General features: G+C 55.2%; 58 protein-coding genes and 1 tRNA gene (1 of these 59 cut by a window edge). 29 read left to right on the top strand and 30 right to left on the bottom strand.

Going from position 1 to position 55,957, the window contains the following annotated elements; translation table 11 throughout:
* The 10 genes from ACXAIA_RS14540 to ACXAIA_RS14495 all read left to right on the top strand — a co-directional run.
* Positions 1–352 carry the 3' portion of a helix-turn-helix domain-containing protein gene (locus ACXAIA_RS14540; protein ID WP_475349951.1) on the top strand. The gene continues 44 nt to the left of window position 1, outside the view, so 352 of the gene's 396 nt are visible here — the last part of the coding sequence; its start codon lies off the left edge, out of view; its stop codon occupies positions 350–352.
* A complete protein-coding gene (locus ACXAIA_RS14535) occupies positions 349–1,080 on the top strand; it encodes a hypothetical protein (protein ID WP_475349950.1) in 732 nt (243 codons plus the stop codon). The genes ACXAIA_RS14540 and ACXAIA_RS14535 overlap by 4 nt, the downstream gene beginning before the upstream one ends.
* Positions 1,080–1,289 (top strand): phage protein NinX family protein, encoded by a 210-nt coding sequence (locus tag ACXAIA_RS14530; protein WP_475349949.1) that lies wholly within the window; start codon positions 1,080–1,082, stop codon positions 1,287–1,289. Before ACXAIA_RS14535 ends, ACXAIA_RS14530 begins: the two co-directional genes overlap by 1 nt.
* Before the next feature lie 181 nt (positions 1,290–1,470).
* Complete coding sequence (locus ACXAIA_RS14525) at positions 1,471–1,725, top strand: hypothetical protein (RefSeq protein ID WP_475349948.1); 255 nt, start codon at positions 1,471–1,473, stop codon at positions 1,723–1,725.
* Positions 1,722–2,351, top strand: a complete 630-nt coding sequence (locus ACXAIA_RS14520; protein ID WP_475349947.1) for a J domain-containing protein — start codon at positions 1,722–1,724, stop codon at positions 2,349–2,351. Before ACXAIA_RS14525 ends, ACXAIA_RS14520 begins: the two co-directional genes overlap by 4 nt.
* Positions 2,348–2,848 (top strand): DUF1643 domain-containing protein, encoded by a 501-nt coding sequence (locus ACXAIA_RS14515; RefSeq protein ID WP_475349946.1) that lies wholly within the window; start codon positions 2,348–2,350, stop codon positions 2,846–2,848. The genes ACXAIA_RS14520 and ACXAIA_RS14515 overlap by 4 nt, the downstream gene beginning before the upstream one ends.
* Entirely contained in the window at positions 2,845–3,156 is a 312-nt protein-coding gene (locus ACXAIA_RS14510; RefSeq protein WP_475349945.1) for a hypothetical protein, read from the top strand. Before ACXAIA_RS14515 ends, ACXAIA_RS14510 begins: the two co-directional genes overlap by 4 nt.
* Entirely contained in the window at positions 3,101–4,246 is a 1,146-nt protein-coding gene (locus ACXAIA_RS14505) for a tyrosine-type recombinase/integrase (protein ID WP_475349944.1), read from the top strand. Before ACXAIA_RS14510 ends, ACXAIA_RS14505 begins: the two co-directional genes overlap by 56 nt.
* Positions 4,247–4,459: 213 nt before the next feature.
* Entirely contained in the window at positions 4,460–6,232 is a 1,773-nt protein-coding gene (locus ACXAIA_RS14500) for a tetratricopeptide repeat-containing sulfotransferase family protein (RefSeq protein ID WP_475349943.1), read from the top strand.
* A gap of 103 nt (positions 6,233–6,335) precedes the next feature.
* Complete coding sequence (locus ACXAIA_RS14495) at positions 6,336–8,168, top strand: tetratricopeptide repeat-containing sulfotransferase family protein (RefSeq protein ID WP_475349942.1); 1,833 nt, start codon at positions 6,336–6,338, stop codon at positions 8,166–8,168.
* Between the two features lie 31 nt (positions 8,169–8,199).
* Here the strand turns inward: ACXAIA_RS14495 and ACXAIA_RS14490 are convergent, their stop codons facing one another.
* Together ACXAIA_RS14490 and ACXAIA_RS14485 are read right to left on the bottom strand one after the other, a co-directional pair.
* On the bottom strand, positions 8,200–9,861 hold the full coding sequence (locus ACXAIA_RS14490; RefSeq protein ID WP_475349941.1) for a diguanylate cyclase domain-containing protein: 1,662 nt from the start codon (positions 9,859–9,861) through the stop codon (positions 8,200–8,202).
* A gap of 180 nt (positions 9,862–10,041) precedes the next feature.
* On the bottom strand, positions 10,042–10,374 hold the full coding sequence (locus ACXAIA_RS14485; protein ID WP_167723929.1) for a hypothetical protein: 333 nt from the start codon (positions 10,372–10,374) through the stop codon (positions 10,042–10,044).
* Positions 10,375–10,572: 198 nt separating this feature from the next.
* Here ACXAIA_RS14485 and ACXAIA_RS14480 point away from each other — a divergent pair, with 198 nt between their 5' ends.
* The 3 genes from ACXAIA_RS14480 to ACXAIA_RS14470 all read left to right on the top strand — a co-directional run bounded on the left by ACXAIA_RS14480 (position 10,573) and on the right by ACXAIA_RS14470 (position 13,336).
* Complete coding sequence (locus tag ACXAIA_RS14480) at positions 10,573–10,977, top strand: OsmC family protein (RefSeq protein WP_475349940.1); 405 nt, start codon at positions 10,573–10,575, stop codon at positions 10,975–10,977.
* A gap of 133 nt (positions 10,978–11,110) precedes the next feature.
* Positions 11,111–12,400 carry an alpha/beta hydrolase gene (locus ACXAIA_RS14475; RefSeq protein ID WP_475349939.1) on the top strand — a complete coding sequence of 430 codons (1,290 nt, stop codon included), beginning with the start codon at positions 11,111–11,113 and terminating at the stop codon, positions 12,398–12,400.
* A gap of 15 nt (positions 12,401–12,415) precedes the next feature.
* The gene (locus ACXAIA_RS14470; protein ID WP_475349938.1) at positions 12,416–13,336 is read left to right on the top strand and encodes an alpha/beta fold hydrolase; all 921 of its coding nucleotides are present in this window, start codon (positions 12,416–12,418) and stop codon (positions 13,334–13,336) included.
* A gap of 3 nt (positions 13,337–13,339) precedes the next feature.
* Here the strand turns inward: ACXAIA_RS14470 and ACXAIA_RS14465 are convergent, their stop codons facing one another.
* The 3 genes from ACXAIA_RS14465 to ACXAIA_RS14455 form a co-directional block, all read right to left on the bottom strand.
* A complete protein-coding gene (locus tag ACXAIA_RS14465; protein ID WP_475349937.1) occupies positions 13,340–14,314 on the bottom strand; it encodes an adenosine deaminase in 975 nt (324 codons plus the stop codon).
* Positions 14,315–14,382: 68 nt separating this feature from the next.
* On the bottom strand, positions 14,383–15,312 hold the full coding sequence (locus ACXAIA_RS14460; protein ID WP_475349936.1) for a sulfotransferase family protein: 930 nt from the start codon (positions 15,310–15,312) through the stop codon (positions 14,383–14,385).
* Between the two features lie 1,195 nt (positions 15,313–16,507).
* The gene (locus tag ACXAIA_RS14455; protein WP_475349935.1) at positions 16,508–17,281 is read right to left on the bottom strand and encodes a helix-turn-helix transcriptional regulator; all 774 of its coding nucleotides are present in this window, start codon (positions 17,279–17,281) and stop codon (positions 16,508–16,510) included.
* 259 nt (positions 17,282–17,540) lie between these two features.
* Between ACXAIA_RS14455 and ACXAIA_RS14450 the strand changes: the two genes are divergently transcribed.
* Positions 17,541–18,611, top strand: a complete 1,071-nt coding sequence (locus tag ACXAIA_RS14450) for an EAL domain-containing protein (RefSeq protein WP_475349934.1) — start codon at positions 17,541–17,543, stop codon at positions 18,609–18,611.
* 33 nt (positions 18,612–18,644) lie between these two features.
* Here the strand turns inward: ACXAIA_RS14450 and ACXAIA_RS14445 are convergent, their stop codons facing one another.
* Positions 18,645–19,271: a TetR/AcrR family transcriptional regulator gene (locus ACXAIA_RS14445; protein WP_475349933.1), complete on the bottom strand. Its 627-nt coding sequence runs from the start codon at positions 19,269–19,271 to the stop codon at positions 18,645–18,647.
* A 161-nt stretch (positions 19,272–19,432) separates the two neighbouring features.
* On the opposite strand from ACXAIA_RS14445, the gene ACXAIA_RS14440 reads away from it, so the two are divergent.
* Positions 19,433–20,272: an SDR family oxidoreductase gene (locus tag ACXAIA_RS14440; protein WP_475349932.1), complete on the top strand. Its 840-nt coding sequence runs from the start codon at positions 19,433–19,435 to the stop codon at positions 20,270–20,272.
* 93 nt (positions 20,273–20,365) lie between these two features.
* Here ACXAIA_RS14440 and ACXAIA_RS14435 read toward each other — a convergent pair whose 3' ends face one another.
* From ACXAIA_RS14435 to ACXAIA_RS14405, 7 genes are all read right to left on the bottom strand, one after another.
* Positions 20,366–21,082, bottom strand: a complete 717-nt coding sequence (locus tag ACXAIA_RS14435) for a GntR family transcriptional regulator (protein ID WP_475349931.1) — start codon at positions 21,080–21,082, stop codon at positions 20,366–20,368.
* Between the two features lie 55 nt (positions 21,083–21,137).
* On the bottom strand, positions 21,138–22,418 hold the full coding sequence (locus ACXAIA_RS14430; protein ID WP_475349930.1) for a TRAP transporter large permease: 1,281 nt from the start codon (positions 22,416–22,418) through the stop codon (positions 21,138–21,140).
* Entirely contained in the window at positions 22,418–22,870 is a 453-nt protein-coding gene (locus tag ACXAIA_RS14425) for a TRAP transporter small permease (protein ID WP_475349929.1), read from the bottom strand. Before ACXAIA_RS14425 ends, ACXAIA_RS14430 begins: the two co-directional genes overlap by 1 nt.
* Positions 22,871–22,957: 87 nt before the next feature.
* Positions 22,958–23,950, bottom strand: a complete 993-nt coding sequence (locus tag ACXAIA_RS14420) for a C4-dicarboxylate TRAP transporter substrate-binding protein (RefSeq protein WP_475345643.1) — start codon at positions 23,948–23,950, stop codon at positions 22,958–22,960.
* 325 nt (positions 23,951–24,275) lie between these two features.
* Positions 24,276–25,187 carry a helix-turn-helix domain-containing protein gene (locus ACXAIA_RS14415; RefSeq protein ID WP_475349928.1) on the bottom strand — a complete coding sequence of 304 codons (912 nt, stop codon included), beginning with the start codon at positions 25,185–25,187 and terminating at the stop codon, positions 24,276–24,278.
* A gap of 121 nt (positions 25,188–25,308) precedes the next feature.
* Positions 25,309–26,499 carry an NADH:flavin oxidoreductase/NADH oxidase family protein gene (locus tag ACXAIA_RS14410; RefSeq protein WP_475349927.1) on the bottom strand — a complete coding sequence of 397 codons (1,191 nt, stop codon included), beginning with the start codon at positions 26,497–26,499 and terminating at the stop codon, positions 25,309–25,311.
* A 46-nt stretch (positions 26,500–26,545) separates the two neighbouring features.
* On the bottom strand, positions 26,546–26,818 hold the full coding sequence (locus tag ACXAIA_RS14405) for a hypothetical protein (RefSeq protein ID WP_475349926.1): 273 nt from the start codon (positions 26,816–26,818) through the stop codon (positions 26,546–26,548).
* Positions 26,819–26,978: 160 nt separating this feature from the next.
* Between ACXAIA_RS14405 and ACXAIA_RS14400 the strand changes: the two genes are divergently transcribed.
* From ACXAIA_RS14400 to ACXAIA_RS14365, 8 genes are all read left to right on the top strand, one after another.
* Positions 26,979–27,878 carry a LysR substrate-binding domain-containing protein gene (locus tag ACXAIA_RS14400; protein ID WP_475349925.1) on the top strand — a complete coding sequence of 300 codons (900 nt, stop codon included), beginning with the start codon at positions 26,979–26,981 and terminating at the stop codon, positions 27,876–27,878.
* A 331-nt stretch (positions 27,879–28,209) separates the two neighbouring features.
* Positions 28,210–29,406 carry an ABC transporter substrate-binding protein gene (locus tag ACXAIA_RS14395; protein ID WP_475349924.1) on the top strand — a complete coding sequence of 399 codons (1,197 nt, stop codon included), beginning with the start codon at positions 28,210–28,212 and terminating at the stop codon, positions 29,404–29,406.
* Positions 29,407–29,547: 141 nt separating this feature from the next.
* The gene (locus ACXAIA_RS14390; protein ID WP_475345637.1) at positions 29,548–30,330 is read left to right on the top strand and encodes an ABC transporter ATP-binding protein; all 783 of its coding nucleotides are present in this window, start codon (positions 29,548–29,550) and stop codon (positions 30,328–30,330) included.
* Positions 30,327–31,034, top strand: a complete 708-nt coding sequence (locus tag ACXAIA_RS14385; protein WP_475349923.1) for an ABC transporter ATP-binding protein — start codon at positions 30,327–30,329, stop codon at positions 31,032–31,034. Before ACXAIA_RS14390 ends, ACXAIA_RS14385 begins: the two co-directional genes overlap by 4 nt.
* Positions 31,035–31,046: 12 nt before the next feature.
* Complete coding sequence (locus tag ACXAIA_RS14380; RefSeq protein WP_475345635.1) at positions 31,047–32,057, top strand: branched-chain amino acid ABC transporter permease; 1,011 nt, start codon at positions 31,047–31,049, stop codon at positions 32,055–32,057.
* On the top strand, positions 32,054–33,382 hold the full coding sequence (locus ACXAIA_RS14375) for a branched-chain amino acid ABC transporter permease (protein ID WP_475349922.1): 1,329 nt from the start codon (positions 32,054–32,056) through the stop codon (positions 33,380–33,382). Before ACXAIA_RS14380 ends, ACXAIA_RS14375 begins: the two co-directional genes overlap by 4 nt.
* A 304-nt stretch (positions 33,383–33,686) precedes the next feature.
* Positions 33,687–34,598: a DMT family transporter gene (locus ACXAIA_RS14370; protein ID WP_475349921.1), complete on the top strand. Its 912-nt coding sequence runs from the start codon at positions 33,687–33,689 to the stop codon at positions 34,596–34,598.
* A 140-nt stretch (positions 34,599–34,738) separates the two neighbouring features.
* Positions 34,739–35,755, top strand: coding sequence for a DMT family transporter (locus ACXAIA_RS14365; RefSeq protein ID WP_475349920.1), 1,017 nt, complete (start codon positions 34,739–34,741; stop codon positions 35,753–35,755).
* A gap of 89 nt (positions 35,756–35,844) precedes the next feature.
* On the opposite strand, the gene ACXAIA_RS14360 is transcribed toward ACXAIA_RS14365, so the two are convergent.
* Positions 35,845–36,762 carry a dimethylarginine dimethylaminohydrolase family protein gene (locus tag ACXAIA_RS14360; RefSeq protein WP_475349919.1) on the bottom strand — a complete coding sequence of 306 codons (918 nt, stop codon included), beginning with the start codon at positions 36,760–36,762 and terminating at the stop codon, positions 35,845–35,847.
* Between the two features lie 125 nt (positions 36,763–36,887).
* On the opposite strand from ACXAIA_RS14360, the gene ACXAIA_RS14355 reads away from it, so the two are divergent.
* The gene (locus ACXAIA_RS14355) at positions 36,888–37,790 is read left to right on the top strand and encodes a LysR substrate-binding domain-containing protein (protein ID WP_475349918.1); all 903 of its coding nucleotides are present in this window, start codon (positions 36,888–36,890) and stop codon (positions 37,788–37,790) included.
* Between the two features lie 34 nt (positions 37,791–37,824).
* On the opposite strand, the gene ACXAIA_RS14350 is transcribed toward ACXAIA_RS14355, so the two are convergent.
* Both ACXAIA_RS14350 and ACXAIA_RS14345 read right to left on the bottom strand, forming a co-directional pair.
* Positions 37,825–38,280 carry an N-acetyltransferase family protein gene (locus ACXAIA_RS14350; protein WP_475349917.1) on the bottom strand — a complete coding sequence of 152 codons (456 nt, stop codon included), beginning with the start codon at positions 38,278–38,280 and terminating at the stop codon, positions 37,825–37,827.
* Positions 38,280–39,590: a diguanylate cyclase domain-containing protein gene (locus tag ACXAIA_RS14345; protein WP_475349916.1), complete on the bottom strand. Its 1,311-nt coding sequence runs from the start codon at positions 39,588–39,590 to the stop codon at positions 38,280–38,282. The genes ACXAIA_RS14350 and ACXAIA_RS14345 overlap by 1 nt, the downstream gene beginning before the upstream one ends.
* A gap of 178 nt (positions 39,591–39,768) precedes the next feature.
* Here ACXAIA_RS14345 and ACXAIA_RS14340 point away from each other — a divergent pair, with 178 nt between their 5' ends.
* From ACXAIA_RS14340 to ACXAIA_RS14330, 3 genes are all read left to right on the top strand, one after another.
* Entirely contained in the window at positions 39,769–39,957 is a 189-nt protein-coding gene (locus tag ACXAIA_RS14340; RefSeq protein ID WP_475345627.1) for a type II toxin-antitoxin system HicA family toxin, read from the top strand.
* 48 nt (positions 39,958–40,005) lie between these two features.
* Positions 40,006–40,374, top strand: a complete 369-nt coding sequence (locus tag ACXAIA_RS14335; protein WP_475349915.1) for a type II toxin-antitoxin system HicB family antitoxin — start codon at positions 40,006–40,008, stop codon at positions 40,372–40,374.
* 229 nt (positions 40,375–40,603) lie between these two features.
* Positions 40,604–41,713 (top strand): hypothetical protein, encoded by a 1,110-nt coding sequence (locus tag ACXAIA_RS14330; protein ID WP_475349914.1) that lies wholly within the window; start codon positions 40,604–40,606, stop codon positions 41,711–41,713.
* Positions 41,714–41,967: 254 nt separating this feature from the next.
* Here ACXAIA_RS14330 and ACXAIA_RS14325 read toward each other — a convergent pair.
* The 13 genes from ACXAIA_RS14325 to cysE form a co-directional block, all read right to left on the bottom strand.
* Positions 41,968–42,044: transfer RNA gene (locus tag ACXAIA_RS14325), tRNA-Met, on the bottom strand.
* 170 nt (positions 42,045–42,214) lie between these two features.
* Positions 42,215–43,360 carry a tRNA 2-thiouridine(34) synthase MnmA gene (gene mnmA, locus ACXAIA_RS14320; protein WP_475349913.1) on the bottom strand — a complete coding sequence of 382 codons (1,146 nt, stop codon included), beginning with the start codon at positions 43,358–43,360 and terminating at the stop codon, positions 42,215–42,217.
* Between the two features lie 129 nt (positions 43,361–43,489).
* Positions 43,490–44,194 (bottom strand): thiaminase II, encoded by a 705-nt coding sequence (gene tenA / locus ACXAIA_RS14315; protein WP_475349912.1) that lies wholly within the window; start codon positions 44,192–44,194, stop codon positions 43,490–43,492.
* Positions 44,195–44,320: 126 nt separating this feature from the next.
* Positions 44,321–44,518, bottom strand: a complete 198-nt coding sequence (gene iscX / locus ACXAIA_RS14310) for a Fe-S cluster assembly protein IscX (protein WP_033067522.1) — start codon at positions 44,516–44,518, stop codon at positions 44,321–44,323.
* A 55-nt stretch (positions 44,519–44,573) separates the two neighbouring features.
* Positions 44,574–44,909: a ferredoxin family 2Fe-2S iron-sulfur cluster binding protein gene (locus tag ACXAIA_RS14305; protein WP_062957393.1), complete on the bottom strand. Its 336-nt coding sequence runs from the start codon at positions 44,907–44,909 to the stop codon at positions 44,574–44,576.
* A gap of 153 nt (positions 44,910–45,062) precedes the next feature.
* Positions 45,063–46,961 (bottom strand): Fe-S protein assembly chaperone HscA, encoded by a 1,899-nt coding sequence (gene hscA, locus ACXAIA_RS14300; protein WP_475349911.1) that lies wholly within the window; start codon positions 46,959–46,961, stop codon positions 45,063–45,065.
* Positions 46,962–46,986: 25 nt separating this feature from the next.
* Positions 46,987–47,607 (bottom strand): Fe-S protein assembly co-chaperone HscB, encoded by a 621-nt coding sequence (gene hscB / locus ACXAIA_RS14295; RefSeq protein ID WP_475349910.1) that lies wholly within the window; start codon positions 47,605–47,607, stop codon positions 46,987–46,989.
* A gap of 154 nt (positions 47,608–47,761) precedes the next feature.
* Positions 47,762–48,103: a HesB/IscA family protein gene (locus ACXAIA_RS14290; RefSeq protein WP_044826600.1), complete on the bottom strand. Its 342-nt coding sequence runs from the start codon at positions 48,101–48,103 to the stop codon at positions 47,762–47,764.
* 44 nt (positions 48,104–48,147) lie between these two features.
* On the bottom strand, positions 48,148–48,552 hold the full coding sequence (iscU, locus tag ACXAIA_RS14285; RefSeq protein WP_475345618.1) for a Fe-S cluster assembly scaffold IscU: 405 nt from the start codon (positions 48,550–48,552) through the stop codon (positions 48,148–48,150).
* Positions 48,553–48,627: 75 nt separating this feature from the next.
* Positions 48,628–49,851 carry an IscS subfamily cysteine desulfurase gene (locus ACXAIA_RS14280; RefSeq protein WP_475345617.1) on the bottom strand — a complete coding sequence of 408 codons (1,224 nt, stop codon included), beginning with the start codon at positions 49,849–49,851 and terminating at the stop codon, positions 48,628–48,630.
* A gap of 27 nt (positions 49,852–49,878) precedes the next feature.
* Positions 49,879–51,006 (bottom strand): cysteine desulfurase family protein, encoded by a 1,128-nt coding sequence (locus ACXAIA_RS14275; protein ID WP_475349909.1) that lies wholly within the window; start codon positions 51,004–51,006, stop codon positions 49,879–49,881.
* A 49-nt stretch (positions 51,007–51,055) separates the two neighbouring features.
* Positions 51,056–51,538: an Rrf2 family transcriptional regulator gene (locus ACXAIA_RS14270; RefSeq protein ID WP_475349908.1), complete on the bottom strand. Its 483-nt coding sequence runs from the start codon at positions 51,536–51,538 to the stop codon at positions 51,056–51,058.
* A gap of 80 nt (positions 51,539–51,618) precedes the next feature.
* Complete coding sequence (gene cysE, locus ACXAIA_RS14265; protein ID WP_475349907.1) at positions 51,619–52,338, bottom strand: serine O-acetyltransferase; 720 nt, start codon at positions 52,336–52,338, stop codon at positions 51,619–51,621.
* A 245-nt stretch (positions 52,339–52,583) separates the two neighbouring features.
* Here cysE and ACXAIA_RS14260 point away from each other — a divergent pair, with 245 nt between their 5' ends.
* Positions 52,584–53,222 (top strand): alpha/beta hydrolase, encoded by a 639-nt coding sequence (locus ACXAIA_RS14260; protein WP_475345614.1) that lies wholly within the window; start codon positions 52,584–52,586, stop codon positions 53,220–53,222.
* A gap of 39 nt (positions 53,223–53,261) precedes the next feature.
* Here ACXAIA_RS14260 and ACXAIA_RS14255 read toward each other — a convergent pair whose 3' ends face one another.
* A complete protein-coding gene (locus ACXAIA_RS14255; protein ID WP_475349906.1) occupies positions 53,262–54,377 on the bottom strand; it encodes an anhydro-N-acetylmuramic acid kinase in 1,116 nt (371 codons plus the stop codon).
* A 188-nt stretch (positions 54,378–54,565) separates the two neighbouring features.
* Here ACXAIA_RS14255 and tyrS point away from each other — a divergent pair, with 188 nt between their 5' ends.
* Positions 54,566–55,819, top strand: a complete 1,254-nt coding sequence (gene tyrS / locus ACXAIA_RS14250) for a tyrosine--tRNA ligase (protein ID WP_475349905.1) — start codon at positions 54,566–54,568, stop codon at positions 55,817–55,819.
* Positions 55,820–55,957 lie beyond the last annotated feature (138 nt).

Genomic DNA, 55,957 nt, shown 5'->3' with positions numbered 1-55,957 from the left:
TGGACGGTCAACCGATATCGACAAGGCCGTCGGGGCGCAGGTGCGGCTTCGACGCACCGAACTTGGTCTGACGCAGCAGGAATTGGCCGACAAGATCGGCGTCACCTACCAGCAGGCGCACAAATACGAACGTGGCGCCAACCGGATCAGTGCAGGGCGCCTTTATGACATCGCCGTCGCGCTCAAGGTTAAGCCGGAATACTTTTTCGAAAACCTTGGCGAGATCGAAACGACCTCTGATCGCGGGCTTCTGGACCTTGTTACCGATTACCGATCGGTCAGCAGCAATGACAAGGCGTTTATTCGGCAAACGGCACGGCATCTGAGCCGGGCGGTTGGGGGTGTGGCATGACCATCACAGCAAAACCAATCCCGTTCAGCGCGCCGATGATCAAGGCGCTGTTGCGCGAGATCGAAAACCCAGGCACGGGGAAAACGCAGACGCGACGCGAATTTAAGCTGCTTGGATATCCGGGCCATTCCGACTTTGGCCCGAGCGACACCAAAGGCTATGACTGGCACTTCCGCGACAAGGAAATGCGGTTTCATGATTTTCGCCATGACGAACTGATGAAGCGTTCACCTTATCAGGTCGGGGAACTCCGCTATGTACGCGAACACTGGCGGACATGGATTGACCGTGATCCACTTCCACCTCGTGAAATGCATCCAGAGCATTGCCCGGTCTTTTATGAGGTTGACCGTGACAACTGCGCTCGACACGGCCGTTTCCGTCACGGCATGCACATGCCCCGCTGGGCAAGCAGGATCACGCTCGAAATCACCGATGTCAGACCGGAACGCTTGCAGGATATCAGCGAGGAAGATGCCAAGGCCGAGGGCGTCGAACGCCTTCATGACGGATGGTTCCCTTATGGAATTCAGACCTTCATGACCACCATGGTTGATGGGCGTGAAGTGCCAGCCCAGTTTTGCCGGGAAGCCACAGGCAGCTTCCGCATGCTCTGGGAATACATCAACGGCCCCGAGAGCTGGAAGCGCAATGACTGGATCTGGGCCGTGTCCTTCACCCCTCACCTGATCAACGTCGATCAGATGATCAAGGAAAGGGCTGCGTGATGCTGATGAAAGTATCAGACCTCGACGGGCGCGCGCTGAATTGGGCGGTTGCGTTTGTTGAGTACGGTCAGTCTCGGCCCGCTGGGAATTGGCATTGCTTCGACACCGGCAACCAAGATGAGCCGCAAGTGATCGTCCGAGAGCTTCCAAAGGCAATTCAGGACGATGAGTACAACCCATCCGGCAATTGGGCACATGGAGGCCCCTGATCGAAGCAAGCGGATGTAATGTCGGCGTCGATATCGCAGGAGTCTGCTATTGCAGTGACAATGATGTTGTCTGCATGGAAGGTGAAACAGTGCTTGCGGCGCTATGCCGAGGATATGTCTATCAGTATATCGGCCCTGTAATCGAAATCCCCGACGAACTGTGCGAGGTATCGCCATGCAAATGACCCCAGACGAATATGCCGATTACATCGCGGATGGCAGCAAATATTCAAGACACGGCGTGCGCTGGCAGTTCCTTCGTGATCGGGCGATGAAGGTGATTGAGGAGATCGTCGCAGAGAACGCTCGGATGCGAAGGGAAGTTGAGGCCGTCCGAGACGATCTGATCGAAAAAACCAAACCAAACGGAACAGCAGTTGTCGGCGGGCCTTTTCGAAACAAGATCGATGCTGTCTTGAAAGGCGGTGCGAAATGACAGAAGCCTATCCCCTTTCATGGCCGCAAGGCTTCAAACGCACCGATCCGGCACGTCGCCGCATGGCACCGTTCGGCAAGGCTGACAGGAATAACGGATATAAGCGCCGTCTCACTGTTGCCGACGGACTGCAACGGTTGATCGAACAGCTCGAACTGATGGGTGCGATCAATTACGTGATCTCGTCCAATGTCGAATTGCGTAACGATGGTCTACCGAGATCGGGTCGACGCAAACCAGATGATCCCGGTGTTGCGGTCTATTTCCAGTTCTGCGGAAAGGCACATTGCTTGCCCTGTGACCGATGGGATTCCGTTGCCGATAACCTCGCCGCTGTTGCCAAACACATCGAAGCACTGCGCGGCATGGATCGCTGGGGTGTCGGTGATCTTGAAATGGCCTTTGCCGGGTTCAAGACCCTGCCGCCGCCAGGTGGTGTTCCTGTCGATGAGTCCGCTCAGCGCCGCAACTGGTGGGATGTTCTTGGTATTGATCCTGATGCCACGCCAGACAAGGTGCGAGAGGCTTTTCGCCGCCTTGCCAAGAAGCACCACCCCGATACCGGGGGAGACCCCGAAACAATGGCAGAACTGAACATGGCATATCAGGAGGGGATGAAGCGATGACTGGATTTGACACAAACAGCGGTGCCGTCATCAGTGATTGCGGCAAATACCGTTATCGCCTCTGGCGTGTCTGGGACAAATCAAAACCGCTTGTCGGCTTCTGCATGCTCAACCCAAGCACCGCAGATGCAAGCGTTGATGATCCGACGATCCGTCGCCTGATCGGGTTTGCAAAGTCATGGGGATATGGCGGGTTTATCGTCGTCAACCTGTTTGCGATGCGGACGCCAAAGCCGGTGATGCTCAAAACTGCGGACGATCCGTTTGGCCCCGACAACAGCAAACACATTTCCGAAGTTGCGGATCTGGTCGACACGATGGTTTGTGCCTGGGGAACTCACGGCAAACTTGCCATGGCAGACAAGCTGGCTATGGCTTGCATGCACGGGAAGGTCACAACTAAAGCCCTACACATCAATGCTGATGGCTCACCGAAACACCCGCTATACATCAAAGGTGATGCTGTGCCGGTTCGGTTTACGGGAGGTGATGAATGAGCGCATTACCAGTCAACATCCCGCCGCGTTGTATGTCTGAAGAACAAGCCTGCGAATATGTCGGCTTGACAAACCAGAATACTTTTCAAAAGGCGGTCGATGCGGGGATTTTCTGTCCGATCCCCTACCGTGATCGCGCCGGGATCAGAAAAAAGGTCTTTGACCGCAAGGTCTTGGACAAGGCCCTTGACGAAATGGGAGGTCTTACCAACGATGACGACATGGCAAAACGATTGCTGCGGGAAGGAATCAATGGCAGGGCCAAGCGGGGAAAAGCTGCGGTATCTCACCGAGCGGCGCAACACTGACGGAACGTTCAGGTATTACTGGCAACGGCGCGGGCAACCTTTGACGCGGCTGCCCGATGACCGGTCGCAACGGATCAAGGTCTTGAATGCCCTGAACGATTTGGCAGACAAGAACTATGAGATCGACCGAAATCTGTTGCTGAACCTATCCAAAAGCAATCAGCTGACCGCACATTCCGTATCTCGTCTGGCGACACTCGGCCAAGTGGTCGAGAACGAAGGTCAGAACTGGCCCGGATCAATCGGCTGGGTGATTGCCAAATACAAGAACAGTCGCGGCTTCAAGGAACTGGCCGAAGGAACGAAGAAGTTCTACATCCAGTACATGAACGAGGTTCATGCGCTTGGCCCCGACCTTCCAATATCAGCTTTCACATCACCGATGCTTCAGGACTTTGTCGATACCTTTGACGGTATCAAGGGGGCAGACCGGAAACTGAAAACCATCCTGAACCTGCTGTTCAAAACGGCAATCAAATGGGAAGTGATGGACAAAAACCCGGCACAATTCATTGAAACCACGCAAGGCAGCCGCAGGCAAATCGTATGGGCACCGGCAGAGATTGAAGCCTGGTATCATGCCGCTCAGTTCGGGGATCGCGCCTTTGCGACAACAACGGCCTTCTGTCTTCTGCAATATACCGCCCAGCGGCCAATTGATGTTCTCAAGATGCCGGTCAGTCATTTCAACCCGGCAACGAACATGATCCGTGTCCGTCAACAGAAGACCGGTGCATTCCTTGAAATCCCACTGCACCGTGACGCAATCGACCGGATCGCTGAAGCGGTCAAACTGGCAAAGGAAGCCGGATGCACCACCATTGTTCAGCATGAGGGTCGTCCGGTGCCTTACACCACGTTCCTGAATAACTTCAGACGGGCCACAGGAGATGCCATGCAACACCTTCAGCCGCGCGACCTCAGAAGAACGGCAGCGGTTCGGATGTCAGAGGCCGGGGCAACAACAACCCAGATCAGTGCGGTTGCTGGTTGGTCGATTGAGCAGACATCAAAAATCCTCGAACATTATGTCCCGAGAACAACTGAAATGGCGCGTGGCGCAATCACCGCATGGGAAAAGAGTGTCTAACGCGTTAGACTTTTCAGTGGTGTAAGTTATTGTTTTTATTAATTGGTAGTAGTTCGACATGTACTACAGCGCATAATCTTCCACTCGGAAGACAACGCTTACGGGAAACGCCCGGCCGATTGGCCGGGCGTTTTTCGTTTCGACTTAAACCGTTTGATTACCCCTTACCGATAGGCTTGACCCAACCATTGGTATCGGGATTTAATCAGAATTATGAGCAAGGCAGCGTCCACGCCCAGTTTTGCGGAAAAACGCAACCGCCAAAAGGCCGACAAGCTGATCCGTGCAGCACAAAGCGCGCTGGCATCGGGAAAGGCTGATGATGCCCTGACACAGTCGCAACAGGCGCTCTCGCTTGCTCCTGATTACGGCCCTGCCCTCTTCATTGCCGCACAAGTTCGCCGTGCGACCGGCAATCTGACAGAAGCCGCAAAGCTGCTGCAAACGGCCTGCAACCTTCCCGATACCACGATTGAGTATTTCCGGGAGCTCGCCGGTATTTTTGCCCAAAGCAATCGGTATGACCTTGTCCAGCAAATCCTGTTTGCCGCCATCCACAAATTTCCAACCCACGGCCAGACATATAGCGACCTTGGGGTTTACCTGATCCAGGGTGAACACATTAACCAGGGCATCAGCATTCTTGAAAAGGCTGTGGCCTTCAGTCCCGATGACTGGCGTGCGCTGAACAATCTGGGCTCAGCTTTGCTCAAGGTCGGGCGTGAGACAGAGGCACTGGAATATCTTGCCCGCGCCGAGGAACTCGCCCCGGATGATCCGGAACGCCGGGTTAACAACCTGCTTCAGATCGGTGAAGCCAAGCGACACACTGGCGACCTTGAAAAGGCCATAGAATACTTCCACAAAGCCATCGCCGAAAAACCCAGGTCCGGACGTGCATGGCATGGCCTTGCCGATGTCACGAAATTCACCGCCGACAGCCCTGATATCACGACCATGGAAAAGATCCTGAACGAGGGTACTGGTGATCTTTCAAAGGCGGATCGCGAAATGATCGGCTTTGCACTCGGCAAGGCCTATATCGACAGCAAGGACCCCAAGCAGGCCATTTATTACCTCGATGCGGCAAATGCGCTGCGTCGCCAAGACTTCGCCGAAGACACCCCGACCCACAAGGCCTATGATTCCAAGTCCGCCTGTGCGCGTGTGCGCGCGATTGCTGACTACTTTCCAGCCACCCTGTTTGAAAACCTGCCAGAAAAAGCAGGCGACGGTCCTGATCATGCCTTTATCGTCGGCATGCCGCGTTGTGGCAGCACACTGACCGAACAAATTCTTGGCAGTCATCCTGATACGCTGGCCACCGGCGAAGTGCGCAGCTTGCCGAAATTCAAAGACCGACTGTTTGGCAGCCTTTTCCCCAGTCAGCCCGAGGACCACGAAAAGATCAAAAACCCGGCATTGCGGGCGGAGCTTGCGAAATCCTATCGCGAAGAACTCCTCGCGATGTATCCGCCGTCCCCGACGACCAAAACCATGATCGACAAGATGTTGGGGAACTTCGCCTGGGCCGGATTGATCCTGCTTTCAGTTCCCGGCGCCAAGATCATTCACTGCCGCCGCAATCCGGTCGACACCTGCCTGTCATGCTATTCCAAGCGCTTTGCCAGTCTGCAGGTCTATGCCTACAACCAAACCGAACTGGGACACTATTACCGCGCCTATGAAGACCTGATGGCGCATTGGCGGGCTGTCCTGCCCAAGGACCGGTTTATCGAGATCAATTACGAAGACCTTGTTTCCGATATCGAACCCGAAGCCCGTCGTCTCATCGATTTTCTGGGGCTGCCCTGGAATGGTGCCGTCCTTGATTTCCACAAGACGGAACGCTCGGTCCGCACTGCCAGCGCCGCACAAGTACGCCAAGGCCTGTATCAGACCAGTGTCGAACGCTGGAAGCCCTACGCGCCCTACATCCAGCCGCTGCTCAAAGCGCTTGGCACCATCCCGGACCAACTAAAATAAAACCGGTAGAAGCGCCAGTTTCTTCTGGCTAATCCGTGTTTGCACTAGGCGGCCTACCGTCACACGAACGGCCAAAACAATCGAGCAAACAGGATGCCCGCAGATGATTGATGATCAGCTCGTCGGACGAGCCAAAACGCGCGCAGCGAACGTCAATGCGAAAGCCAATTTCGTACCAGCCCAATCTTGTAAATTGAAGACTGGCCTGGCGGAAATTCGCAAGCAATGGTCATCAGGGCACCGCCGTACCGCTCGCAAGATATGCAACAAACTGATTAGCGAACATCCTGAAAACGGTGAATTGATGCAGCTTAACGGCTTGATTCTTTACGAAAACGGCCAAATAGATAAAGCGATCAGAAGTCTTGAAAGCGCCTGCAACAGCGCCGAAACCAAACCGGCTTATTTTACCGATCTTGCCGCAATTCTTAGCAACTCGGGATACGGCGACCAGGCCCGCACCGTTTTGCTCGCCGCACAAAAGCGGTTTCCTCTTGAGGCAAAAGTCCATCTGCAATTGGGGCTTCTCGAAGCTCGCCTCGCTGGAATACACCGTGCAGTTCAACATCTAAAGCACGCCATTGCCCTCGCGCCAAAGGACTGGAATACGTGGAATGCAATGGGGGCGATTCTTTTATCCCTCGACGACATTCAGGCAGCCATGCAGCATTTTGGCAATGCGTTCGCGCTGGCCCAGCAAAACGGTGAAACCAAGGCCTTGAACGATATCCAAATCAGTTTGGGCGAATGCCACAAGGAACTTGGCAATTTCCACGAAGCACGCAAAATATTCGAGAAAGTCCTAAAGAGTGAACCCCGTAACGTTCGCGCATGGCACTGTCTGAGCCTGATCTCGAAAATCCCGCAAAACCACCCGACCCAGTCAGAAATGCGGGAAATCTATTCTTCCGGCAGACACAAGAACCTGCCCGCCAAAGACCGCGAGATGTTCTTGTTTTCGATTGGCAAGACGGAAATGGACCAGAACAACTACGGGTCCGCCATGAAGGCGCTCGAAGAGGCTAACCGTATCAAGCGTCAAAGCATCACCTATTCGCCCGAAGCAATCGAGAACATGCTTGATGACATGCAATCGGCATTTCCGGCAGAGCGTTTTGCGCAATTGGGTCCTGTTAGCGACCAGGATGCTGAACCGCACCATGTCTTCATTGTCGGTATGCCACGTTCCGGCACAACACTGATTGAGCAAATTATGAGTTCCCACCCCGCGATTTTTGGCGCAGGTGAACTTGATGTTATGGCACGTCACCATCATGGCTTGATTGAACACAAGTTGAAATCCGGCACCAATCACGAAAGGCCCACACAGTACGACGACGAATTTGTTCATTTGATTGGCAAGGCATATCGCAAAGAGACAATAGCGCGCATGTCACGCATTGCGGCAAACAGCCCCAACCCTGATAAAACGCGCCGTATCATTGACAAGCTTCCCGCAAACTTTGTTCGGGCGGGCATGATCGCATTGATGCTACCGAACACCCGCATCATTCATTGCCGTCGCAACCCGGTCGCGACCTGCTTTTCGATTTATAACCGCCGTTTCGCTGGCATTCAGAATTTTGCCTATGACCAGAAAGAACTGGGCCATTATTACAATGCCTATCTGAAGTTCATGGATCATTGGCGTCAGGTACTCCCCGCAGATCGCTTTATCGAAGTCGATTATGAGAATGTTGTCGACGATCTGGGAACCGAAGCCCGGCGACTGATCGATTTCGTCGGCCTTGAATGGGACGACACCTGCATGGAATTCTATAAGACGAAACGGCAAATCCGCACCCACAGTGCAATGCAGGTGCGTAAGCCAATCTATCGTGATGGCCTGAAAAACTGGGAGCCCTACGCAAACTATCTGCAACCGCTGCTCGACACGCTCGGCCTGGATAAATCAGGACGGCCTTCGAACTCTTAGGCACCGGAACGGGCCCGAAAAGCCGAAGGACTTATTGTCCCTCGTCCTGATGCAGGTCCGGTTCGAGCTCGGGGGTATAAAGGCAATATTGCGCCTTGCCCGCCGCCTTGGCTTCATACATTGCTTTGTCCGCGCGGCGGAGTTGTTCGCTCATATCACATCTGCCTCCATCAAACACGGCCAAGCCAATAGACGCTGAAATGCCGCAATCCTGTCCTTCCCAGACAAATGGTTGGCTCATTTCGGCAAGTATGGCATCAGCAGCCTCAGACATTTCCTTTTCGCCGCCCTTGTTCAAGAACAGCAAGGTGAATTCGTCACCGCCCAACCGTGCGACTTCTTCTGCCCGGCGTGCAGCCCGTTTCAGGCGCTTGCCTGTTTCGACCAGCACCCAATCCCCTGCCGCATGGCCCTTTGTGTCGTTCAGCCGTTTAAAGCCATCCAGATCAAGGATAAAGATCGCCGCTGGCGTATCGGTACCGCGCAGGACGTTTTCGCACTGATCCAGCTTCTGCATGAAGCGCGCGCGGTTGGCCAAGCCGGTCAGTTCGTCATTATTGGCCTTGTTTTGCAGCTCGCGCGCGGCATGCTTTTGCTTGGTGATGTCACTGGTCCACCACAAGACCGACTCTTCGCCTTGAAACGACAAAGGTTCGATCGATGTCTTAAGCCAGCGCGCATCGGCCATATCCGGGCGCCGCAGGCGAATTTCGACATCCTGAAGTTCGCCAAGCGCATCCATGTCCTTGAGCGATTTTTCGCGGTAACGCTCGGACAGAAGGATGGCATCAGACGGCTCCTTCTCGTCTTCGATGCCAAGCATCTTGGAAAACGTGCTGTTAAAGAAGGTAAAGACACCGCTGTCACGCTTTGAAATCCCGACCCCGACCGGCGCACTTTCAAGCAGCCCTGTCAGGCGCTCAGATGCTTCGGCAACTTCGGCCTGCGCCTTTTTCAGGCTGGTGACGTCAATCAATGAGCCGATGGTGCCGGCAATGGCCCCACTTGGCCCTCTGAGCGTGGATGCGGCAAAGAGTGCGGTGCATTCGTTGTCATCAATGGCAAAACTGATCTCGTCCCGAACCTGGCCTTCTTCTTCACGCAGGGGAGCTTCAAGTCCGCCGATGGTCTTGGCGAGTGATTTTGGCGCGAAATCGGCCATTCTTTTGCCAATCGCATCCTGCGGGTCCAAACCGAACAGTTCGGCAAAGGCGCCGTTACAGCGCGTCAGAACGCCTTCACGGTTTTTAAGGCAAACCGGGGTTGGCAAAACATCGATCAGGTGCTGGATAAAGGTTTTATGCTCAGCCAATGCCTTGGCAAGTTCCTGTGCCCGGCCGGCATCGCGCAGCACGAGTGCAACCGTACCGGACGGCCCGACATCGCAGTACCAAAGAAATGGCGTCTTCCCCAAACGAAAGGCCGGAAGATCGGAAAACGCGCCTGAAGCAATGGCTGCAAGGGCCGTGCGCACGGCCGAGACGGCATCCCCGTCGGTAAACGCGCCATGTTTGGCAAGATAAGCCAGAAGCTGTTTGACCTCTGTGCCCGGCCGTAAAACGGACTTAGCATCACCAAGCTGCTTTTGGGCAGCAGCATTGACATGCACGACCTTGAGGCCATCCGGATCAAGAAAAATAAGACTGTCGCGTGACAACGCTGCAGTTGCCACCACATCCGCACTGACTGACAAGACACCCGGCGCGCCGCAAAAGCAGCGCTCTCCCTTTATTCGTGTTTTATGTGATGTCCCAAATCAGACCTTTTAAGGTGGTCTTGTATATTTATGCCCAACCCATTGCATATACTGGAGAATAAGTCATTATTTTTCTGATCATCAGAATGTCGAATACAGGTATTAGCCGACTAATCCCTATTTTTTGGCCGGAAGATCGATATAGCCGCGGTCAATGCAATGTTCGAGTTCCTTGGCCACCGCGAGCATTTCCTGAAAACATTCGCGCAGGTGTTTGAGCTTTTTCAACTCTTCGGCCGTCGGGTGCTCATCGGCGCGATCATCGCAAAGATGGAAGGCGAATTTCAGGTAATCTGCCCGAAGTCGGGCAACCGTGATCATCAGCGGAACGGCATTTTCAACAGACATATTGGGAATGGCCGGACTTATGATCTCGTGATTGATCTCACGCAGGACATGCTCCATGCCCATCATGAAACGACTTTTGCTGCGCGTCGGGTCCTGTGTCATGTCCGTCACTCCTGAACCATATGGATCTGAATATTTGCATCAGTATCCGCTCGGAAAGTAAAAACTCCTATAACAACTTACCACTCATGGTCGCCGATTTCACCATCGCACGTCCGATTGTCCGTGATCACACCTTGCAGGCACATCCAAGGCGGGCTAGAGGTTAATGCAACAGTTTTTAGAGATGGGAATGCGAATATGGAAGCACGTGTAAAGTGGCTTGAAAACCTGACCTTCACCGGCACCAGTGGCACGGGCCATGGCGTTGTTATGGATGGCGACAAGGATAACGGTTTCGGCCCCAGCCCGATGGAAATGCTTTTGCTTGGCATTGGCGGATGTTCGTCCATCGACGTTGTGCATATCCTGAAAAAAGGCCGCGAAAACGTTCTGGATGTCGAAACCGACGTCAAAGCAGAACGAGCCGAAACCGACCCGAAGGTCTTCACCAAAATCCATCTGCACTTCAAGGTAAAGGGTGAAAACCTCAACGAAAACAAGGTCGGGCGCGCGGTTGAACTTTCGGCGGAAAAATACTGCTCTGCCTCGATCATGCTGTCCAAAGCCGCAGAAGTTACCCATAGCTGGGAACTGATCGAGTAAGCGGTTTCACCAATCGGCATGCCTTAAAAAAGCGATCTGTTCACAGGTCGCTTTTTTGTTGCTCGCACCATACGGATCGGCGCGTTAACATCACGCAAGACACTAGGCTCAGGACCCAAACGGAGCAGACATCATGGGCACGCCCCGCATCCTCAAAACCGGCCTGGCTTCACTTGCAATATGCAGCTTGTTGGCGACAGGTGCCTGCGCGTCGTCGGAAAAGGCCCTTGAACCATCTGGTGGCGCCATTACGGCCCCGGCTGCTGGTACATCATTTGATGACTATGTCAAATCCACGCGCCAACAATTGCGCGACGTCCTTTCCCAAACCCGGTTCACTGAAAAAGAAAAACCGTTCAACACCCACTCCCTTGATCAGGTTGTCGACATGCGCGCGCCCTATGCCTTGAGCCCCGTTGGCGCCACATGCGAAGGGGAAGACGCGAGCCCGCGGGGAAATGGTGTTGGCTTCCTGATGGTTCATGGCCTGACCGACAGCCCCTATTGGCTCAGCGACATTCGCGACGATTTGCGTGATCGTTTCCCGTGTGCTGCTTTCCACGGCGTTCTTTTGCCCGGGCACGGCACCGTACCGGGTGACTTGCTTGATGTGGAATATGAAGACTGGCTTGAAACAGCGCGCTTCGGGTTCAACAGCTTTGACGAGGGCGTTGAGCACATCATTCCGATGGGCTTTTCCACCGGTGCGGCCCTGATTGGCCGGGTTTATAGCAAACATCCTGACCAGGACCGGGTCAGCGCACTTGTCATGCTCTCGCCCGGCCTTGCTGCCAAAAGTGGTCAGGCGTGGCTCACCCCTTATGTCCGCTATGTCAAAGACTGGGTTGGTGTGGGCGAAAACAACGATCCGGGCAAATACGGGTCAATAGCGATGAATGCCGCCGCAGAGTTTTATCTGCTGACCAAGCCTTATGGCGATGGCAGCCTGCCGGATTTTGATGTTCCGGTTTTCGGGGTTGTCAGCTCGGACGATCAAACGATCAACCCGGACGTCATGCTTGATTTTTATTGCAACAAAGTCACAGCCGCCCGAAAACAGCTTGTCTGGTATCAGGGCGAGATAACCTCTGCCACGAACCTGCCGGACTGTTCGGGCATTGATATTGTGCGCTCAGAGAATCATGAGCTCCGCACGCTCAACCACGCCCATACGGCCATCACCATGAGCCCGAAAGACCCGATTTACGGGCTGGACGGCTCGGCACCGGATTGCGGGCATTATGATGACGCCGATGCCCTTTCGCGCTGCCAGTCGGGAACCGACATCATGTATGCCGAGCGCAACCTGTTTGACACGGCCCCGGATGGCGTGCTTCGCCGCGGTACGTTCAACCCGGACTTCACCGGCATGATGGACAAGATGTCACGTTTCATCGCGACGTCTCTGACAGCTCAACAGTAAGACCGACAACCACGCATGACCATCAAGACCGAAATTTTCGAAACATCTTGCGGTATCAACATCCGTTATGGCGTGCAGACACCGGAAAATGCACGCCAGAATATCCTGATCCTGCAGGGACGCGGGGAATATATCGAACGCTATCAGGAAACCGCGGATGAGCTTGCTGAGCGTGGCTTTGGCTGTGTAACCTTTGATTTTCGCGGCCATGGCGGCTCATCGCGGGAAACCAGCGATCCGGTCATGGGCTATATCCATGATGTCGCCCACTATATTGCCGACACGCGCCATGTCATCGACCATGTTCGCGAAACCCACGCGATCACCTACCCGATTGTGCTGACGCATTCGACCGGCGGTCTGGTCGCAATGGCGATGATGCTTGATCAGCCAGATCTGTGGGAAAGCGCCGTGATGGTCGCACCCTTTTTCGGTCTGGGTGGCCATGACTGGTTGTCGCTCGCGGCACAATTCGTTGCAGACAGCATGTGCCGCTATGGCTTTGACAAGCAATACCTGCCCGGTCAAAGCAAGCTCAGCCCGCTTGCAAAGTTCGAAGCTGATAACATTCTGACATCCGATGAGGCCCGTCATGCCAGAAATGTCGCGATCCTGCAAAAACACCCGAACCTTGTGGTTGGTGGTGTTTCTGCCGGATGGCTTGATGCCTGCTTCAAGGCACAGGCATCGGTCTCCGACCGGATCGAGCAGATGAAATCAGGCCAATGGTCGCTGCCGCCGATTACCATGGTTTTGGCTGGCAATGATCAGGTTGTTTCCAACCAGACCACCGAAGACCTGTTTGGCAATATGCCATCCGTTACCATCACGGAAATCCCCGAAGCCCGTCACGAGATCCTTCAGGAACGCAATCTTTACCGCGACAAGTTCTGGCAGGCTTTTGATGCGCATATTGCGCGCTGCCAGACCGCTTGACGATTACAGCTTGGCCAGAAGCGTCGCCTTGGTGTCTTCATCAACAAAGGCCGCAGCAATGGCCGTACGGGTCAGGCCGGTAAGCTCCGACGGGCTAAAGCCAAACAACTCCTCGGCCCGCTGATATTCATCTGCCAGCGAGGTAAAGAAGAACGGCGGATCATCCGACCCCAGGGTCACCTTGACCCCGGCCTCATACAACTTCCTCAACGGGTGGGATGCATAATCCGGGAACACCGAAAGCGCGATGTTCGATCCCGGGCAGACTTCCAGCACGATCTCGCGTTTGGCCAATGTATCGACCAGTTTCGGGTCTTCGATGGATCGCACACCATGGCCTATCCGGGTGACGGGAAGTTTTTCAATCGCATCCCAAACGCTTTGTGGTCCTTCGACTTCGCCGGCATGGGTCGTGCAGCCAAGGCCGCCGTCTCGCGCAATTTTGAAGGCCGTATAGAAATCTTCCTGCGTAAACATGCTTTCATTGCCGCCCATGCCAAACCCGACAATGTATGGATGGCCACAGGCCACCGTTTCGCGCGCGACCTTGACCGCCACATCCGGGCCGACATGGCGCACGCATGTCATGATGATCCGGCCAATGATGCCGGTTTCCTTTTCGGCCCGATCAATGCCCGCGACCACCGCTTCCAGATGATCGTCAAAGGACAAACCGCAATCCGCCGCATGGGTCGGCGAGCAGAAAATTTCGACATAAAGCGTTCCGACCTTTGCCTGCTCCACGAGATACGAATGGGTCAGGTCGGCGTAATCCTGCTTGGTGCGGATGGCCGCACTTGCCTTGTCAAAGCTTCTGAGGAATTCCGGAAAATCGTTCCAGATATAACGATCCTGATCATCGTAAATGCCATCTGGCAGGGTCAGGCCATTGCGCTTGGCAAAGCTCCGCACAAGCGCGGGCGTCATCGCCCCTTCAAGGTGCAAATGCAATTCTGCCTTGGGAATGGTGCTGGTCATCGCCGTACTCCGGATATCTCGGTATCTGTTTCCATTTGATACCTTCTAACCCGAACAACAACCAAAGGTCACGCAGCAACCGCACGTCGCGATGACTTGGTGGCCGCACGCCATGCACGGATTTCAGGATCATCAGCCAATGCCGCCAAGGGTCCTATAAACGGTTCAAACCTTTGCCATTTCTGAAGCGAGTCCTGATTGATCGGCCGGCGCACCTGGATCATGCTGGCCGTCGCAGCCGTTTTGTCTGCCCGATAAAACTCCAGACATTCCGGATGCCAGTCCAATCCGCAATGCGCCAGATAGTCCCGCGCCACAGCCTCTGGCGCCGACACCAGGTCTTCATAGGACAGATCATAAATCTGGCCATTCTGATCGGCTTCAAGCGCTGCCTTCATCAGATCAACATAAGCGCGATAATACTCGGCAAACTCGCCCAGATCATCGGAATAGCGCATCGGGATCGAAAATGGCGTCGTGTAAATCGAAAGACAGGTCGCCAGCGGATGACGATGGGTATGAATGATCGGCGCATCCGGAAAAACACGCCGGATCATCTCGATCCGCAGGAAATTGGCCGGCGTCTTGTTGGTGACAAAGCGTTTGTCGGGTGCACAAGCCTTCAATGCTGCCAGATACTGCTTGCGAATTTTGACAGCGGCCTTGCCATCAATCAGCTCCAGTTGCTCGGATATCTGGCCACGCCCGACGACATCAATCACCGCCTTGGCAAAGTCACCAATTTCACCCGCAGCATGCACATCGGGATGCGCCCCCAAAATCCGCTCTGTCAGGGTCGTGCCTGATCGCGGCATGCCAACGATGAAAATCGGCCTGGGCCCGCTTTCCTGTGCAGGCATGGCAGTGCCCGAAACCGACGCTTCAACCGTGATCTCGCACAGGCGGGCAAGCTCCTTGAGCTCACGCACCATGTCGAACGGACGTTCTTCGCGGCTTACTGCATGACCTTTCATATAGAAATCAAAGGCCGTTTTCATATCGCCTTTGATTTCCTCAATCTTGGCTCTCGCGAACGCGGCTTTGTATCTCTCACCTTTCGCTGCATCTGGCTTTTTCAACATTGTATCCAGATACCCCGACGCATTTTTCGGCATGGATTGGGGTCGCATGAATGAAACAACAACATAAGGATGCGCACTATAGGCAGGATCTGTCTCAATTATAGCCAAGCTCGCGGTAACGGCTTTTTCCGTTTCGCCCGCCAACGCATAGGAGGATGCCAAAAACATGCGCAAAGAAAGATCATCAGGTTCATTTACTACCAGCTTTTCAAGCACATCAAACGCCTGAGTGTACTTTTCCTGATGTAGATAGATACGAGCAAGCAGCGTCTGGCTATCTCGGTATTTCGGGTTTGCGGCAGGAAATGTACTGAGTATTTCAACCGCTTTTTCAAGTTGCGGCGCGTGACTAAGGCCGGGACTTCTGAATACCTCGCTCCGATAAATTACGTCTGCCAACATGTAGGCCAGCATCGCATTTTGCGGCGCAGCATCCAATCGCCTTCTGATCGCCGTTTCCAGTGAGCTAAAGTCATTTGACGCATAAGCGTATTGAAGAAAGTTTTGCGCAACAGGCCCGAAAAACCGATCTGTCACTGGCAAGGAACCAAACAATCTTTTCAAACGCCTACCGGCATTCTGAGGCGAACCACCCTGAAGCTCGCTGACAGCGGTCATGATCTGGATGTCGGTTCTTTTTGGATGAAGGCGTAAAAGTTGCGCACCAATCCTGGCCGCCTGGTCAAATTGGGCGGATGACATTGCTTGTTTCATTTCTATCGCAATGTCGTTTTTTGGCTGCATCATTCGTCTGTCCCTGGATACGTAATTTATATACTACGCCCCTCCCCAAGCACATGACGACTATAGGTCATTTATTTAATATCGCACAGCACAAAGATTTCTGTTTTTAGCTCCAATCACACTAACGTGACCATTTTGTAACAGGTGCCCAGAACACTGCTCCGTTTGACAGGATACGCACGATGGCACTTAAAGGGGTAAAAGTTCACCCAAGCCAACCAGCACCACTGACAATCAGAACGCACCTCGCCCCCTAGGAAGGCAGGGTCCCCATAAAATGGCCGCCGCTCATTGCGTTACAAAGCGTATTTTTTGGCAAAGCACAGTCCAACCAGTTGAAAGAACAATGTGAATTTGGGTTTCCGCTCTAGGCAACCGGCGTTTCCGGACCAACCTTCCTCGGCGCATAGCCAAACCGGCGGGAAAAGGCGCGGGAAAAGGCGCTTTGATCGGTGAAGCCAACCATGTTTGACAGATCAGACATCGAAAGATGGATGTCGGGATCGCGCAACAGTGCCAAGGCCATCTGCAAGCGTTGCTCGGTCAGCCAGCGCATCGGACTTGTGCCGACATAGTGCTGAAAGGCACTGAAAAGGCTGCTTTGGGACTGTGTGGCGACGTTGGCAAGATCATCAATCGAAATATCTTCGCCCAACCGGGCCTCGGCCCATGCCATGGTCCGAAGAAGGCGCGATGGCAATTCCTGTTGGGTGACAGACCCCGCGTTGCTTGCCCTCTGACTGCGCAACAACAAGGTTTTCAGGCACATCACCCCGTTTGCATCGATATCCACATTCGCAGCGGCAATGCCGCCAAGCAATCTCGCCAGTCCCTGTTGATGACCAGACCGGACCTCAAGATAGGGTCCGGCACTGCCATGGCGATGCCAGAGCGCTTCGATGCCGGTACGCTGTGCGAGGTCGGTATTTACATCGAGCACCAGGAAGCGATTCAGCCCCTCTGCCCGATAGGCGTGCGTTTTTGCAGCTTCAACAAAAGCCAGCTGACGGCCCAAAACTTCCCCACCCCGACCTTCGACCTCCAACTCGAGCTTGCCAAGGTCGGAGATGATGATCTGGTGAAAATCGCTGTGGCTGTGGCTTTCGACTTCGGCGCGGTATTGCCGTATGCTGTAGCGCATTTGGTCCTCAAAACGACACGTGTGGTCCAGACCATATCAGTGCGCCGGGCAATGACCAATTCTTTCGCACAACACAGCAGTTGATCACCTATCCGCACTTTTGTCGTACATGGTAGAAGGTGGAGCTAGTCCATTGATTGCCATGTTTTCTGTGCTGGATTTTTTGTCGCACAGAGCCATATGTTACGCTAGATTCAGACAAACAAAACCAGTTGGCAAAAGCCAATAGCAGCACGACGGACGGACCGGGGAGAATGAGGTGACCTATTGTGAAAAATGTGATTCGGTTCCCGAAATCGCCCCCGCAAACGGGACACTCTATCTCTGGCCGCCGGTCGCCCATACGACGGGTAAAATCCTGACCGGTGCGAAGTCCGCTGGTGTTGGGGTGGAAAAGTCGCCCTCTGTCGCAACGCTTTCCATCCATTATACCCGGCCTGGGCTGCGCACGCTGATTGATGCCCTTTCAAAAGATCTTCTGCCCGAAGAGCTTGCCGATACCAAGGCCCTGATCATGCCGGGCGAAAAACGCCCCGAGATTGATGATATCGCCGATATCACAAGCCTTGGCGCGATTCAGGCCGCCATTGGCGCCGAATGGCTGGGCGACTTGTTGCGCGATAACCGGCTGAACTCGGTGTTCCAGCCGATTTTCGCCATCAACGATCTTGGCAACCCCTATGCCCATGAATGCCTTGTCCGTGGGGAAAGCTCGACGGGCGATGTGATCAATCCTGGCCAATTGTTTGATGCGGCCCAATCGGCCACCCTTCTGTTCCAGCTGGATCGCGCGGCGCGTGCGGCCAATGTACGCAATGCGCACAAGGCCGGAATTAACGGGAACCTGTTTATCAACTTCACACCCAGCTCGATTTATGATCCGGATTCCTGCCTGCGCTCGACGATCGAGGTCGTCGAACAATGCAATCTGGACCGCAGCAATGTGGTGTTTGAAGTTATTGAAACCGAGAAAGTCCGCAGCACTGCCCATCTGAGCGCCATTCTGGAAAGCTACCGCGCATCGGGTTTCCGGGTGGCACTGGATGATGTCGGATCAGGCTATTCGACGCTGAACCTGCTGCCGGAACTACGCCCGGACATTATCAAGATCGACCGCGAACTGGTTGACCATGTCGATCATGACAAGTTCAAACAGGCCATCGTCAGCAAACTGATCGCACTGGCCAAACAGCTTGATATCCAGGTCGTTGCCGAGGGGATCGAACGCGCAGAGGAGCTCGATTTCCTGCGCGACCATGAAGTTGATTATGTGCAGGGCTTCCTGCTTGGCCGTCCTGCCCCAACACCGTTTACGGCCAAAGCCGGCTAAACGCACCAACCGGCCCAACCACCCCACACGAGCCTAAACGCGGGCCATCTCGGCCAATTCGCGCCCGACCATGCGCTTGTAGCTTGCCACGATCTCGCGCCCCTCAGCACGGGGGACAGAGATGGCAAGACGCATGGTGGCTTCACCGGAATACATAATCAGAAGACAGCGCACGGCGATGGTTTTGAAATCCCCATCATTGCCCCGCACGCGCAGGATCGCTTTGGCCAAAAGGCCGGCATTGGCGCGACTGACTTCCAATTCCATATCGCGCAGGGTCTTGTCGGCCTGGGTGCCGGTCCAGATATCGCAAATCACCGGTTCGGCCAGAAACAGCTCGTAATAGGTATCAATCAGCTTATCGAACGCGGTTTTCAGCTCATCTGCCGTGCTGACCTCGGCAAGGCCGTCTTCGATGCAGTGCAGGGATTCGTCGTGATACCGATCGGCAAGCGCATGAATGATCGATGCCTTGTCGGGGAAGTACTGATAGAGCGACCCGATGGAGACTCCGGCCTTTTCCGCGACTTCCCCCATCCGGATGGCATCACTGCCCTGGGCCGAAATCAGATCGCAAGCGACCTTGAGGATGGTATCGACCCGTTCCCGACTTCTCTTTTGGGTTGGTGCACGGCGCATATTTTTCGCGTTATCGGTCAATGCCTTGGATCCTTTTTCGCACAGCACTCAAGCATACCTGCCTGGGTTTCACGGGCTTTTGATCGCCCGAATCTCTTGACGATCAAAATATGAGGATTTATCACATTTGGCAAATGTGAGGATTCCTCACATTTTGAAACCCCTTGTCAGGAGCCAAGTTTATGTCGACCAATCCCCGCTTTCTTGTTCTTGGCGCAACGGCCAAAACCGGCCGCCGCGTTGCTGAAAAACTGCTTTCCCTCGGTCATGATGTACGTGCTGTTTCACGCAGCACCACGCCCGCCTTTGACTGGACCGATCCAAAAACGTGGGATGAGGTTCTGCGTAATCGCGATGCGGTTTACGTCACCTTCCAACCCGACCTTGCGGTGCCGGGATCAGATGAAATCATTGCCGGTTTTGCCAAGCGCGCCTTGTTGCACGGTGTTAAACGCATCGTGATGCTGTCCGGGCGTGGTGAAGAAGCCGCCCATCAGGCGGAAAACGCCCTGCATGGCTCGGGTGCCGATGCTACGGTGCTGCGCGCCAACTGGTTCTTCCAGAATTTCAACGAAGACCTGTTTTTGCCCTATATTCAGCAGGGCACACTGGCCCTGCCCGCCGGCGACACGCCCGAACCGTTTGTCGATGCCGATGACATTGCGGAATGTGCCGTTGCCTGCCTGTTTGACGACCGTCATATCGGCAAGACCTATGAACTGTCCGGCCCGACAGCCGTGACCTTTGCCGAGGTCACCAAAATCATTTCCGAGGTCGCCGACCATCCGGTCAATTTCGTGCCCATCACCCTTGATGAGCTTGATCATGGGCTGGCGGCCGATGGGTTGCCCGATCAGGTTCGGGGACTGATCCGCTATCTGTTTTCCGAAGTGCTCGATGGCCGCAACAGCCAGCCGACCAATGACGTCCACGCAATTTTGGGGCGCAGGCCCCACAGCCTGCGCCACTTTGCCGAAGAAGTGGCACGCACTGGCGTCTGGGATATTGCCAAGCGGGCCTGATCTGAAATGCAAAAGGCGCGCAGCGATGAATGCTGCGCGCCGTTTGGGTTGCCTTTTGCCATTGATCCGGCTGTGAGATGCCCCTCCGACAGATCAGGAAAACAGGGTTTTGTTTTCCTCAATGATTTGCGGCAGGCGTTCCATGGTGCCTGAGAGGTGCTGGCGCATTTCGGCACTGGCGGCATTGCCATCGCCCGACTGGATCGCATCAATGATTGCCTTGTGGCCTTCAAGGACGGAAACCATTTTCCCCGCACGCGGCAGATCAAGGGTACGCACACGCGCCAGATGGCCACTGCGTGCCGTGATCTGGAGATGCAGGTTTGATTGGCTCACACCGTTAAACAGCGCGGCATGGAAGGTTTCATCAAGCTGCTTGAAAAGATCAATCTGTTCGATATCGCCAACCAGGGCTTCCTGCATTTTGACAATACCCTTGGCCTTGACGACGGCCGATGATTCACCCGCCTCGGCCAGCTGGCGCACCACTTCGCATTCGGCAGCAACGCGCAGAAAGTGCTCCTCGCGGATGCGGGCAACATCGATCTTGGTCACCACCGTGCGCGACTGGGGATAGGAAACAACCAGGCCATCCTGTTCAAGACGCATGATGGCTTCGCGGACAGGCGACTGGCTGACATTGAAGCTTTCGGCCAGTTCGGCCCGCACCAGCGTCGTTTCAGGCAGAAGCAACAGCGAGATGATCCGGTTGCGGACTTCTTCATACACCAATGCCGATGCCGGCACATGGGCGCTGGTTTTAGCCGCCCCATCATGCATCGCAAGCAGTCCGCCTGTGGTCGTATTCATCTTTCTCTGTCTCCCTGGCATCTGTGCATATGCCCGTGTTCGTCTGAAACTGTCACTACATCAATGTATTGGGCAACAACAATGTCAAACTTGGTACCGCTGCCATCAGAATGAAAAACAGCACCATCGCAATAAAGAACGGAATGGATGCCCGTGTATAAGATCCGGTCTTAACACCCAAAATCCCGCAGACCGTAAACATGATCACACCCACAGGCGGCGTCAGGCCGCCAAAATTGATCAGGGTGACAATCAAAATGCCCATATGCACCGGGTCATACCCGGCACTGACCAGAACCGGCATGACAATCGGGGTTACCAGCAGGATGTTGGCAGCCCCCTCAAGGAACATGCCACTGATCACCAGCACCGCGACGACAAGGATGAGGATCGCGGTTTTGTTTTCGGTCAGGGTGGTGACAAATTCCGTGATCTGTTGCGGCGCGCGTTCAATCGTCATGGCGTAACCGAGTACCGCCGCCATGATGATCAGCAACATCACCATGCCCAGATCAGAGATTGATCCAAAAATGGCTTCCTTCAGCCGAGCGAAATCGAGCTCGCGATAGATGAACAAGCCCACACCCAGCGCATAAAACACCAGAAACGCCCCGGCTTCTGTCGCGGTAAAGATGCCAAAGCGGAACCCGATGATCAGAATAACCGGAAAGGCCAGCGCCCAGATGCTCTCAAAGAAGCTCGCCGTCAGGTCCTTGGCCTTGGGCAGTTCCGGCAGATCCGGCGTATAGCCATTTTTGCGCGCCACCAGCCAGGATGTGATCATCAAGACAATGGTCAAGAAGATGCCCGGCAGGACACCCGCCAAAAACAGACGCCCGATGGAAACTTCATTAACAAACCCAAACAGGATCAAACCGATGCTCGGCGGAATGGTGGCGGTAATGACCGAGCCAAAAGCCAGAACCGCGGCCGTATTGGCCTTGGAATACCCCTTTTTGATCATGCTGGGACCCAGCAGGCGCGCCTCCATCGAGGCATCGGCCACGGCCGACCCCGAAATGCCGCCCATCATGAAGCTGAGCACGATGGAAACCTGTGCCAGCCCACCGGCCATCCAGCCGGTCAGAAGGCTTGCGAATTTGACAAGGCGATGGGTAATCCCCGTTACATTCATCAGGTTGCCGGCAAGGATAAAGAACGGCACGGCCAGAAGCGGGAAGCTTTGGGTGGCGGTGACCATTTTCTGGATCACAACCGTTGGCGGCATGGCGCCGGTCATGACAAAGACCGGGATGGAGGCAAGCCCCAGCGCAAACGCAACCGGCAACCCACACACCAAAAACAGCGTAAACAGCCCTGCAATCAGCAACAGCATTAGTTCGCCTCCCTGTTGCGGATGCGACGGATAAGCTGGGAAACCATTGTGCGGATCATCAAAAGAATGCCGACAACCATCGAGGCATGAATATAGGATGCGTTAATCTGTGCTGCCCCGACCAGTCGCGGATGCATCAGAACCATGTTGGTCCATGCGTAATTCAAAAGGAACGCAAGGAAAGCGATGATCACCAGAATATTGATGATCTCCATCCAGTGGCTGGCCCGATCAGAGAGGATTTCACGCATAACCTGAAGACCGAAATGCCGGTCTTCCTGCATGGCGATGTCGGCCGCCAGCATGCAAAGCCAGGCAAAGATCAATTGCGCCATTTCGACCGACCAGATGATCGGCGATCCCATGGCCCGCGCGACAGAGGCCACCGCCACAAGAATGACCACAGCGACAAGCAACATGCCCCCACAGGCAAACTCAATCCGCTTGAGCATCAATTCAATTTCCGTTGTGAAGTTTGAAGTGCGTTGCCGCGCATCCGGGCAACGCACGCTCATTTGGCAAGATTGGCGAACCGGGTCTTAGCGCCCGAGGACCTTGTTAACGATCTCAGCCTCGGCTTCGAGATCAAGCATCTGATAAACCGGTGTAACGGCTTCCTTGAACGGTGCCAGATCCACTTCGCTGACCGTAACGCCGCTTGCCGCAACATCTTCAAGCGCCTTATCACCAAGCTCGATCGTCAGGGCAGAGGCATAACGACCGTTTTCCACCGCCAGATCACGGACGATTTTCTGGTTTTCCGGGGAAACGTCGTCCCAGGCATCTGCGCCAACCACAAGGGCGGTCACCAATTGGATATGGCCGGTTTTAGTGACGTTTTTGATCACTTCATAAAGCTTGGCGTTCCAGATCGCAGTCGGCTGGGCTTCGGCAGCGTCAATGGTGCCAAGCTGAAGCGCGCTGTATACTTCGCCCCAGGCAATCGGGGTCGGTTCAGCCCCCATCGCACGAATGGTTTCAATCCAGACCGGCGCACCAATGGTGCGCATGCGCACACCCGAAAGGTCTGCCGGACCGGAAATCGGCTTTTGCGTCAGGGCATGACGCGCGCCCTGATACCAGTTCGAGGCAATCATCACGAGACCGGATTTTTCGCGCAGCTCTTCGCCCCAGGAAATATATTCGTCAGACAACGCGAATTTGTCGGCCTGCTCATAGGTATCAAACAGGAACGGTGCCGACATGATCGCCAGTGACGGCACGAAGCTCGACAAGCGGGCGACATCGGTCACGGTTCCGACAGCGGCCCCGGCGCGAGCCTGATCGATCATTTCCGTGGTATCGCCAAGCTGCGAGTTGTGAAACACCTCAATGACGACATCGCCATTGGTGGCCTTTTCCACATCTGCTTTGAACTTTTCAAGTCCCTGCCCCATCGGATCATTGGGCGCCAAAACGGTGCCGATCCGCAATGTTGTTGCTGCTGTTGCCGGCATACTGGCCGCAAGTGCCCCCGCCAGTACGGCGCATAGTCCGAACGTTTTCCCGAGTGATTTGATAGTGCGCTTCATTTGGATGTCCTCCCGATGGATTGGCCTTTGCCAAAATTGATATTTTAGTTTCTTTGAAATTCTAGATATCGCGGATCAATCTTGTCAACGGATTTCTCAATCCTGTAAAAATGTTTTCTTTCAACGCATTGAACTGAACAGGCTTGCTTGTGCATAGTAACTTGTCATCAACCCAAACACGATTTGGACAGGCCTGACGTTCTCAAAACCAGTTCCAAACTGCCCCATGCGGCAGTTAGAAAACCGATCGCGAACACGCCAACAAAGCCGGAACGCCCGTGGCATCACCGGGCATTGGGCAGCGCTATTTGAAGCTCAAACAGGATTAGCGGGAAATATTGCGATATTTCGCGGGCGTCAGGCCGGTGAAGCGGCTAAAACGCGTTGTCAGATGGGCCTGACTGGAAAAGCCGGTCGCAAGTGCGATTTCGGCAACTGGTGCATTGCTTTCACGCAGCATATGCATGGCCCGTTCGATCCGCCGGCGCAGAACGAATTTATGCGGTGCCTCGCCGACGGTTTTTCTAAACATCCGGGCAAAATGATAGGCCGAAAGACCGGCGACCTCTGCCAGTTCCTCGATGGTCAGCGCCTGATCAAGGTTGGCATCGACAAAATCAAACGCCCGGCGCTTGATTGCGGGTGACAATCCGCCGCGCACCTTGAAGCCAAGATCACGGCGCGTCGAATAACTGCGCAGCATATGCCCCATCAAAAGCTGCCCGGCATTGGACATTGCCATGCGATCAGCGGGCACATTCCAATCAAGGGGCAGCATCGCCTGACGCACGGTCTGCTCGATCAGCGGATCAAGGAAGAACGTCTTTTCCGGCACTTCGACCGCAATGGGTTCAACATCAAATGCCTCGACCACGGCGCGTTCCCACGATGCATGTGGGATATAAAGGTGAAACAGCTCCACCTCGCCATGCACAACCCAGTCCGATGTCAGATGGGCTGGCATCAAACAAACCCGGCCAGGGCCACCGCCGCTCATGGGATCAGCGCCGATCTTGCGCTGAATACCGGTACCCCCATTGACATAGAGACTGATCGTGTGGTGATCCGGGTCGGTGTAGCGCGTCAGGACATCGGCCTTGCGCCGCCAGTGGGCGACCGAGATGCTTTCACCAAAATCGCCCGCGCGCAGCAGATTTGCATCCCCAATCAACTGATTGAAGACTTCAAACTTCTGATAGCGCCCGTTGGGCTGAAAATTGGTGCCAGCTTCTTCCATGACCTGTTCCTGACATTGAAGCGCGCATCATCGCATCGCGGTGACATTTTTCAAAGCAAGGCGAATGCAATGCTGCCCTGTTTTGCGCAAGAATGTGAAAATCCCGCCGATTGCCAAACACTTATCGCCCGAAATGGCGCAGCCAGATTTGTGTGCGTTCCGCATCGCGCGCCTCATAGGCGGCTAGTGCCTGTTTGAGATCGTCAAATTCCGGCATTTCCACGCCTTCTGCCAGCGCGGTCAGGCGCATTGTGTACCATGCGGTAACTCCGCCTGCCGGGGCACTTTCAAACCGGGGGAAGACTGGATCTTGCAGACCGCCGTCTTGCCAGATCGCTGGCAATTCTGGTTCGATCACCAACGCACGGCCCAGACCGACAACATCAATGACGCCACTTTCGATGGCGTCTTCTGCCTGCGCACGGGTTTTAAAGCCGCCCGTCAGCATCAATGGTTTGGACGTCAGTGTGCGGGCACGTTGGGCGAACTTGAGAAAATACGGACCACCACCCGCCCCGTCTGAGGCTGCCTTGGCGCCGGGGAAATAGGTACCGCCACTGATATCGATCAGATCAATTTCGGTGTCATCAAGAGCGGCAACGACAGCCAACGCGTCCTCTTCGCTCAATCCGCCTTCAAGCTGATCGGTGGCATTAAGCTTGATCGCCACGACAAACTCCGGCCCGACGGCGGCACGCACCGCATGGATCGTTTCAAGCAGCAACCGCATGCGATTGACGATTGATCCGCCATAGTCATCACCGCGCTTGTTAAACAGCGGGGAAAGAAACTGACTGAGCAAGAAGCCATGCGCGGCATGGATTTGCACCCCGCCAAACCCGGCCTGTTGGGCAAGCCGGGCGGTCTTTGCGAAACGGGCAGGAATTTCATGGATTTCATCACGGGTAAGTGCCGCGCATTCAAGCCCGGGCAGATCAAGGGCACTCGGCCCCTTTGGCGTGCTTGTCGGGGCATAGGCCAGCGCACCGGCATGACCAAGCTGCAGCCAGAGGTGGCTGTCATTTACCGACCCCTCGCGGGCCAGCGCCCGAAACCGGTCAAGATCGGCATTCTCATTCAGCACAAGATTGCCGGGCTTTTCGGCATATCCCGGATGTCCCTGTACCTCGCCAATGATCGAAACACCCACACCGCCATCCGCCCATCGACGATACAGCCGGTTTTGTGCCTCGCTCGGGTGGCCGGTGCCATCCCCAAGGGAGTCCGACATCGCCGATTTCGCGATCCGGTTTTTGAGGATGACACCACTTGGCAATTCAAGCGGTCTGAACAACGGGTTTTTCAGGATCATTGATCATTCCGCCCGGTCTGGGGTGAGGACATATAAACAGCTGACATCAGTGCTGCCGGTTTGAGGGCGACGGCCAGTTCAAAACCAGCCCCGTCAGGACATCGCCGGTTTCAGTAAGCCCGCCCGCAGCATCACGACGACTTTCATAAAGCTCAGCCGCCGTCAGATGCGACACGCTGTTTGATGGGACGTCATGATGCTCTGTCGTTGCGTCGATGGCCTTTTGCAACGCGCGTTCGTTCTGCCAGGCCTCAACCGCGGCACGCAAGTGACCGACAAGGCCCAACGGAGGATGTTCGAAAGATAGGTTCGCTTTCATGATGAGAATCTCCAATTGATGTTTTCTTGAGATTGAGGATTCCTCATTGATTAATCAAACGAGAAGATCTAATCTATGCTATTAGAAAAACTCACAGAAACGATTTTGCTGTTTTGGTGAGCGTGAAAAGCAACTGCCCCTGGAACCCGAAAGGCTGGTCATGAATTCCCCGACAAGCGTTATTCACAATCTTGATCTTGATCTGGCGCGTACCTTTGTTGCGATTTGTGAAACCGGGAATTTTTCGCGAGCGGCCGAAAAGGTCCATCGCAGCGCATCGGCCATCAGCCTTCAGGTCAAAAAGCTTGAAACCATGGTCGGCCGGGAATTGTTCAAACGCGAAACCCGCAAGGTCACCATGACCGAGGATGGCGAGGTTTTGTTGGGTTATGCGCGCCGCCTGCTCAAACTCAATGACGAAGCGATGTCGCATTTCCATGCACCGGATTTCGCCGGGACAGTGCGCCTTGGTGTGCCCAATGACACCGGCGTGGTTGTCATTCCCGAAATCCTCAAGCGGTTTGCGCAAACCCACCCGCATGTTGATATCGACGTCAATTTTGGCCCGACCCGAACCCTGCGTCAGCGCGTCGAGACCGGGGATGTCGACATCGCGGTGTTCAGTTTCGATGCGGAGCTTGATCGCCAACCGCCAATTCATACCGAACCGCTGGTCTGGCTGGGCGCGCGTCATGGCACGGCCATTGACAAGCGCCCCCTGCCCGTTTCGATGGCCGAACCGGGATGCTATTGGCGGATCATGGCGCTCAAGGCCCTTGATGAGGCGGGAGTAGATTACCGCATCGCCTATACCAGTGAATTCTGTCAGGCCCAGATTGCCGCCGCACGCGCCGATCTGGCCATTGCCGCCGTCCCGATCAGCGTGATTTCAGATGATCTGGTGCATTTGGGCGCCGCACACGGCCTGCCGGAAATTGGTGAATACCGCATGACCCTTGCCAAACGCGATGGTCACGGACCGGTTGAAGATGCCCTTGCCGAACATGTCATCGCCGGATTCCGCAAAAGCTCGGAACGCGGTATGCGGGTATTCGCCTGATCGCTCGCCAAGCCGTTGTTTATCCGCGATCATCAGGTATTTTTATCGCCTGATTTGCGTTCCGAATGAGGATTCGGTTCACCTAACCATTTGGCGCCAAAAACAAGCGGCAAAACGAATACCAAACGCTGAAAACTGTCGCACACATCACAACCCAAAGATAAAGCGTATCGTGTACCTTATCAGGGCTGAATCCCTTGAAATTCCGCGCTTAACGGCAAGAATTGGGTGACGAATTCAAAACCTGCAGTTAAGAAACTGGAAACATGTAGCGTTTTCTGTATACTGCCCGACGAATATAAAGGCCCAATAAAACAGGGAAGGCTACACTATGGGAAAACTCTCTACCCTCCTCTTTTCGGCAGCACTTTCGACGGCAGTTGTCGCCGGTGCAGCTGCACAGGAACCGGTAAAGATTGGCATGCTGCAAGGCTTCACCGGCCCGACTGAATCTCTCGTCAAGCCGATGGCAATGGGTGGCGAACTCGCCATTCAGGAAGTCTCCGACAGTGGCCTGCTGCTTGGCGGTCGTGAAGTTGTTTCGGTACGCGGTGATAGCACCTGTATCGACGCGGCAGCAGCTACGGCTGCAGCAGACCGTCTTGTGACGTCTGATGGCGTTCACGGCATTAATGGCGCAACCTGCTCGGGTGCGACCACGGCCATCCTTAACAACGTTGTCCGCGCAAACGGCGTCGTCATGATCTCGCCGTCTGCAACCTCGCCGGCACTGTCTTCAATCGAAGATGACGGCTACTTCTTCCGCACCGCTCCTTCGGATGCACGTCAGGGCCAGATCATTGCAGAAATCCTTGATCGTCGCGGCATTGCTTCGGCAGCACTGACCTATACCAACAACGACTATGGTAAAGGTCTTGCAGACGCCATTCAGGCAGCCTACGAAGCAAAAGGCGGCAAAATTACCGCGGTTGCAGCACACGAAGACGGCAAGGCCGATTACTCTGCTGAAATCGGTACGCTGGCATCTGCCGGTGGTGACGTTCTGATCGTTGCGGGTTACCTTGATCAGGGCGGTAAAGGCATCATCCAGGCATCGCTCGATACCGGTGCGTTCGAAACCTTCGTTCTTCCGGACGGCATGGTTGGTGAAGCACTGACCGACAACTTCGGCGATGCGCTTGATGGCTCCATCGGCACCAACCCGGGTACCGATAGCCCAGGCGCATCGATGCTGGCTGAACTGGCATCAGACAAAGGCTTCAAGGGCGACGATCCGTATGTCCCGGAAGCTTATGACAGCTCGGCTCTGCTTCTGCTTGCCATGCAGTCTGCAGGTTCGACCGACAGTGCTGTCTATAAAGACCACATCATGAAAGTTGCCAACGCACCGGGCGAAAAAATCTTCCCGGGCGAACTGGCCAAAGCGCTTCAGATTCTCGCCGATGGTGGTGAAATCGACTATGTCGGTGGTACCGCACTCGAACTGATCGAGCCGGGCGAGTCTGCTGGTAGCTTCCGTGAAACGGAAATCAAAGGCGGCAAGTGGGAAACGGAGATGTACCACTAAGCCGATCTTCCTTTGATCGCTAACGACGCTGGAACTGTCAGAGACTACGGTCTCTGGCAGTTCCTCTATTACCGGACCTTTATTGCGGCGCGACGCACAGGCACCCGGTACTGATAGAATGACAAGGGTCAAAAAATCCCCATGATACGGGTCGAAAACATCGCCAAGAATTTCGGCGGCATCCAGGCGGTCGATGGCGTATCGCTATCGATCGAAAAGGGCTCCATAACCGGCCTGATCGGGCCGAACGGGGCCGGAAAAACCACGCTTTTCAATATTATTGCGGGCGTCTTTCCGCCGTCTTCGGGGAAAATCTTCCTTGATGGCGAAGACGTTACCGAGTTGGAACCACACCAGTTGTTCCACAAGGGCCTGCTGCGGACATTCCAGATTGCGCACGAATTCTCGACACTGAGCGTGCTGGACAATCTGATGGTGGTTCCGGGCGAACAACCCGGCGAGCAACTCCGTCACAGCTGGTTCAACTTCTCTCGCGTCAAGGAAATCGAGGCACAAAACTACGAGCGCGCGCTCGAAGTGATTGATTTCCTTGAGATCGGCCATATCAAGGACGAGCTGGCGGGCAACCTTTCAGGTGGTCAGAAAAAGCTTCTTGAGCTTGGCCGTACCATGATGGTCGAACCGAAGATCGTCTTCCTTGATGAAGTTGGTGCCGGCGTGAACCGTACGCTGCTCAATACCATTGCCACCTCGATCAAGCGCCTCAATGAGGAGCGCGGCTATACCTTCTGCCTGATCGAGCACGACATGGACTTCATTGCACGCCTGTGTGACCCCGTCATCGTAATGGCCGAGGGCAAGCTCCTTACCCAAGGCACGATTGAAGAGGTCAAAAACAACGAGGAGGTCATCGAGGCCTATCTCGGAACAGGTCGCAAGCATGAACGGAAGGTGCCGTCATGAGTTTCTTAAGCGCAACCGGCATGACCGGTGGCTATGGCGGGACGGATATCCTGCATGACTGTACGATCACCGTCGAAAAAGGCGAGATCGCGGTCGTTGTCGGCCCGAACGGTGCCGGCAAATCCACCGCCATGAAAGCGGTATTTGGCATGCTGAACCTGCGTGAAGGGTCGGTGGTTCTTGATGGCAAGGACATCACCAACCTTGCCCCGCAGGAACGTGTTCCCCAGGGCATGGGGTTTGTTCCGCAGAACCGCAACGTCTTTGTCTCGATGACGGTCGAAGAAAACCTCGATATGGGGGCCTTCATCCGCAACGACGACAAGATCGAGGAAACCAAGGAACAGATTTTCAGCCTGTTCCCGATCCTTGGCGAAAAACGAAATCAGCCGGCCGGCGAGCTTTCCGGTGGTCAGCGCCAGCAGGTTGCTGTGGGGCGTGCCTTGATGACCCAGCCGAAGCTTCTCATGCTTGATGAGCCGACAGCAGGTGTATCGCCAATCGTGATGGATGAACTGTTTGACAAGATCGTGGAAGTCGCCAGAACCGGCGTCGCCATTCTGATGGTCGAACAGAATGCCCGTCAGGCATTGGAAATCGCCGATCACGGTTTCGTTCTGGTACAGGGACGCAACCGGTTCACCGATACGGGCGAAGCCCTTCTCGCCAACGAAGAAGTCCGCCGGTCCTTCCTGGGCGGATAAATGGGGTATTGAATGGAAATCCTTAACGCACTTGCGCTGTTTGCCAATTTCGTGGTCGTTCCGGCGACTGCCTATGGCGCACAGCTCGCCCTCGGGGCGCTTGGCGTCACACTTATTTTCGGCATCCTGCGATTTGCCAACTTCGCACATGGCGAGTTGATGTCATTTGGCACCATGATCACCATCCTGGTCACCTGGTTCCTGCAGAATATGGGCGTGTCGATCGCACCGTTCCCGACCGCCCTTCTGGCATTGCCGTTTGGTATTCTGGCTGCAATCAGCATGGCGCTTGTCACGGACCGGATGGTTTTCCGGTTCTATCGCAAGCAACGCTCCAACCCGATTGTGTTTGCCATCGTTTCGGTCGGTGTGATGTTCCTGATTGCGGGCATCATCCGTATCGTCATCGGCCCGGCCGATCAAAGCTTTGCCGATGGTCAGCGCTTTATCATCGGCGCGTTTGACAGCCGTCGGGCCCTTGGTCTTGATGAAGGCATTGCGATCAAGCAAAGCCAGCTGATCACGGTTGTTGTAACGGCCATCGTTGTGGCCTGGTTGTTCTGGTTCTTGCAGAAAACCCGTTCGGGCAAGGCCATGCGCGCCTATTCCGATGACGAGGATCTGGCACTACTGTCGGGGATCAACCCGGAACGCGTCGTCATGATCTGCTGGGTTATTGCTGCGGCACTCGCGGCCATTGCCGGGACGCTTTATGGCCTTGATAAGACCTACAAGCCCTTCATCTTCTTGCAGATCCTCCTTCCGATCTTTGCGGCCACCATTCTGGGCGGCATTGGTCAACCGGTCGGCGCGATCCTTGGCGCGTTCATTGTTGCCTTCTCTGAAGTGACGGTGACCTATGCGTTCAAGAAATTCCTCGCCTATCTCGGTCCCACGGACTGGGCCCCCGAAGGGCTCGTGCAGCTTCTGTCGACTGACTACAAGTTCGCGGTCTCCTTCATCATTCTGGTCGCGGTTCTTCTGATCCGGCCAACCGGTATTATTCGTGGGAAAGTGATATGACGAAGAGAGTTGCGCTCCTATATGGCCTGATGTGCCTGGTGTTGATCGCGATCGGCTTTCTTCAAAGCTGGAACGTCGCCTTTGGCATCTTCAATCTTTGTGTGATCTCTGCTGTGATGGCGCTCGGCGTCAACATGCAGTGGGGCTATGCCGGCCTGTTCAATGTCGGTGTGATGGGCTTTACCGCCCTTGGCGGCCTGACGGCCGTTCTGGTTTCGATGCCTCCGGTGGGCGAAGCATGGTCGGTTGCAGGCGGGGATATTGCCCTGTCGCTGCTTAGCCTTATCGCGACCATCGTTGCGGTCATTTACGCACGCCGTGTTGTGCCACCGGCCTTGAAGCTTCCGATCACGCTTTTGCTGCTTCTTGGCGGCTATTTCCTGATCGGTGTGTTCTTTGGTCCGGCAACCGATGCGATTGAAAGCATCGACCCGGCGCTGAGCGGTTACCTTGGTGGTGCGGGCCTGCCGGTCCTTGTTGCCTGGCCGATTGCCGGTCTGGTAGCTGCGGGTGGTGGCTGGCTGATCGGGCGTATCGCGCTTGGTCTGCGTGCCGATTATCTCGCGATTGCCACCCTTGGTATTTCCGAGATCATCATTGCGATCATCAAATACGAAGAATGGCTGTCCCGTGGCGTTAAAAACGTCACCGGCATTCCGCGTCCGGTGCCTTATGAGGTCGACCTGATCGAAAGCGAATGGTTCATCAATCTGGCGAACTTCTTTGGGGCCGCCGAGATTTCGGATGCTGCCAGCCTGTTTGTCAAACTGTGCTATGCGGTGCTGTTCGTTGTCGTGCTGGCGATCATCATGTGGTTTGCCGAACGCGCATTGAAGTCCCCGTGGGGCCGTATGATGCGCGCCATTCGTGACAACCGCGATGCGGCGGCTGCGATGGGCAAGGATGTCAAACGTCGCCATCTGCAGACCTTTGTTCTGGGCTGTGCCGTTTGCGGCATTGCCGGTGCGATGTTGACCACGCTTGACGGTCAGCTGACCCCGACCAGTTACATTCCGCTGCGCTACACCTTCCTGATCTGGGTGATGGTGATCCTTGGCGGTTCAGGCAACAACTGGGGCTCGATCCTAGGCGGTTTCATCATCTGGTTCCTGTGGGTCGAAGCAGAGCCGTTTGGCAACTGGTTCATGTCCACGGTCACCGCACCGCTTGGTGAAGAGTCAGAACTGGCACAGCATCTGGTCGCCGGTGCGGCCTATATGCGCTATCTGATGATGGGTGCGATCCTGCTGGTTGTAATGCGCTTTGCGCCAAAGGGGCTGATACCCGAATCAACCAACAGACCCGCCGTCACGCGGGCATCCTGATAAAGCATTCTCAAACGGGGCGAGTACTTGAATGTACCCGCCCCGTTTCTTTATGGCTGATTGCCTTTGCGTCCTCCTCCCCAAACACGCCGACGCCCCATCCACACCGGTCGCAAGAATGTGAAAAACAGCGCAAGAACGTGAAAGCCACGTGGCGCTGATTGTGGCCTATTATCAGTCGTTGGCTATGCCCCACATAGCCCAACTTCCCTGATTGGTCCCCGCGCGCCACCACCCCGCGTGACCAGTTCGCGCAACCCTTCGTGCCACCAACGCCTTTGCACGTGCTGTTTTGAAAGCCCCGATGATGACAGCCCTTTTATTCGTGATCGTCACTGCCTGCTGGGGATTTACCTGGTATGCGATCAAACTTCAGATCGGCCCGATCCCGGTCGAAATTTCGATCTTCTATCGCTTTGCACTGGCGGCAGTCGTTCTGTGCGGCTTCCTGTTGCTCACACGTAAATGGCGCCCGGTGCCGTGGCGGGCCCATCCGTGGATCGTGCTTCTGGGCTGCGGGCTGTTTGGCATCAACTTTATCCTGATGTATTCCGCGACCGGCTATATCGCGAGCGGTATTGTTGCGGTGATCTTTACCACCTCGACCATTTTCAATGCGCTGGGCAACTGGGCCTTTTATGGCAACCGTCCGGGTTTGCGCTTTGTCTTTGGCGCGGCATTCGGGCTTGCCGGTATTGCCTGCATGTTTGCCAATCAGATCTACGCCCTGTCGCACAATCCGCACGCCATCACCGGCATGATTTTAGCTTTATGCGGCACGGCGGTGTTTAGCTGCGGCAACATGGTGTCGGTCAAGCTGCATGCCATGGGCATCCCCAACCGCGATGCGGTCGCGCGCGGCATGATCTATGGCACGGTATTGCTGTTCATCTTCGCCATGTTCAAGGGCCAGACACCGGTCATGCCGAGCGAACCGCTTTATATCGGTGGATTGCTCTATCTCGCCATTCCCGGCTCTGTCGTCGCCTTCATCGCCTATCTCGCCCTTGTGAACCGGGTCGGTGCCGGGCGTGCCGCCTATGTCACCGTACTGTTCCCGGTGGTCGCCCTTACCGTCTCAACCTTCCTTGAAGGCTATGTCTGGACACCGATTGGCGCCACCGGGCTTGCCATGGTGTTACTCGGCAATATCACGATCTTCGCCAAACTGCCGAAATTCATTGGTGTGAGGAATAAAGCCCTCGCCACGGAATGATAGATCTACTTGTCTGATGATAACGCGGGGCCTTTGTAGCCCCGCTTTTTTGCGCGCACGTACAAGTCCGAAACTGGCGAGCAGCATTCGTCGCATTTGCCTAACCTTCGTCCGTCACCAACAGATGGATGGAGCCCGCGATGTTGCCCCACAAAAACACCACGCGTCTTTTACCGCTTGAGAACGAGATTGCCGCACGACCGGCGGGTCGCGGCATTGATGCCCCATCCCGCGCGCACACCACCCACGCCTCGCGGCCCAATGCGCCCGCCCCTCTGATGGATCGCACCAGCTGGGTGATGCTGATCAGTTTGTCGATGCTTTGGGGTGGTTCGTTCTTTTTTACTGAAATCGCACTGGTCGATCTGCCGCCGCTAACCCTTGTGCTGTGCCGGGTTTCAATTGCGGCCATCGTGCTGTGGTGGGTAGTTTTGCTGCGTAATATTCCGATCCCGCGTGATGCGAAATTCTGGGGTGCGATTGGTGTGATGGGGGCGCTCAATAACCTTGTGCCGTTTTGCCTGATTGTCTGGAGCCAGACACATATCACCAGTGGCCTTGCCGCGATCCTGAATGCCACCACCCCGCTTTTCACCCTGCTGATCGCCCATATCGCGACGGACAGCGAAAAGCTGACGCTCCGCAAAACCATGGGCGTTCTGATCGGATTTGGCGGCGTGGTTGTGATTTTCGGAATGCCGACATCCGACACTACTGTTGGCCTGCTTGCCCCAGCGGCGGTGCTGCTGGCCGCGTTCAGCTATGGTTGTGCCGGGGTGTTTGGCCGTCGCTTTGCCGCCACCCCGCCAATCCTGACCGCAGCCGGTATGACGAGTGCCTCAAGCCTGATGCTACTCCCGCTGTCACTGATGATTGATCAGCCTTGGCACCTGCCCATCCCGACGACGAGCACCATCCTTGCGGTTCTGGCCTTTGCCACGCTAAGCACTGCACTTGCCTATATCCTGTATTTCGCCATCCTCAAACGCGCGGGGGCATCCAACCTGCTGCTGGTTACCTTCCTGATCCCGGTCAGTGCGATTTTGTTGGGTGTGGGTCTTCTTGGCGAAGCATTGATGATACAGCACATCATTGGCATGGTTGTTATCGGGCTTGGCCTGCTGGTCATTGACGGGCGGTTGCTGATTTGGCGCTAACACCCCTGCCCTGTGAACAATCATTCACAAACAAAGGGACCAGAAATGTCTGGTCCCTTTGCTGTGGTGTCAGACTACAACCAATGCCCTCAAACGCGATCGCGGCGCAGCGGTTGGGCCATGCAATGCACGCCGCCGCCCATCATCGTGATCATCGAGAGATCCGGGTCATAGACCTTAAAGCCAAGCGCGCGCAGCTTTTCATTCAGATCGGTGCTGGCCGCGGGGGACAAGACCCGGTCATTGCCCAGAGACATGACATTGCAGCCAAGCGACATCGCATCCTTGAACCCGATCGGTACAATTTCAATCTTGCGCTGCTTGAGCCAGGCCAGAACATCATCGGGCACGGTATCGAGGCACACCGCCGCACATTTCTCGGCAATCATGCAGACCATGATGTCGATATGGACATAAAATCCGTCAATCGGGGCGTATTTGACGTCCCAACCTTCTTTTTCAAACCACCCGCCGATCTGCTTGGCAGCCACTTCTTCGCAGCGCAGGCCGGTATAACCAATCAAGGCAGCGCCCGGCTCGATAATCTGAAAATCACCGCCTTCGAAGCTTCCGGCATTGACCATGTCATAAATCGGAATGCCCGCATCCATATGGAAGCGGATTGCGGTTGCGTATTCACCCCGGCGGCGCGGATTTGCCAACTGGGTGATCACTGCGCCCCATGGGGTCATGAAGCTCGAATCACGGGCATAGAGGCCATATTTAAGGTTCTCGTCAGCCGGCAGGGTATGAATTTTGACCCCGGCATCGTGATAGGCATCGCACATTTCACGGTACTGACGCACGGCAACCTGATGATCGAAATGGCGTCCCTGCGCTTCGGTTTCGCGGTAGACAGAGCTGAACTTTGCATTGTCCATCGGGCCGAATGTTTCGATCGGGCCCAGCAGGACATCGCGCAAGGTGCCGTATTCGGAATTGATCCCCCAATCGTCAAGCTCCGGCGTGCCGCCATTCGGGTTGCGCGCCATCAATGTGCTGCTCATTCCGCTCGATACCATATTCATTCCCCTGAAAGTCCGTTTCTGACTACAAGTTTCTACTTGAATTGAGATTGCGCATAGTGATGATTATTAATCAGCTTGATAAGTTCAGATCATGAGTAACTTTGATGAAAATTGGCGACCGATGGATATCGCTCAATGCGCTGCATACCTTTGAGGCCGCCGCCCGCCACGGTCACATGGGTCAGGCCGCACGCGAATTGAACGTCACGCAAAGTGCGGTCAGCCATCAGGTCCGCACGCTTGAAGACGCGCTTGGCGTATCGCTGTTTGAGCGTCACGGCCGCCGGATCGAGATCACACCGGCCGGCGCCCGGTTCATGAGCGCGATCCAGACCGGATTTGACGGCATCAGTGCCGCCGCATTGTCATTACAACAAGATGCGTTTTCCGGTGTTTTGACAATCATGTCGCCGGTGTCGTTTCTCAATGAATGGCTGGCTGCAAAACTGGCCGATTTCCTGACGGTCTTTCCCAATCTCAGCTTGCGCTGTGTGCCGATGGAACGCGGGCGCACCACCATCGCAAGCGAGATTGATGTCGCCATCGCCTTTAACACCTATGAATTTTCTGGTCGTGTTGTCGCGCCCTTGCTGGAAATCGATGTGTTTCCGGTTTGCGCGCCAAGGCTGGTCGCAGGCCCCTATCCGCTAAACCCGACCATCATTGAACGCCATACCCTTATTCACGAAGACAATGGCAATGTTTGGTCGCGCTGGTTTGCCGGTGCGGGCATAGCACCGCTGACACCACGACGCTACATCTATGCCGGTTCGCTGCATGATGCGATGGCCTTTGCACGCAAGGGGGCGGGATTTGCCCTGTCTGACAGAGTTCTTGGCCAGGAAGACGTTGCGTCGGGCACCCTGGTTCAGCCGTTTGGCTCCAATGCCCTGAAACTAAGCGGCTATTACCTTGCCACCCGGATCAACGAGCCGGAAAACTCGGCCGCAAGTGCGTTCACGCGCTGGCTTAAGCGGGAAGTTTCGAAAACCGACGTAACGCCCTGAGGCCCTTCATGCGCTGTGGCACGACCTTTCGCGGTCAGCCTTCAAGCGGCTTCTCATAAACCACCCAGTTTGAGGCCTCACCGATCTGGTCATACAGACGCCGTGCCGCCGCATTATCCGCCGCCGTAATCCAGGTCAGCTTGAACCATCCCCGGTCTCGGGCGATATCGCCCAGCTTGGTCATCAGGGCCTGCGCCACGCCCTGCTGTCGCATTTCAGGCGCAACATACAGATCATCAAGATGACCAAACCACGCCCCGGTCAGGGTTTCCGGCACAGGGCGATATTGCGCAAACCCGACGACCTGCCCGCCCTTGACGGCCAGCAAGCATTCCATGGGGCCGTTGGCATCCATGATCCAGCCCCATGTCGTATCGAGGGCCGTTTCAGAAACCGCACATCCATAAAACACCATATAGTCGCGAAACAGACTGGCCCAGGCATCGCGGTCATTGTGGATTGCCGGGCGTATGTCGATGTTATCGGCCATCAATCTGCCATCTCCCACCCGATGTGATAAAGGTTTGTGCCCTCTGACTTGGCAGCATACATCGCCTGATCGGCAATATGGATCAGGGTATCAAGTGTGCGGGCATGTTCGGGATAAATGCCGATACCAAGGCTGGCACCGACGCGATAGGTGCCCTCCCCCAATTCGAGCGGTGCTGCGATTGCGCCAAGGATCTTGTCGGCAATGCCATGGACCTCGGCATCGGTTTCAAGGTCTTCGAGAATGACGGTAAACTCATCGCCGCCAATACGGGCCACGGTATCGGACGCCCGGACGGAATTCATCAAGCGCTGCCCGGTATTGATCAGAATGTGATCCCCCGCGACATGGCCGAGCTCATCATTGATCTGCTTGAACCCGTCAAGATCGATAAACACCACTGCAACCTGCTTCTCGTTGCGCTTGGCACGGTCCATCGCCTTGCGCAGCCGGTCTTCAAAAATGATCCGGTTGGGCAAGCGGGTCAGCGGATCATGGAAGGCAAGGTTACGGATCTGATCGGCTTCTGCGCGTTCCTCGGTAATGTCGCGCACAACCCCCATCATCTTGATGGTTTGGCCAGCCTCGTTCTTGGTGACATTGCCGGTTTCACGCAGCCAGCGGATGGTGCCATCGGGCCAAACCACGCGGTATTCCTCGTCATGGTTTTCGCCGGTCTCAATGCAGCGGATTTCACCTGCACGCACGTGTTCCTTGTCATCGGGATGCACGGCATCGCAAAACAGGGAATAGGTCGGCGTTACCTCGCCCGGTTTATAGCCAAACATGCCATAAATCGCGTCCGACCAATAAAGCTCGTCGGTATCAATCCGCCAGTCCCAGGTCCCGATGCGCGCGAAATACTGGCTTTGCTTGAAGCGCTGCTCTTCCTCGGTCGCACCCGGCCGGATCCGCGAAAGATCGCGGATAATCAGCACCGTCTCACTGCGGTCACGGAGCGCCAAAAGCGTCACCGTAACCGGAAAAATCGACCCGTCCGCCCGAACAGCATCGGCCCGATATTCGATTTGCGGCCGTGCGTCGGCCGTGCCGGGAAAGCCCCGTAACAGGTCGGCGACATTCAGCCCTAAAACCTCCCGATCGAACATCGCTTTGGCAGCTGCGTTGAGACGCTTCACAGAACCATCCGCACCAAGCGTCACGATACCGTCAGAAATCGTCGCCATCACGGCATCAGACAGGTCTTGGCGCGCACTTTCCCGCCTGTGCAAACGGACCGCATAGCCCCCCGCAAGAACGGCAAGGACGGCGAAAAACAGGGAAACGAACAAATAAACGGCGTCAGGCATCGGTGGGCGTGGGCTTCCCAAACAGAGTATAGCTCTGACTATAGCTATATGCCGGTAGAATGAAAAGCTAGGAGGAAAATGAAGTCGAATGACAGCACATTAATGCGCATTATGCGCATAGAAATTGACATTCTGGCCAAAATACGCATAATGCGCATATCAGTAATGAAAGGGGGCCATGGATAGCAGACAAATACTCAAACAGCTTAAAGATGATGGCTGGGAAATCGTTCGCACGAAAGGCAGTCACCATCAGCTAACGCACCCGACCAAACCGGGTCGCGTGACAGTGCCACATCCCAAGCGGGATATCCCAAAGGGCACCGTCAAAAGCATTGAAAGGCAATCGGGTATAAAGCTGCTGTAAATGGCTTTCCGGTTCCTTACGGGAAATGGGAAACAGGATTACAACAGAATGAAACAGACCTACTGGGGTTTGGTCCATACCGACGATGACGGCGGCTTCGGGATTTCCTTTCCGGATTTTCCGGGTTGCGTCAGTGCGGCAGAGACGATGACGGAATTGGTGGAGTTGGGCACAGAAGCCCTTAACTTCCATATCGAAGGCATGCATGCCGATGGCGAAGACATCCCGCCCCCCTCGCCGGTCGTCGAGCTTGAAGATGGAGCCGTCGGTATTGTCGCCATTACCGCGACCATTCCGGGTAAAAAGCGCCGAATCAACCTGACGCTTGATGCAAATCTGATTGATCTCATCGAGGCGAAATACGGCAAGCGCGCGGTTTCAAGTTTCCTTGAGGAAGCTGGGCGGAAGGCGCTTTGACACGGCAGTGTGTTATGAAAGACAGAGGCAAAAAGGGTCTGTCCCCTTTATTTCAAGCAAGTGCTGGGATCGGATAGGTCTGCCGCTCTTGATTAGCGCAAAGGGGATAATTGGAAGCGTCGTCTAAGACCGCCCCTTCCAACTCGTACTGAAACTTTCAGTTTTTTACAATTTGATGTTTAATACCCCAAATCCACAACCACTGGTTATTCAGCATTGGGGGTTCTTCTTGGACGTAAATGATGACGACCTTCTCAATCGTCAATTCTGGACGAAAGATCCTATGAGCTTAGATGGCTTAATAGACCATCGACCAGATAGCAGCGAAGTGCCAATTATCGAATTCCAGTACGATCTGAGGCAAACGGATCCGAAGAAAACGCGTCTTGTCAAATGCGTACACTGCAAAGTAAGCAAGCCAAACCACTCAAGAGGGTTTGTACTTAAATTGCCAAGTACAGATGAACGATTTCTTATTGGACATGATTGCGGCAAGAAACATTATTCAGCCCATTTTGAACAAGTTAGCCGAGACTTTAGGGAACAGAAAAAACGGAGCCTTCAGCTAGTTAGACTTAAGAGAGTCCAAGCAAGGTTTTCAACCTTCCTCGAATTCCTCAACAGCTTTAAGCGAAGTGACTTATTCACGGTCTATGATGAATTACACATAAGTTTGATTGACAAGCTTCCCGAGCTGCAGCGCTTCCTAGCTCAGTCTTCTGGCGAGCTTACCATTCCGATAAAAGTTCGAGATATAGACCGAGAAGCGCGAGAAAATTCAGGCTATGAGGAACAGAAGGAAGAATGGGATAGCCTCACTACAACAGAAAAGAAAAAGAGAAGGCGTGAAGGCATAAAACCTCCTCAGCCTAAAAAGCACTTCATCACTCAAAACAAGGTTGTTGGTCGGTTCAACGGTCGAGATTTTGTTGTTTGGCAACACCCAATTGCGGAAGAGCTTGTTCAAATCTCAAATCATCTAAAAAACTCATACGTTGAAATTCGTGAAATTCAGACAAGTAACCTTACAACTCAACAGTTGCGAACCAAACTAAACCTGATCGAAACCTTAGCAAAACAGATCAACGGTCTCGCTGAAAGAACGCAGGCCATGAATGCGTTTTTTGAACCTGCTAACCTAAAATCAATTGCGAATTGGGCGAATGAACACCCTGAGATCAGAGAGAGTTATTCAGCGTCTGGATGGAGCATGGTTTGCGAGGACAAACGATATGGTGGAAAAAGATACGTGGTCTCTTTTCCAAGAAATCGCTTGCCTACCCTAGAATTGGATGAATTGCATCAGTTCATCGATATTTCGCAACTCGGTGAAGACTAGCCTTCACCTCTCAACCCGTTTTGTCGCCCTTCGTGTCAGGCTTTCTCATTCTGTTCAAAGCAAGGAGGGAATTGTAAAAACCAGCCTTTGGGCTGCTTTTTATCCTTGGGCTTTGCCCGGCGGACCATCGCCCGATGGGCGATGTCTCTCGAAAGCTGCGTGCCTCGCTTTCTCGCGAACCAGGGGGCTCAAGCCCTCTCCTGCCGCGCACAAATGAAATAAGCCCTGCATCAGGGATGCAGGGCTTATTTAATTGGTAGCGGAGGAGGGACTTGAACCCCCGACACGTGGATTATGATTCCACTGCTCTAACCAGCTGAGCTACTCCGCCTCAAGCAATTTTGTGGTGTTCCGTACGGTGCGGAACGAGGCGGTTTTTAAGTCAGGGAGCCGTCCCCGTCAAGCGCCTTTTTGACGATTTTGTCAAAAAAGATTTCCGCAAATCCGCCAAACAAAACCAACGGGCGAGGATCATCTGCCCTCGCCCGTGGCTATCGGTGATCAGGCAGCGCTTGCGGTGTTGCCGATCTGCTCTTCGCGGGTGATCCAGCCACCGCCAAGGACGCGTTCGCCCTGATAGAACACACCGGCCTGCCCCGGCGCGATGCCGAACTGGGCATCGTGCAGTTCAATGCGCGCTTCGCCAGCGGCTTCGGGGTAGATGGTTGCTGTGGTCGGCTGCATGGCCGAGCGCAGTTTGACTTCAACCTCAACCCCGTTTTCATCAATTGCGTCGCCATCAAGCCAGTTAAGCTCGCGGACATAGACCAGTTTCTTGCCAAGGGCGGCTTTGGGGCCAACAATCACCTGACGCTTTTCCGGCGAGAGTTTGACGACATAAAGCGGTTCGGCCGTCCCACCGATATTCAGGCCACGACGCTGGCCGACCGTGTAATGGATCAGGCCGCGATGATCGCCCAGCACATTGCCATCAAGATCAACGATCTCGCCCGGCTCGCCCGCCTCGGGACGGAGCTTTTCGACCAGACGGGCATATTTGCCATCCGGGACAAAGCAGATGTCCTGACTGTCGGGCTTATCGGCGACTTCGAGGCCGTATTTGGCGGCAAGTGCGCGGGTTTCGGCCTTGCTCATCAGATGGCCCAGCGGGAAGCGCAGGAAATCGAGCTGTTCCTGGGTCGTGGTGAACAGGAAGTAGCTTTGATCGCGGTTGGGATCAGCTGCACGGTGCAGTTCGGCGCGGCCATTGGTACCCAGTTTACGCTGCACATAATGGCCGGTCGCCATGCAATCCGCGCCCAGGTCATAGGACGTTTCAAGCAGATCGCGGAACTTGACGGTCTGGTTGCATTTCACGCACGGGATCGGGGTTTCGCCGCGCATGTAACTGTCGGCAAAATCATCGATCACTTCTTCGCGGAAGCGGGATTCGTAATCGAGCACGTAATAGGGAATGTCGATATCCTCGGCCACTTTGCGCGCGTCATAAATATCGCGCCCGGCACAGCAGGATTTCGCACGGGTCGGGGCATTGGCCCCCATATCATAAAGCTGAAGCGTGATGCCGACTACGTCATAGCCTTCTGATTTCAGAAGGGCCGCAACGGCAGAGCTATCCACCCCGCCCGACATGGCAACAACCACGCGGGTATCTTCCGGGGCTTTATCAAAGCCAAGAGAGTTCATTTTTCCCACCCATCTGCGGGTCAAGGCCGCAGCGACAAGAAGTTGTACAAAGATCGATCTCAAACGACCAACGGGCGGCGCATACGCCACCCGTGACGGTTTATTCGGGCTTATATAGGCGATATTGGCCTATTTTGCCAGATCAAGTCCCATCTGCCAAAAATCGGCTTCAAGGCGGCTTGCCATGGTAAAGGTCTCAACCAGCCCTTCGAGGCGGCGATGCCCCCCGCGCGTAGCACAGGTATGTTCAAGCAACTCGATTTCGGCCTTTGCCACGTCCTGGAATTCCTCGGACGCATACATTTCAATCCATGCCCGATATGGATTGCCGTCAAGCACAGTATCAGAACTTGCCATCAAGCGGTTTGCGATTTCGGCATAGCCCACCATACAGGGCATCAGGGCGACCTGCAGGTCGACGACATCGCCCTGATGGCCGCGATCAAGCACATAGCGGGTATAGGCGATGCAGGCGCGGGCTTCGGGCTGTGCGATGATATCGGCCTCTGACAATCCCCAACCTTCGCAGAATTCCAGATGCAGCTTCATTTCCATATCGAGGATGGCATGGACCGTGCCGGAAAACTGGCGCATCGCATGCAGGTCTTCGGCCTTATAGACCGCCAGCGCATAGGCCCGCGAAAACTGGATCAGGAACAGGTAATCCTGAATGAGGTAATGCTTGAACGCAGCTTCCGGCAGCGTGCCCTTGCCCAACTGCCTGACGAAGTCATGGCAGACATAGCTTTGCCAGGCATCGGGCGCACAGGTGCGCAATTTGCCAAATAGGCTGTAGGCCGGGATGATGTCGTTGAAGGTGGCGGGCTTGCTCATGGATGTCCCTTCCCTTTTTCTTTTATCTTGGCGCAAACAAAAACGGACCAGCCCGCAGATGCAGGCTGGTCCGGTATTTCGTGATCAGGGTGCAGGCCGCTTTGGCGCACATCACGCTCATCAAAATCAGTCTTCGCGTTCGTCGATCCAGGCCATCTGGATGGCTTCGAGAATCTTCTCGTTCGATTTCTCGGGATCGTCTTCGAACCCTTCAAGCTCGGTGACCCACTTATGCAGGTCGGTAAAGCGAAGGTTGAGGTTATCCTTGTCCGGATGGGCATCCTCAAGCTCGATCGCGATGTCCTGAATGTCTGTCCAACGCATATCCGTCTCCTTTGGTGCCGGGGCGGAATACCGCCCGGTCAGCAGAAGGTGAAACTTACTTGTCGACCATCATGTTGCGGGTCGCGGACGGCAGGGTCACGCGCAGACCGTCGAGCTCGTCGCTCATGATGATCTGGCAGCCAAGACGCGACGTTTCGGTCAGGCCGAAAGCAAGATCAAGCATGTCTTCTTCGTCTTCGGACGGCTCGTCGAGCTTGTCGAACCATTCTTCGTCAAGAACGACGTGGCAGGTCGAACATGCCAGCGAACCTTCGCATGCGCCTTCAAGGTCAATGCCGTTCTTGTGGGCAGCTTCCAGTACGGACAGGCCGTCGGCAACTTCGAATTCCTTTTCGGTGCCATCCGGCTCAACAAAAACGATCTTAGGCATCTGTGCCTTTCTCCTCGGTAATACTTGTCGTTCGATCTCTGTTTATACGAAGCCGTGCTTCGCACTTGTCCGGCCCTGACCTTGGCGGTTGTCGGGGACAATCGCCGCAGTTCGCCGGTTTGTCAATTCTACCGGTGTCGATTAATTCACTTCCTAGTTCACTTCATCGACATTCTGCCCGGCAAGCGCCTGGCGGATCCGGCTATCCATGCGGGCCTCGGCAAACGGGCGCGATGCATTTTCAAGCGCCTCGGCGGCGTCATTGATGGCTTCGCGGTCCTCGCCGGTCGTGGCCATTTCAAGCTTGCTAATCGCTTGATTGATATTAGTTTCGTCTTCCTTGGTCAGAAGCGCGTTGTCGGCTGCCATCGCGGCATTGACCGCCAGAATGTTCCGGCGTGCTTCAACCCGGGCTTCGGTCAGGACGCGCATTTCCATGTCTTCACGCGCATGCACCATGCTGTCGCGCAACATGGTCGCCATATCGGTTTCATTGATGCCATAGGTCGGCTTGACTGCGACTTCCTGTTCCGTGCCGGTGGTTTCTTCGCGCGCCGAGACGGTCAGAAGACCATCGGCATCGACATTGAACTGCACACGAATGCGCGCGGCCCCTGCGGCCATCGACGGAATACCGGTCAGAACAAAGCGCGCCAGCGAGCGGCACTGATCAACCATTTCGCGTTCGCCCTGCACCACATGGATCATCATGGCCGACTGACCATCCTGATAGGTGGTGAATTCCTGGGCCTTGGCGACCGGAATCGGGGTGTTGCGGTCAATGACCTTTTCAACAATCCCGCCCATGGTTTCCAGACCAAGAGACAGCGGCGTGACATCGAGCAGAAGGTTGTCAGAGCCACCGGTCAACGCTTCGGCCTGAAGGGCAGCGCCAAGAGCAACAACCTCGTCCGGGTCAATGTCGGAAAGCGGTTCCTGTTCAAACAGATCGGCGACGGCCTTGCGCACCGCCGGCACACGGGTCGACCCGCCGACAAGCACGACACCCTTGACGTCTTCGGGCAGAACATCGGCGTCATCAAGAACCTGTTCGGTGATTGCGGTCGTGCGCGCAACCAGCTTGGCAATCATACCATCGAACTGTTCACGGGTGACGCTGTGTTTGGTTTCCGTGCCGTTGAGCGCCACGGACACTTCGACACTGTCCTGATCGGTCAGGCTCTCCTTGACCGTACGGGCCGCCTTAAGCAGGCGTTTGGCGTCCGACGCATCAAGATCATCGGTTGCCCCGCCGTCTTTGCGTTCCGCCAGAAGATGCTCGGCAATCGCATGATCGAAATCATCGCCGCCAAGGGCGGCATCACCGCCAGTTGCCTTCACCTGGAAGACGCCCTTCTGCATTTTCAAAAGCGAGATATCAAACGTGCCGCCACCAAGATCATAAACGGCATAAAGCCCCTCTGCCCCGTTATCAAGGCCATAGGCAAGGGCAGCGGCCGTCGGTTCATTGACCAGACGCAGGACTTCGATCCCGGCGAGCTTTGCGGCATCCTTGGTCGCGGTCCGTGCGCCATCATCGAAATAGGCCGGAACCGTGATCACGGCCTTTTCAACCGACTGATCAAGGCTTTCTTCGGCCCGCGCACGCAAGGAGCGCAGGATATCGGCCGAAACTTCGACCGGGGTCAGAACCCGCTTGCCGACATTCAGGCGCACCATCATCGGTTCGCCGTTTTCGGTTTCAGATTCTTCGGGGACTTCAACGTGATAAGGCAGCGTGCCTGCGACCGATTTGACATCTTCAAGCCCACGGCCCATCAGACGTTTGACCGATGAAACCACGCGGCTGGCATCGGTATTGATCTGATCGCGCGCCGCTTCGCCGACCACCGGGGTCTCGTCGCCGTAATAGACGACAGAGGGCACAATCGCATTGCCACCGGATTTATCGCGCAGCACTTCGGGTTTTTCCGAGTTCGAAATCGCGACAACCGAGTTGGTCGTACCAAGGTCGATGCCAACAGCAACCTGGCGCTCATCCTCGTGCGGGAGTGGCGTTTCGCCCGGTTCGTGAATTTTTAGCAGAGCCATCTTTACGTCCAGTCTTTTTCTATGATCAGGCAGCGGCAAGGCGTGATTTCTTCGCGCGCGCTTCCTCGGTCATTTTCATCAGGTATCTCAGACGGGTGGCCAGTTTCTTGGCCGCGTCATAGGATTGGCTATCAAAGGCGGCGCCCAGGTCCTTTTCACAGGCGCGTGCCTGTTTGCGGGTATCCTTGATCATGGCATCGATGGTGAGTTTGTCATCGGCATCATCAAGGGCTTCACGCATTTCCATCGCTTCCATCAGAAGCTCTGGATCATTGACCGTGTGGCCTTCGTCGCCTTCGGGCTCGTGACCGGCCAGACGGAGCATGTAATGCGCCCGTGCAACCGGGTTTTTCAGGGTCTCGAAAGCTTCATTCAGGCTCGCGGCCTGTTGCGATGACAGGGCCTGCTCGCGACCGGATTTTGACGCAAACCGGTCGGGATGGAGCTTCTGCTGCTGCTTGAGATAGGTCGCTTCCATCGCATCGACATCAACCGCAAAGGATTGTTCCAGGCCAAAGCGGGTAAAATGATCCAGCTGGCCCGGGGGCTGAATAGCGTTGCAGGTTTCGCAAAACAGTGCGCTGACATCGACCGGCCCCTTGCAGGACCAGCAAACCTTGTGCGCCGATTGTTCGGTGTTGCTCACGCGATGCACTTCCGAGGATTAAAAGACAAAAACAAATCAATTCAAAAAGGCGCAAAGTGACCGGCATTCGGTCAAATCACCCTTTTTCAGGCGATGGCCCCGGCGATATCGCCAGGGCCATAACCATTCAGAAAGCAGGGAAAGCCCGGCCTGATCAGACGTGGAAGGATTCCCCACAACCACAACGACCTTTTTCGTTGGGGTTCCGGAAAACAAAGCCTTCTTCCATCTTGTTGACCTCGTAATCCATCTCCGTGCCCAGCACGAACATAATGGCTTTGGGGTCGATCAGGATTCTCACGCCGTCTTCAAGTTCGACGACTTCTTCGAAGCCATCGGCACCATCAGCATATTCCAGCGTGTAGGACAGGCCCGAGCACCCTTTGCTGCGCACACCAAGCCGAATGCCGTGCGAAGGTTTCCCGCGGCTATCTAGCAGTGCCTTGATGTGATCAAGGGCAACCGGTGTGACAGAAATCGGTGACGGTAGAGCCATTGTATTCTCCCAAAATTCCGAAAACGATGGGGAGTGGGCGCTGCTTATTCAGCAGCGTCCACATCCGCTGCGCCGTTTTTGGTTTTGTAGTCGCTGATTGCAGCTTTGATCGCGTCTTCGGCCAGGATCGAGCAGTGAACCTTGACCGGCGGAAGTGCGAGTTCCTCGGCAATCTGCGAGTTCTTGATCGCGCCGGCTTCGTCAATCGACTTGCCTTTGACCCATTCGGTGATCAGCGAGCTCGACGCAATGGCCGAACCGCAACCGAAGGTCTTGAACTTCGCATCTTCAATGATGCCTTCCGGGGTCACCTTGATCTGCAGCTTCATGACGTCGCCGCAAGCCGGTGCGCCAACAAGGCCGGTACCAACAGACGTTTCGTTCTTGTCCATGGACCCGACGTTGCGCGGGTTTTCGTAATGGTCGATCAGCTTTTCACTATAAGCCATGATAGGAATCCTCCTAAAAAGTCCTGTGTCTCTCTCACGAGATTGATTACGTCAAACGTTCGTTTTCAGCCGTGCTTAGTGTTCAGCCCATTCGATCGACTTGATGTCGATGCCTTCCTGCGCCATTTCCCAAAGCGGGCTCATTTCGCGCAAACGCTCCACTGCGGTGCAGATGGCATCAACGGCTTCGTCGAGCTCTTCCTTGGTGGTGTAGCGACCAATGCCGATGCGAAGGGATGTATGGGCCAGTTCTTCGTCAACACCAAGAGCCCGCAGAACGTAAGACGGTTCCAGCGACGCCGAGGTGCAGGCAGAGCCCGACGACACGGCAATGTTCTTGATGTCCATCAGAAGGCTTTCACCTTCGACATAGGCAAACGAAATGTTCAGGTTGCCGCAAACACGTTCGTGTTCGTCACCATTGACATAGATGTCTTCAAGACGGTCACGGAAACGTTTGAGCGTGTAGTCACGCAGCTCTTCGATGCGGGCGTTTTCTTCGGCCATTTCGTTGGACAGAATGTCACACGCCTTGCCAAGACCCACGATCAGCGGGGTCGGCAGCGTACCCGAACGCATGCCACGTTCCTGACCACCACCGGTGATCTGTGCAATGACACGCACACGCGGACGACGGCGAACATAAAGCGCACCAACGCCTTTCGGGCCATAGATCTTGTGACCGGAAATCGACATCAGGTCGATTTTCATGTCGTCAACGTCAAGGTCGATCTTGCCAACCGCCTGCGCACAGTCGGTGTGGAAGAAGACTTTGCGTTCACGGCAGATCTCGCCGATTTCCTTGAGCGGCTGAATAACACCGATTTCGTTGTTCACGCCCATGACGGACACGAGTGCGGTTTCGTCGGTGATGGCAGCCTTGAGTTCTTCAAGGTCGATCAGGCCGTTTTCCTTAACGCCAAGATAGGTCACTTTGTAACCTTCCTGCTCAAGGTGGCGGGCACTGTCGAGCACGCATTTATGCTCGGTGACAACCGTGATCAGGTGCGGCTTCTTTTTGCCGTAGAACTTCATCACGCCCTTGAGTGCGAGGTTGTTTGATTCGGTCGCACCCGAGGTAAAGATAATTTCCTTGGCCGATGCGCCGATGATCTTGGCAACCTGGCCACGTGCCACTTCGACCGCATCTTCTGCTTCCCAGCCAAAGCTGTGGTTGCGCGAATGCGGGTTACCGAATTTCTCGGTGAAGTATGGCAGCATTGCCTCCACGACCCGCGGGTCGGTCGGCGTCGTCGCCTGGTAGTCCAGATAGATCGGCTTTGCTTTAAGCTCGTTCATTTTAAAGGCTTCCTCACTCACTCTTTCTCAGGCAGCGTGACGCGCTTTCTTACGCGCTGCGTTACCCCTCATCCGGCTCCAAACTCGGACAAATGTATCAATATCTTCATCGGTGCTTTCCAACCCCAGACTGACCCGAATGGCCGAGCCCGGCTCGTCAACACCCATTTCTTTCAGCACGTGGCTTTCACGTACCTTGCCTGACGAACAGGCTGATCCCGAACTGATGGCTACACCTGCCAGATCCAGTGCCATAACCTGGGTTTCCCCGGGCATTCCTGGCAGGATCAGGCAACTTGTATTCACCAGTCGCTCCGTTCCTTTTGCGGCGATCAGAAGCTCTGGCGCTTCGGATGCCAATTCCGTTTCAAGGCGATCGCGCAATTTCGCGATATCTGCCATTTTCGCCATGTTGGCCTCGGCACGTTTGGCAGCGGCTTCAAAGCCTGCGATCCCGACAACGTTTTCAGTACCACCACGGCGGTATTTTTCCTGCCCGCCGCCCCGGATCTGGGGGACCAGCATCACACCCTGCGCAATCGCAAGGGCACCAACACCTTTCGGGCCGCCAATCTTATGGGCCGAAATCGACACCATATCGACCAGCATCCGCCCCATATCGACCGGCACACGTCCCAGCGCCTGAACGGCGTCACAATGGACCTTGGCGCCATATTCACGGGCCAGCAGGCCGACCTTGGCAACCGGCTGAATAACGCCGGTTTCGTTATTGGCCAGCATGACCGACACCAGAACCTTTTGCCCGGCATCCGATGCGTCTTTGAGCATCGCTTCAAGGGCAGCCAGATCAATCACGCCATTGGCATCCACCGGGATGCGCTTGGCATCGGGTCTTGCTTCGATAACCGAAGGATGTTCGACCGCACTGGTAAATACGGTGACATCTTCCAAACCGTTCAGCGCCAGATTGTTGGCCTCTGTCCCGCCGCTGGTGAAAACGATCCGTTCGGAATCGCCGCCCACCAGGTCGGCAATGGTGCGACGTGCATGATCAACAATCTTGCGGGCCGCACGACCACTGGCATGAACCGAAGACGGATTACCTGCCACATCCATCGCAGCGATCATGGCCTGCTTTGCTTCCTCGCAAAGCGGCGCGCTGGCGTTGTAGTCGAGATAAACCTGCTCGGTCATCAGTTTAAAATCATCCTTATTCGCATCTGCCCTCGATATAGAGGAGCATTTACTGTGCCGCAACCTGTGACGGCTCTTCGATTTGGGTTGTTTTACCCTGGAACGTCCGAAGCGTCCCCGCCACATTGCGATCGACCACATCAGCCAAGCTGACAGAGGCCAGATAGAGATAAATCTGGTTGCCCAGTTCTTCCCACAATTCGTGGGTCTGACAGCGACCACGGTTGGCCTTGCAGCCCTTGGGAGATCCGGACTTGCAACGGGTTGCGCGGATCGGCTCGTCGACAGCCAGAATGACATCGGCAACACGGGTTTCCGTGGCATTGCGTGCCAGCAGATAACCACCACCCGGGCCGCGCACCGAACGGACCAGACCGCCCTTGCGCAATTTGCCAAACAGCTGTTCAAGATATGACAGTGAAATTTCCTGACGGTCCGCAATGTCTGCAAGTGCGACCGGTCGGTCCTTGCTGCTTTCAGCGAGATCGACCATCGCCATAACGGCATAGCGGCCTTTGGTACTCAGCTTCACGGTGCGTCCTCCTGCCTTGCTTTCGGGTTACCCCATAAGCGGGCTTGTTCGTTTACATTGCGTAGTATGACACGCAAATTCTATTCCGATGATGCGACAATGCGCGGTTTCTCAGGCGTGTCGTCTTTGCCGGCTTTTTCCGCCTCAAGTGCGACAACCTTGTCACGCAGCGTCTGAACTTCACGACCGAGTTCATCAAGCGCACGCGCCACCGGATCGGGCAAATCGCCAAGCGGCGTACCATAAGCGCAGAACCGGTCATCTTGTTCGCGGCGCACCATCTTGGCCGGAATACCGACCACGGTGGCCCCTTCCGGTACTTCGCCCAGAACAACCGCATTGCCGCCAACACGGGCATTCTTGTGCACGGTGAACGGCCCCAGGATTTGTGCGCCGGACCCAACAATCACACCGTCCTCAAGGGTCGGGTGACGTTTCAGACCACGCTGACCATCGCTATTGACGCTTGGCGACGTCCCGCCAAGGGTAACCCCCTGATAGAGCGTGACATCATCACCAAGTTCGGCCGTCTCGCCGATCACGACACCCATGCCATGGTCGATAAAGAAGCGTTTGCCGATCTTGGCCCCCGGGTGAATTTCAATCCCGGTCAACCAGCGCAGAATCTGCGACAGGAACCGTGCCGTCAGGCGGAAACCGCGTTGCCACAGCCAGTGTGTGCCACGATATCCCATGATCGCATGAAACGCCGGATAGCTGATCACGACTTCCCAACGGGATCGCGCAGCAGGGTCACGGGCGATCATCGCGTCAATTTCCTGACGAATTAGCTTGAACATGGGGCGGTCCACTGTGTAATTAGTAGCTTCGATTCCCGGCACCCACGTCCACGCCCGGCCTCGCGCAGATCGCGAAAGCGGGTTGGAAAGGCACCATCGGGTTAGCCGGAATATAGGATAACCGAGTAACTTGGTCAAGTATTTGCCCAAAGCAATTTATGCGCAAACACGAAAAAACTCACAAAAACACTCGGATATTTTTGTTGCACACATCTTTCCATTCGTGGACAGGAGCAGTCTGATCCATGCCTGAGGTCATTTTTAACGGCCCCGAAGGTCGCCTTGAAGGTCGCTACCATCATAACGGCGCTGACGATTCGCCCATCGCACTCATCCTCCATCCGAACCCGCAACAGGGTGGCACAATGAATAACAAGTTGTGCTTTAACATGTTCAACATGTTCAAGGATCGCGGCTATTCCGTCATGCGGTTCAATTTCCGCGGCGTGGGTCGTTCGCAGGGTGTGTTCGATCAGGGCATCGGCGAACTCTCGGATGCGGCATCCGCCCTTGACTGGATGCAGACCTATAACGCCAATGCGCGCGCAACCTGGGTGGCTGGCTATTCGTTCGGTTCCTGGATCGCGATGCAGCTTCTGATGCGCCGCCCGGAAATCGACGGCTTCATTTCGGTTGCAGCCCCGGCAAGTGAACATGACTTCACCTTCCTGGCCCCCTGCCCGTCATCCGGCATTCTGATCCATGGCAGCCAGGACACCAACATTCCGGTCGCCTCCGTCAACAAGCTTGCCGACAAGCTTAATGCCCAGAAGGGTATTGAAGTTGATATGTGCGCGATTGACGGTGCCGATCATTATTTTGCCAAACAGCAAGATGACGTGATCAAGCATTCGGCTGCCTATCTCGACAAACGCGGCGCGTAAGCACTGCTTGCGAATACGAACAAACGAAAGGCCGCCTGATCAGGCGGCCTTTTTTGTGGTGTAAAGCTTGCCACCGCAACAGGGCTCAGGAACCCCGGTGGTACCGGGAAAGCTGAGCGGCAAGTCACGCAGATGGCGCACGGCCAGGAAGCCGAAACATTCCGCCTCGACCGCATCCCCATCCCAGTCCAACTCATCGACTGATCGCACTGGTACAGCAAGGCGATTTTCCAGCGTTGCCATGATGTAATCATTATGACGCCCGCCACCGCAGACAAACCAGCTTTGCGGGGCACGTGGCAGGTGATTGACCCCGGCGACGACGGCCGCCACCGTGCAATTGGCAAGGGTTGCCGCACCATCCGGAACATTCAGCTTGGCCTCAACTACCAGTCCATCGATGCGTGCGGCCATATCTTCACGATCCAGCGACTTGGGCGGGGTGCGGTCAAAATACGGGTCTTCAAGGAATTTGACCTCGACCATCGGATCACCCGTACCCGATGCCGCCGTCGCCCCGTTCAGATCAACCGGATTGCCGGTATGGCGCAGCATCCAGTCATCAAGGCGTGCATTGCCCGGCCCGCAATCAAAGGCCAGCAATTCATCATCGACGTCAATATAGGTGACGTTCGACACACCACCGATATTAAGGACCGCAACGGGTAAATCGACACCGGCACTTTTGATCAGGGCGGCGTGATAGATGGGTGCGAGTGGTGCGCCCTCCCCACCGGCCGCCACATCGGCCAGCCTGAAATCGGCGACCACCGGAATGCCGGTTTGCTCCGCCAACATATGTGGCGTTCCGATCTGGCGCGTGATGCCATTGCCCGGTTCGTGAAAGACGGTTTGGCCGTGAAAGCCGATGACAGCAATATCGCCCGCCGCAATACCGGCTTTATCCAGCAACATGTTAACAGCATCAACATGCACCTGTGTCAGTTCATCGGCAACGACATGTTCGCTGTTGGTCGCGCTACGATTGCCAAAACATGCGCGCATGCGTTCACGCAGTTCTGGGGCATAGGCCACAAAGACGGACTGGCCGGTGCGGCGCACTTCAACACCATCGGTTTCAATCAGCGCTGCATCCACCCCGTCAAGGGAGGTGCCGCTCATCATGCCGATTGCCGTGATCCAGCCCTGTGTCATGTTGTACTCCGTGCCGCGAAAACTGTTGGTTTGGCGCAGCCTAACGGGAAATTATCGCGAATTCGTTACCCGGATGGCAGATCTGTTCGCCGATGCGTTGCCGAGCGGATGTTTTCTGTGCTAGATCATCGCCTCCGCACATAATGGCGGCTCGAAATTTCTATCACAACCAACATAGCGCAAAAACCATGACTGAACTGAAGTCTGATTTTCTCCGCGTCATGAATGACCGCGGTTACATCCACCAATGTACTGATCTTGAAGGGCTTGATGCCTATGCATCGGATAACACGGTGGTGTGCTATGTGGGCTATGATTGCACTGCAGACAGCCTGCATGTCGGATCGCTTGTCTCGATCATGATGCTGCGCTGGTTGCAGAAAACCGGCCACAAGCCGATCGTCCTGATGGGCGGCGGCACGACCCGCGTTGGTGACCCGACAGGGCGCGATGATGCGCGCCCGGTTCTGACCGATGAAATCATCGAAGGCAACATGGCGGGCATCAAAAAGGTCTTCCAGCAGTTCCTAAGTTTTGGCGATGGCCCAACCGATGCGGTCATGGTCAACAATGCCGACTGGCTGGATAAGTTGAACTACATCGAATTCCTGCGTGATTTCGGTCGCCATTTCTCGGTCAACCGCATGCTGAGCTTTGACTCGGTCAAGCTGCGCCTGGATCGTGAACAGTCGCTGAGCTTCCTTGAGTTCAACTACATGATCCTGCAGGCCTATGACTTTGTCGAACTGAACCGCAATTACAGCTGTACGCTTCAGATGGGCGGATCCGACCAGTGGGGCAACATCGTCAATGGTGTAGAGCTTGGCCGTCGTGTTGATGACAAATCGCTGTTTGGCCTGACCACCCCGCTGATGACCACCGCATCGGGTGCCAAGATGGGCAAGACTGCGGCTGGTGCCGTTTGGCTGAATGAAGAACGCCTGTCGTCTTATGACTACTACCAGTTCTGGCGCAACACCGAAGACGCCGACGTCATCAAGTTCATGCGTCTGTTCACCGAGATGCCGCTTGATCAGATTGCCGAATACGAGAAACTTGAAGGCTCGCAGATCAACGATGCCAAAAAGGTTCTGGCATTTGAGGCGGTCAAGCTTTGCCGCGGCGAAGAAGCCGCCCTTGCCGCAGCCGAGACCGCGCGCAAGACCTTTGAAGAAGGCGTTCTGGCCGATGACCTGCCGACCGTCGAAGTCGCCAAGGCCGACCTTGATGCGGGTATTCCGGCCTTTGATCTGTTCCGTCGCGCCGAGCTTGCCAAATCGGGCGGTGAAGCACGCCGCCTGATCAAGGGTGGCGGTGCCAAGATCAATGACGAGAAGGTCAGCGATGAAAACGCAAACATCACGGCTGATGCACTGAACTCAGATGGTGTCATCAAGGTTTCGGCAGGCAAGAAACGTCACGTCCTGATCAAGCCGGTCTGATCCAGCCAGAACCGCAGAAAAACAAAAGCCCCGCCGATTATCGTGCGGGGCTTATACTTTGAGAGGCAGAAGGATTTGTTATGATCCTTCTGCCTCTTTTGTTTGAACGGGTGGTGGCCACCACCCGTTCACGGTGCA

The sequence above is a fragment of the Thalassospira sp. ABL2_045 genome (assembly GCF_056161285.1).
This window is presented reverse-complemented; position numbering and strand designations above follow the sequence as displayed.

Bases quoted from the DNA above. Each gene is read 5' to 3' on its own strand.
- ACXAIA_RS14460 (WP_475349936.1), bottom strand. From the start codon at position 15,312: ATGAAAACGGCCTTTGATTTCTATATGAAAGGTCATGCAGTAAGCCGC.
- ACXAIA_RS14455 (WP_475349935.1), bottom strand. From the start codon at position 17,281: ATGCGCTACAGCATACGGCAATACCGCGCCGAAGTCGAAAGCCACAGC.
- ACXAIA_RS14495 (WP_475349942.1), top strand. From the start codon at position 6,336: ATGATTGATGATCAGCTCGTCGGACGAGCCAAAACGCGCGCAGCGAAC.
- ACXAIA_RS14355 (WP_475349918.1), top strand. From the start codon at position 36,888: ATGAAAATTGGCGACCGATGGATATCGCTCAATGCGCTGCATACCTTT.
- ACXAIA_RS14505 (WP_475349944.1), top strand. From the start codon at position 3,101: ATGGCAGGGCCAAGCGGGGAAAAGCTGCGGTATCTCACCGAGCGGCGC.
- ACXAIA_RS14520 (WP_475349947.1), top strand. From the start codon at position 1,722: ATGACAGAAGCCTATCCCCTTTCATGGCCGCAAGGCTTCAAACGCACC.
- ACXAIA_RS14350 (WP_475349917.1), bottom strand. From the start codon at position 38,280: ATGGCCGATAACATCGACATACGCCCGGCAATCCACAATGACCGCGAT.
- ACXAIA_RS14405 (WP_475349926.1), bottom strand. From the start codon at position 26,818: ATGAAAGCGAACCTATCTTTCGAACATCCTCCGTTGGGCCTTGTCGGT.
- ACXAIA_RS14525 (WP_475349948.1), top strand. From the start codon at position 1,471: ATGACCCCAGACGAATATGCCGATTACATCGCGGATGGCAGCAAATAT.
- cysE (WP_475349907.1), bottom strand. From the start codon at position 52,338: ATGTTCAAGCTAATTCGTCAGGAAATTGACGCGATGATCGCCCGTGAC.
- ACXAIA_RS14375 (WP_475349922.1), top strand. From the start codon at position 32,054: ATGACGAAGAGAGTTGCGCTCCTATATGGCCTGATGTGCCTGGTGTTG.
- ACXAIA_RS14420 (WP_475345643.1), bottom strand. From the start codon at position 23,950: ATGAAGCGCACTATCAAATCACTCGGGAAAACGTTCGGACTATGCGCC.
- ACXAIA_RS14480 (WP_475349940.1), top strand. From the start codon at position 10,573: ATGGAAGCACGTGTAAAGTGGCTTGAAAACCTGACCTTCACCGGCACC.
- ACXAIA_RS14335 (WP_475349915.1), top strand. From the start codon at position 40,006: ATGAAACAGACCTACTGGGGTTTGGTCCATACCGACGATGACGGCGGC.
- ACXAIA_RS14280 (WP_475345617.1), bottom strand. From the start codon at position 49,851: ATGAACGAGCTTAAAGCAAAGCCGATCTATCTGGACTACCAGGCGACG.
- iscU (WP_475345618.1), bottom strand. From the start codon at position 48,552: ATGGCTTATAGTGAAAAGCTGATCGACCATTACGAAAACCCGCGCAAC.
- ACXAIA_RS14390 (WP_475345637.1), top strand. From the start codon at position 29,548: ATGATACGGGTCGAAAACATCGCCAAGAATTTCGGCGGCATCCAGGCG.
- ACXAIA_RS14255 (WP_475349906.1), bottom strand. From the start codon at position 54,377: ATGACACAGGGCTGGATCACGGCAATCGGCATGATGAGCGGCACCTCC.
- tenA (WP_475349912.1), bottom strand. From the start codon at position 44,194: ATGAGCAAGCCCGCCACCTTCAACGACATCATCCCGGCCTACAGCCTA.
- ACXAIA_RS14440 (WP_475349932.1), top strand. From the start codon at position 19,433: ATGTCGACCAATCCCCGCTTTCTTGTTCTTGGCGCAACGGCCAAAACC.
- ACXAIA_RS14475 (WP_475349939.1), top strand. From the start codon at position 11,111: ATGGGCACGCCCCGCATCCTCAAAACCGGCCTGGCTTCACTTGCAATA.
- ACXAIA_RS14385 (WP_475349923.1), top strand. From the start codon at position 30,327: ATGAGTTTCTTAAGCGCAACCGGCATGACCGGTGGCTATGGCGGGACG.
- ACXAIA_RS14290 (WP_044826600.1), bottom strand. From the start codon at position 48,103: ATGGCTCTACCGTCACCGATTTCTGTCACACCGGTTGCCCTTGATCAC.
- ACXAIA_RS14395 (WP_475349924.1), top strand. From the start codon at position 28,210: ATGGGAAAACTCTCTACCCTCCTCTTTTCGGCAGCACTTTCGACGGCA.
- ACXAIA_RS14275 (WP_475349909.1), bottom strand. From the start codon at position 51,006: ATGACCGAGCAGGTTTATCTCGACTACAACGCCAGCGCGCCGCTTTGC.
- ACXAIA_RS14400 (WP_475349925.1), top strand. From the start codon at position 26,979: ATGAATTCCCCGACAAGCGTTATTCACAATCTTGATCTTGATCTGGCG.
- hscA (WP_475349911.1), bottom strand. From the start codon at position 46,961: ATGGCTCTGCTAAAAATTCACGAACCGGGCGAAACGCCACTCCCGCAC.
- tyrS (WP_475349905.1), top strand. From the start codon at position 54,566: ATGACTGAACTGAAGTCTGATTTTCTCCGCGTCATGAATGACCGCGGT.
- iscX (WP_033067522.1), bottom strand. From the start codon at position 44,518: ATGCGTTGGACAGACATTCAGGACATCGCGATCGAGCTTGAGGATGCC.
- ACXAIA_RS14500 (WP_475349943.1), top strand. From the start codon at position 4,460: ATGAGCAAGGCAGCGTCCACGCCCAGTTTTGCGGAAAAACGCAACCGC.
- ACXAIA_RS14415 (WP_475349928.1), bottom strand. From the start codon at position 25,187: ATGGAAGAAGCTGGCACCAATTTTCAGCCCAACGGGCGCTATCAGAAG.
- ACXAIA_RS14470 (WP_475349938.1), top strand. From the start codon at position 12,416: ATGACCATCAAGACCGAAATTTTCGAAACATCTTGCGGTATCAACATC.
- ACXAIA_RS14370 (WP_475349921.1), top strand. From the start codon at position 33,687: ATGATGACAGCCCTTTTATTCGTGATCGTCACTGCCTGCTGGGGATTT.
- ACXAIA_RS14535 (WP_475349950.1), top strand. From the start codon at position 349: ATGACCATCACAGCAAAACCAATCCCGTTCAGCGCGCCGATGATCAAG.
- ACXAIA_RS14510 (WP_475349945.1), top strand. From the start codon at position 2,845: ATGAGCGCATTACCAGTCAACATCCCGCCGCGTTGTATGTCTGAAGAA.
- ACXAIA_RS14365 (WP_475349920.1), top strand. From the start codon at position 34,739: ATGTTGCCCCACAAAAACACCACGCGTCTTTTACCGCTTGAGAACGAG.
- ACXAIA_RS14410 (WP_475349927.1), bottom strand. From the start codon at position 26,499: ATGATCCTGAAAAACCCGTTGTTCAGACCGCTTGAATTGCCAAGTGGT.
- ACXAIA_RS14530 (WP_475349949.1), top strand. From the start codon at position 1,080: ATGCTGATGAAAGTATCAGACCTCGACGGGCGCGCGCTGAATTGGGCG.
- ACXAIA_RS14435 (WP_475349931.1), bottom strand. From the start codon at position 21,082: ATGAATACGACCACAGGCGGACTGCTTGCGATGCATGATGGGGCGGCT.
- ACXAIA_RS14360 (WP_475349919.1), bottom strand. From the start codon at position 36,762: ATGAGCAGCACATTGATGGCGCGCAACCCGAATGGCGGCACGCCGGAG.
- ACXAIA_RS14340 (WP_475345627.1), top strand. From the start codon at position 39,769: ATGGATAGCAGACAAATACTCAAACAGCTTAAAGATGATGGCTGGGAA.
- ACXAIA_RS14305 (WP_062957393.1), bottom strand. From the start codon at position 44,909: ATGCCTAAGATCGTTTTTGTTGAGCCGGATGGCACCGAAAAGGAATTC.
- ACXAIA_RS14380 (WP_475345635.1), top strand. From the start codon at position 31,047: ATGGAAATCCTTAACGCACTTGCGCTGTTTGCCAATTTCGTGGTCGTT.
- mnmA (WP_475349913.1), bottom strand. From the start codon at position 43,360: ATGAACTCTCTTGGCTTTGATAAAGCCCCGGAAGATACCCGCGTGGTT.
- ACXAIA_RS14425 (WP_475349929.1), bottom strand. From the start codon at position 22,870: ATGCTCAAGCGGATTGAGTTTGCCTGTGGGGGCATGTTGCTTGTCGCT.
- ACXAIA_RS14345 (WP_475349916.1), bottom strand. From the start codon at position 39,590: ATGCCTGACGCCGTTTATTTGTTCGTTTCCCTGTTTTTCGCCGTCCTT.
- ACXAIA_RS14260 (WP_475345614.1), top strand. From the start codon at position 52,584: ATGCCTGAGGTCATTTTTAACGGCCCCGAAGGTCGCCTTGAAGGTCGC.
- ACXAIA_RS14430 (WP_475349930.1), bottom strand. From the start codon at position 22,418: ATGCTGTTGCTGATTGCAGGGCTGTTTACGCTGTTTTTGGTGTGTGGG.
- ACXAIA_RS14465 (WP_475349937.1), bottom strand. From the start codon at position 14,314: ATGACCAGCACCATTCCCAAGGCAGAATTGCATTTGCACCTTGAAGGG.
- ACXAIA_RS14515 (WP_475349946.1), top strand. From the start codon at position 2,348: ATGACTGGATTTGACACAAACAGCGGTGCCGTCATCAGTGATTGCGGC.
- ACXAIA_RS14485 (WP_167723929.1), bottom strand. From the start codon at position 10,374: ATGACACAGGACCCGACGCGCAGCAAAAGTCGTTTCATGATGGGCATG.